General features: G+C 66.0%; 52 protein-coding genes and 1 pseudogene (2 of these 53 only partly in view). 27 read left to right on the top strand and 26 right to left on the bottom strand.

Going from position 1 to position 57,234, the window contains the following annotated elements:
• The 11 genes from LQG66_RS30675 to LQG66_RS30625 all read left to right on the top strand — a co-directional run.
• On the top strand, nt 1-5 hold the 3' end of the coding sequence (locus LQG66_RS30675; RefSeq protein WP_231319559.1) for a bifunctional riboflavin kinase/FAD synthetase. The gene continues 976 nt to the left of window position 1, outside the view; only the last 5 of its 981 coding nucleotides appear in the window; its start codon lies off the left edge, out of view; its stop codon occupies nt 3-5.
• Nucleotides 6-218: 213 nt separating this feature from the next.
• Nucleotides 219-3,218, top strand: a complete 3,000-nt coding sequence (gene ileS, locus LQG66_RS30670) for an isoleucine--tRNA ligase (protein ID WP_231319558.1) — start codon at nt 219-221, stop codon at nt 3,216-3,218.
• 176 nt (nt 3,219-3,394) lie between these two features.
• Entirely contained in the window at nt 3,395-3,892 is a 498-nt protein-coding gene (gene lspA, locus LQG66_RS30665; protein WP_231319557.1) for a signal peptidase II, read from the top strand.
• Between the two features lie 170 nt (nt 3,893-4,062).
• The gene (locus LQG66_RS30660) at nt 4,063-4,767 is read left to right on the top strand and encodes a hypothetical protein (RefSeq protein WP_231319556.1); all 705 of its coding nucleotides are present in this window, start codon (nt 4,063-4,065) and stop codon (nt 4,765-4,767) included.
• Between the two features lie 177 nt (nt 4,768-4,944).
• Nucleotides 4,945-6,330, top strand: coding sequence for a M16 family metallopeptidase (locus tag LQG66_RS30655; protein ID WP_231319555.1), 1,386 nt, complete (start codon nt 4,945-4,947; stop codon nt 6,328-6,330).
• Between the two features lie 8 nt (nt 6,331-6,338).
• Nucleotides 6,339-7,709 carry a M16 family metallopeptidase gene (locus LQG66_RS30650; protein WP_231328012.1) on the top strand — a complete coding sequence of 457 codons (1,371 nt, stop codon included), beginning with the start codon at nt 6,339-6,341 and terminating at the stop codon, nt 7,707-7,709.
• A 1,214-nt stretch (nt 7,710-8,923) separates the two neighbouring features.
• Nucleotides 8,924-9,343 (top strand): alternative ribosome rescue aminoacyl-tRNA hydrolase ArfB, encoded by a 420-nt coding sequence (gene arfB / locus LQG66_RS30645; RefSeq protein ID WP_231319554.1) that lies wholly within the window; start codon nt 8,924-8,926, stop codon nt 9,341-9,343.
• A 431-nt stretch (nt 9,344-9,774) separates the two neighbouring features.
• Nucleotides 9,775-10,092 (top strand): c-type cytochrome, encoded by a 318-nt coding sequence (locus LQG66_RS30640; RefSeq protein WP_345778968.1) that lies wholly within the window; start codon nt 9,775-9,777, stop codon nt 10,090-10,092.
• Nucleotide 10,093: 1 nt separating this feature from the next.
• Complete coding sequence (locus tag LQG66_RS30635; RefSeq protein WP_231319552.1) at nt 10,094-10,489, top strand: VOC family protein; 396 nt, start codon at nt 10,094-10,096, stop codon at nt 10,487-10,489.
• A 50-nt stretch (nt 10,490-10,539) separates the two neighbouring features.
• Nucleotides 10,540-11,088, top strand: coding sequence for a gluconate 2-dehydrogenase subunit 3 family protein (locus LQG66_RS30630; RefSeq protein WP_231319551.1), 549 nt, complete (start codon nt 10,540-10,542; stop codon nt 11,086-11,088).
• 36 nt (nt 11,089-11,124) lie between these two features.
• The gene (locus LQG66_RS30625; RefSeq protein ID WP_231319550.1) at nt 11,125-12,693 is read left to right on the top strand and encodes a GMC family oxidoreductase; all 1,569 of its coding nucleotides are present in this window, start codon (nt 11,125-11,127) and stop codon (nt 12,691-12,693) included.
• 217 nt (nt 12,694-12,910) lie between these two features.
• On the opposite strand, the gene LQG66_RS30620 is transcribed toward LQG66_RS30625, so the two are convergent.
• Nucleotides 12,911-13,222: a ribbon-helix-helix domain-containing protein gene (locus LQG66_RS30620; protein ID WP_231319549.1), complete on the bottom strand. Its 312-nt coding sequence runs from the start codon at nt 13,220-13,222 to the stop codon at nt 12,911-12,913.
• 207 nt (nt 13,223-13,429) lie between these two features.
• On the opposite strand from LQG66_RS30620, the gene mutL reads away from it, so the two are divergent.
• Entirely contained in the window at nt 13,430-15,289 is a 1,860-nt protein-coding gene (gene mutL / locus LQG66_RS30615) for a DNA mismatch repair endonuclease MutL (protein WP_231319548.1), read from the top strand.
• 156 nt (nt 15,290-15,445) lie between these two features.
• Here mutL and rsmD read toward each other — a convergent pair whose 3' ends face one another.
• Both rsmD and LQG66_RS30605 read right to left on the bottom strand, forming a co-directional pair.
• Entirely contained in the window at nt 15,446-16,000 is a 555-nt protein-coding gene (rsmD, locus tag LQG66_RS30610) for a 16S rRNA (guanine(966)-N(2))-methyltransferase RsmD (RefSeq protein WP_231319547.1), read from the bottom strand.
• A 9-nt stretch (nt 16,001-16,009) separates the two neighbouring features.
• Nucleotides 16,010-18,238, bottom strand: coding sequence for a pseudouridine synthase (locus LQG66_RS30605; RefSeq protein WP_231319546.1), 2,229 nt, complete (start codon nt 18,236-18,238; stop codon nt 16,010-16,012).
• A gap of 131 nt (nt 18,239-18,369) precedes the next feature.
• Here LQG66_RS30605 and LQG66_RS30600 point away from each other — a divergent pair, with 131 nt between their 5' ends.
• Nucleotides 18,370-18,816, top strand: coding sequence for a nucleoside deaminase (locus LQG66_RS30600; protein WP_231319545.1), 447 nt, complete (start codon nt 18,370-18,372; stop codon nt 18,814-18,816).
• 9 nt (nt 18,817-18,825) lie between these two features.
• On the opposite strand, the gene LQG66_RS30595 is transcribed toward LQG66_RS30600, so the two are convergent.
• The 8 genes from LQG66_RS30595 to LQG66_RS30560 all read right to left on the bottom strand — a co-directional run bounded on the left by LQG66_RS30595 (nt 18,826) and on the right by LQG66_RS30560 (nt 27,942).
• Nucleotides 18,826-20,139, bottom strand: coding sequence for a cytochrome P450 (locus LQG66_RS30595; protein WP_231319544.1), 1,314 nt, complete (start codon nt 20,137-20,139; stop codon nt 18,826-18,828).
• On the bottom strand, nt 20,139-20,852 hold the full coding sequence (locus LQG66_RS30590; RefSeq protein WP_231319543.1) for a class I SAM-dependent methyltransferase: 714 nt from the start codon (nt 20,850-20,852) through the stop codon (nt 20,139-20,141). The genes LQG66_RS30595 and LQG66_RS30590 overlap by 1 nt, the downstream gene beginning before the upstream one ends.
• Complete coding sequence (locus LQG66_RS30585; protein ID WP_231319542.1) at nt 20,849-21,343, bottom strand: hypothetical protein; 495 nt, start codon at nt 21,341-21,343, stop codon at nt 20,849-20,851. The genes LQG66_RS30590 and LQG66_RS30585 overlap by 4 nt, the downstream gene beginning before the upstream one ends.
• 51 nt (nt 21,344-21,394) lie before the next feature.
• Nucleotides 21,395-24,622 (bottom strand): adenylate/guanylate cyclase domain-containing protein, encoded by a 3,228-nt coding sequence (locus LQG66_RS30580; protein WP_231319541.1) that lies wholly within the window; start codon nt 24,620-24,622, stop codon nt 21,395-21,397.
• 161 nt (nt 24,623-24,783) lie between these two features.
• A complete protein-coding gene (gene purD / locus LQG66_RS30575; protein ID WP_231319540.1) occupies nt 24,784-26,067 on the bottom strand; it encodes a phosphoribosylamine--glycine ligase in 1,284 nt (427 codons plus the stop codon).
• Nucleotides 26,068-26,138: 71 nt separating this feature from the next.
• Complete coding sequence (locus LQG66_RS30570) at nt 26,139-26,453, bottom strand: winged helix-turn-helix domain-containing protein (protein WP_231319539.1); 315 nt, start codon at nt 26,451-26,453, stop codon at nt 26,139-26,141.
• Between the two features lie 4 nt (nt 26,454-26,457).
• The gene (locus LQG66_RS30565) at nt 26,458-27,006 is read right to left on the bottom strand and encodes a hypothetical protein (protein WP_231319538.1); all 549 of its coding nucleotides are present in this window, start codon (nt 27,004-27,006) and stop codon (nt 26,458-26,460) included.
• A 12-nt stretch (nt 27,007-27,018) separates the two neighbouring features.
• Nucleotides 27,019-27,942, bottom strand: a complete 924-nt coding sequence (locus LQG66_RS30560) for an alpha/beta hydrolase (RefSeq protein WP_231328011.1) — start codon at nt 27,940-27,942, stop codon at nt 27,019-27,021.
• Between the two features lie 197 nt (nt 27,943-28,139).
• Between LQG66_RS30560 and xseA the strand changes: the two are divergent.
• Nucleotides 28,140-29,727, top strand: a pseudogene (gene xseA / locus LQG66_RS30555) (exodeoxyribonuclease VII large subunit).
• Between the two features lie 7 nt (nt 29,728-29,734).
• Here the strand turns inward: xseA and LQG66_RS30550 are convergent.
• Nucleotides 29,735-30,556: a dienelactone hydrolase family protein gene (locus LQG66_RS30550; RefSeq protein WP_231319537.1), complete on the bottom strand. Its 822-nt coding sequence runs from the start codon at nt 30,554-30,556 to the stop codon at nt 29,735-29,737.
• A gap of 185 nt (nt 30,557-30,741) precedes the next feature.
• Between LQG66_RS30550 and LQG66_RS30545 the strand changes: the two genes are divergently transcribed.
• Nucleotides 30,742-30,969: a DUF2093 domain-containing protein gene (locus LQG66_RS30545; protein WP_035643273.1), complete on the top strand. Its 228-nt coding sequence runs from the start codon at nt 30,742-30,744 to the stop codon at nt 30,967-30,969.
• Nucleotides 30,970-30,975: 6 nt separating this feature from the next.
• On the opposite strand, the gene lpxK is transcribed toward LQG66_RS30545, so the two are convergent.
• The 6 genes from lpxK to LQG66_RS30515 are packed head-to-tail and all read right to left on the bottom strand — an operon-like array spanning nt 30,976 to nt 36,542.
• Nucleotides 30,976-31,986, bottom strand: a complete 1,011-nt coding sequence (gene lpxK, locus LQG66_RS30540; protein ID WP_231319536.1) for a tetraacyldisaccharide 4'-kinase — start codon at nt 31,984-31,986, stop codon at nt 30,976-30,978.
• Nucleotides 31,979-33,286 (bottom strand): 3-deoxy-D-manno-octulosonic acid transferase, encoded by a 1,308-nt coding sequence (locus LQG66_RS30535; RefSeq protein WP_231319535.1) that lies wholly within the window; start codon nt 33,284-33,286, stop codon nt 31,979-31,981. Before LQG66_RS30535 ends, lpxK begins: the two co-directional genes overlap by 8 nt.
• Nucleotides 33,279-34,028, bottom strand: a complete 750-nt coding sequence (locus LQG66_RS30530) for a lysophospholipid acyltransferase family protein (protein WP_231319534.1) — start codon at nt 34,026-34,028, stop codon at nt 33,279-33,281. Before LQG66_RS30530 ends, LQG66_RS30535 begins: the two co-directional genes overlap by 8 nt.
• 17 nt (nt 34,029-34,045) lie before the next feature.
• The gene (locus LQG66_RS30525) at nt 34,046-34,285 is read right to left on the bottom strand and encodes a DUF4170 domain-containing protein (RefSeq protein ID WP_231319533.1); all 240 of its coding nucleotides are present in this window, start codon (nt 34,283-34,285) and stop codon (nt 34,046-34,048) included.
• Nucleotides 34,286-34,342: 57 nt separating this feature from the next.
• Nucleotides 34,343-35,089, bottom strand: a complete 747-nt coding sequence (locus tag LQG66_RS30520) for a 3'(2'),5'-bisphosphate nucleotidase CysQ (protein WP_231328010.1) — start codon at nt 35,087-35,089, stop codon at nt 34,343-34,345.
• Nucleotides 35,090-35,147: 58 nt separating this feature from the next.
• The gene (locus LQG66_RS30515) at nt 35,148-36,542 is read right to left on the bottom strand and encodes a TldD/PmbA family protein (RefSeq protein WP_231319532.1); all 1,395 of its coding nucleotides are present in this window, start codon (nt 36,540-36,542) and stop codon (nt 35,148-35,150) included.
• Nucleotides 36,543-36,827: 285 nt separating this feature from the next.
• Between LQG66_RS30515 and LQG66_RS30510 the strand changes: the two genes are divergently transcribed.
• Nucleotides 36,828-37,352 (top strand): DUF6101 family protein, encoded by a 525-nt coding sequence (locus LQG66_RS30510; RefSeq protein ID WP_231319531.1) that lies wholly within the window; start codon nt 36,828-36,830, stop codon nt 37,350-37,352.
• Here the strand turns inward: LQG66_RS30510 and ubiA are convergent, their stop codons facing one another.
• The 3 genes from ubiA to LQG66_RS30495 all read right to left on the bottom strand — a co-directional run bounded on the left by ubiA (nt 37,353) and on the right by LQG66_RS30495 (nt 39,720).
• Complete coding sequence (gene ubiA / locus LQG66_RS30505; protein WP_231319530.1) at nt 37,353-38,285, bottom strand: 4-hydroxybenzoate octaprenyltransferase; 933 nt, start codon at nt 38,283-38,285, stop codon at nt 37,353-37,355.
• Nucleotides 38,282-38,944, bottom strand: coding sequence for a hypothetical protein (locus LQG66_RS30500; protein WP_231328009.1), 663 nt, complete (start codon nt 38,942-38,944; stop codon nt 38,282-38,284). The genes ubiA and LQG66_RS30500 overlap by 4 nt, the downstream gene beginning before the upstream one ends.
• Before the next feature lie 245 nt (nt 38,945-39,189).
• On the bottom strand, nt 39,190-39,720 hold the full coding sequence (locus LQG66_RS30495) for a hypothetical protein (RefSeq protein WP_231319529.1): 531 nt from the start codon (nt 39,718-39,720) through the stop codon (nt 39,190-39,192).
• Between the two features lie 246 nt (nt 39,721-39,966).
• Between LQG66_RS30495 and LQG66_RS30490 the strand changes: the two genes are divergently transcribed.
• From LQG66_RS30490 to LQG66_RS30465, 6 genes are all read left to right on the top strand, one after another.
• Nucleotides 39,967-40,722, top strand: coding sequence for a 16S rRNA (uracil(1498)-N(3))-methyltransferase (locus tag LQG66_RS30490; protein ID WP_231319528.1), 756 nt, complete (start codon nt 39,967-39,969; stop codon nt 40,720-40,722).
• Nucleotides 40,723-40,841: 119 nt separating this feature from the next.
• A complete protein-coding gene (locus LQG66_RS30485; protein WP_231319527.1) occupies nt 40,842-42,002 on the top strand; it encodes an ATP phosphoribosyltransferase regulatory subunit in 1,161 nt (386 codons plus the stop codon).
• Nucleotides 41,999-42,976 (top strand): ATP phosphoribosyltransferase, encoded by a 978-nt coding sequence (gene hisG, locus LQG66_RS30480; RefSeq protein WP_231319526.1) that lies wholly within the window; start codon nt 41,999-42,001, stop codon nt 42,974-42,976. The genes LQG66_RS30485 and hisG overlap by 4 nt, the downstream gene beginning before the upstream one ends.
• 70 nt (nt 42,977-43,046) lie before the next feature.
• Nucleotides 43,047-44,090 (top strand): glycosyltransferase family 2 protein, encoded by a 1,044-nt coding sequence (locus tag LQG66_RS30475; protein ID WP_231319525.1) that lies wholly within the window; start codon nt 43,047-43,049, stop codon nt 44,088-44,090.
• Entirely contained in the window at nt 44,087-44,929 is an 843-nt protein-coding gene (locus LQG66_RS30470) for a ChbG/HpnK family deacetylase (RefSeq protein WP_231319524.1), read from the top strand. Before LQG66_RS30475 ends, LQG66_RS30470 begins: the two co-directional genes overlap by 4 nt.
• Nucleotides 44,930-45,138: 209 nt before the next feature.
• Nucleotides 45,139-45,933, top strand: coding sequence for a DUF2076 domain-containing protein (locus LQG66_RS30465; protein WP_231319523.1), 795 nt, complete (start codon nt 45,139-45,141; stop codon nt 45,931-45,933).
• 90 nt (nt 45,934-46,023) lie between these two features.
• On the opposite strand, the gene LQG66_RS30460 is transcribed toward LQG66_RS30465, so the two are convergent.
• Nucleotides 46,024-46,812: a L,D-transpeptidase gene (locus LQG66_RS30460; protein WP_231319522.1), complete on the bottom strand. Its 789-nt coding sequence runs from the start codon at nt 46,810-46,812 to the stop codon at nt 46,024-46,026.
• Nucleotides 46,813-47,120: 308 nt separating this feature from the next.
• Here LQG66_RS30460 and LQG66_RS30455 point away from each other — a divergent pair, with 308 nt between their 5' ends.
• Nucleotides 47,121-47,900 (top strand): protein phosphatase CheZ, encoded by a 780-nt coding sequence (locus LQG66_RS30455; RefSeq protein WP_231319521.1) that lies wholly within the window; start codon nt 47,121-47,123, stop codon nt 47,898-47,900.
• A gap of 160 nt (nt 47,901-48,060) precedes the next feature.
• Here the strand turns inward: LQG66_RS30455 and LQG66_RS30450 are convergent, their stop codons facing one another.
• On the bottom strand, nt 48,061-48,567 hold the full coding sequence (locus tag LQG66_RS30450; RefSeq protein WP_231319520.1) for a hypothetical protein: 507 nt from the start codon (nt 48,565-48,567) through the stop codon (nt 48,061-48,063).
• A 328-nt stretch (nt 48,568-48,895) separates the two neighbouring features.
• On the opposite strand from LQG66_RS30450, the gene groES reads away from it, so the two are divergent.
• From groES to LQG66_RS30435, 3 genes are all read left to right on the top strand, one after another.
• Entirely contained in the window at nt 48,896-49,192 is a 297-nt protein-coding gene (groES, locus tag LQG66_RS30445; protein WP_231319519.1) for a co-chaperone GroES, read from the top strand.
• A gap of 120 nt (nt 49,193-49,312) precedes the next feature.
• Nucleotides 49,313-50,959: a chaperonin GroEL gene (groL, locus tag LQG66_RS30440; RefSeq protein ID WP_231319518.1), complete on the top strand. Its 1,647-nt coding sequence runs from the start codon at nt 49,313-49,315 to the stop codon at nt 50,957-50,959.
• A 141-nt stretch (nt 50,960-51,100) separates the two neighbouring features.
• Nucleotides 51,101-52,294 carry a hypothetical protein gene (locus LQG66_RS30435; protein ID WP_231319517.1) on the top strand — a complete coding sequence of 398 codons (1,194 nt, stop codon included), beginning with the start codon at nt 51,101-51,103 and terminating at the stop codon, nt 52,292-52,294.
• Nucleotides 52,295-52,339: 45 nt separating this feature from the next.
• On the opposite strand, the gene LQG66_RS30430 is transcribed toward LQG66_RS30435, so the two are convergent.
• On the bottom strand, nt 52,340-52,702 hold the full coding sequence (locus LQG66_RS30430) for an META domain-containing protein (RefSeq protein ID WP_231328008.1): 363 nt from the start codon (nt 52,700-52,702) through the stop codon (nt 52,340-52,342).
• A gap of 197 nt (nt 52,703-52,899) precedes the next feature.
• The gene (locus tag LQG66_RS30425) at nt 52,900-54,564 is read right to left on the bottom strand and encodes an L-lactate permease (RefSeq protein WP_231319516.1); all 1,665 of its coding nucleotides are present in this window, start codon (nt 54,562-54,564) and stop codon (nt 52,900-52,902) included.
• A 320-nt stretch (nt 54,565-54,884) separates the two neighbouring features.
• On the opposite strand from LQG66_RS30425, the gene LQG66_RS30420 reads away from it, so the two are divergent.
• On the top strand, nt 54,885-56,657 hold the full coding sequence (locus LQG66_RS30420; protein WP_231319515.1) for an ABC transporter ATP-binding protein/permease: 1,773 nt from the start codon (nt 54,885-54,887) through the stop codon (nt 56,655-56,657).
• A gap of 444 nt (nt 56,658-57,101) precedes the next feature.
• On the opposite strand, the gene LQG66_RS30415 is transcribed toward LQG66_RS30420, so the two are convergent.
• Nucleotides 57,102-57,234, bottom strand: partial view of a TorF family putative porin gene (locus tag LQG66_RS30415; RefSeq protein ID WP_231319514.1) — the 3' portion only. 863 nt of this gene lie beyond the right edge of the window; the window shows 133 of its 996 coding nt (coding positions 864-996); its start codon lies off the right edge, out of view — the gene reads right to left on this strand; its stop codon occupies nt 57,102-57,104.

Below are 57,234 nucleotides of genomic sequence, written 5' to 3'. Positions count from 1 at the left end.
GCTGACGGGTGCGCGAACTGGACTTTGCGATTTCGCCGCCCGGCTGCTATGAGGGAGCCCCATGTTGATACGGCGCATCATCGGCATTAGCGGCCCGGCTTCCGCCTGAGCTTTTCGAGCTCGGCGCAAGACCGGGATGTCTCTGCTCGTTCCGCCGCCCGCGATCCAGTCGCGTCTCAGCGCCCTCATAGCCATTCAGCTCACCAAGCCAGATCACGATGTCCGAGAAGCCGCAAAAGTCCGACGCATCAGACTATTCCAAGACCCTGTTCCTGCCGCAGACGGAATTCCCGATGCGCGCCGGCCTGCCGCAGCGCGAGCCGGAGCTCCTGAAGTACTGGAACGACATCGACCTCTACGGCAAGTTGCGGGCGACCGCCAAGGGGCGGCCGAAATTCGTCCTGCATGACGGCCCGCCCTACGCCAACGGCAACATCCATATCGGGCACGCGCTCAACAAGATCCTCAAGGACGTCGTGACCAAGAGCCAGCAGATGCTCGGCCACGACTCAAACTACGTTCCGGGCTGGGACTGCCACGGCCTGCCGATCGAGTGGAAGATCGAGGAGGAGAACTACCGCAAGAAGGGCAAGACCAAGCCCGACTTCCGCGACTCCGCCGCCATGGTCGCCTTCCGCCGGGAATGCCGCGCCTATGCCGACCACTGGCTCAACGTGCAGCGCGAGGAGTTCAAGCGGCTCGGCATCATCGGTGACTGGGACCATCCCTACGCCACGATGACCTATCCGGCGGAAGCCCAGATCGCGCGCGAACTGATGAAGTTCGCCGCCAACGGCACGCTCTACCGCGGCTCCAAGCCGGTGATGTGGAGCGTGGTCGAGAAGACCGCGCTCGCCGAGGCCGAGGTCGAGTACGAGGACTACACGTCGGATACGGTGTGGGTGAAGTTTCCGGTGACGTCGCCGGCGCATGGCGCGCTCGCCACTGCCTCGGTAGTGATCTGGACCACCACGCCCTGGACCCTGCCCGGCAACCGCGCCATCTCGTTCTCGCCGAAGATCGCCTACGGGCTCTACAAAGTCACCGACGCGCCCGCCGACAACTGGGCGAAGACCGGCGACATGCTGATCCTCGCCGATGCGCTCGCCGAGGGCGTGTTCAAGCAGGCGCGCGTCACGGCTTACGAGAAGGTCCGCGACATCCCCGGCGACACGCTGGACGCCGTCGAATGCGCGCATCCGCTCAAGGGATATGCCGGTGGCTACAACTTCGTTGTGCCGCTGCTCCCGGGCGACCACGTCACCGACGACACCGGCACCGGCTTCGTCCACACCGCGCCCGGCCATGGCCGCGAGGACTTCGACGTCTGGATGGCCAATGCCCGCGAACTCGAGGGCCGCGGCATCGCGACCACGATCCCCTACACCGTCGACGAGAACGGCGCGCTGACCGATCACGCCCCGGGCTTCACCGGCAAGCGCGTCATCAACGACAAGGGCGAGAAGGGCGACGCCAACGAGGCCGTCATCAAGGCGCTGACCGACGCCGGCATGCTGCTCGCGCGCGGCCGGCTCAAGCATCAATATCCGCATTCCTGGCGTTCCAAGAAGCCGGTGATCTTCCGCAACACGCCGCAATGGTTCATCGCGATGGACAAGGACATTGCGGACGACGGCAAAGCCAAATCCGGCGATACGCTACGCGCCCGTGCGCTGCATGCGATCTCGGTGACGCAATGGGTGCCGGCCGCCGGCCAGAACCGCATCAACGGCATGATCGCCAACCGCCCGGACTGGGTGATCTCGCGCCAGCGTGCCTGGGGCGTGCCGATCGCGGTGTTCGTGCGCGAGACCGGCGACGGCTCCGCCGAGATCCTGCAGGACGAGACTGTCAACACCCGCATCGCGGACGCGTTCGAGAAGGAAGGCGCGGACGCGTGGTACGCCGACGGCGCGCGCGAGCGCTTCCTCGGGTCTCGGGCGAACGAGGACTGGAAGAAGGTCGACGACATCTGCGACGTCTGGTTCGATTCCGGTTCGACCCACGCCTTCGTGCTCGAAGATCCCGTGCACTTCCCCGGCCTCGCCGGCATCAGGCGCAAGGTCGACGGCGGCCAGGACACCGTGATGTATCTGGAAGGGTCGGACCAGCATCGCGGCTGGTTCCACTCGTCGCTCTTGGAAAGCTGCGGCACCCGCGGCCGCGCGCCGTATGACGTGGTGCTGACGCACGGCTTCACGCTCGACGAGAACGGCCGCAAGATGTCGAAGTCGCTCGGCAACACGGTCGAGCCGCAGAAGGTGATCAAGGATTCCGGCGCCGACATCCTGCGCCTGTGGGTCTGCGCCACCGATTATGCCGACGATCAGCGTATCGGTGCCGAGATCCTGAAGAACACCATCGAGACCTATCGCAAGCTGCGCAACTCGATCCGCTGGATGCTCGGCACCCTGCATCACTACAAGCGCAGCGATGCGGTTGCATTTGCCGACATGCCGGAGCTGGAGCGGCTGATGCTGCATCAGCTCGGTCAGCACGCCGAGACCGTCAGCCGCGCCTATGCCGCGTTCGACTACAAGACCGTGATCGCCTCGCTCGCGGCCTTCATGAACACCGAGCTGTCGGCGTTCTACTTCGACATCCGCAAGGACACGCTGTATTGCGATCCGCCGTCCTCGGTGGCGCGCAAGGCGGCGCTGACCGCGATCGACCTGATCTGCGACGCGATCCTGAAATGGCTGGCGCCGGTGCTGTCCTTCACCTGCGACGAGGCCTGGCGGATGGTTCGCCCGGACGCCGAGCCGTCGGTGCACCTGACGCTGTTCCCGGAGGCGATGGATCAGTACCGCGACGACGTGCTGGCCGCGAAATGGGAGACGATCCGCAACATCCGACGCGTCGTCACCGGCGCGCTGGAGCTCGAACGCGCCGCCAAGACCATCGGCTCCTCGCTCGAGGCGTCGCCGATCATCTATGTCGCCGACCGCGCCCTGCTCGGCACCTTGTTCGATACGGATCTCGCCGAGGTCTGCATCACCTCGAACTACGAGGTTCGCGAGGACGAGGCGCCGGCCAATGCGTTCCGGCTGGACAGCGTGCCGGGTGTGGCCGTGGTGGTCGAGAAGGCCGTAGGCAAGAAGTGCGCCCGCTCCTGGAAGATCCTGGAGAGCGTCGGCGAGGACAAGGAGTATCCCGACGTCTCGCCGCGCGACGCGCAGGCGCTGCGAGAATGGAAGGCGCTCGGCGTCGGCGTGTGATCCACGATCGCGCGTCACCCACCACTGTCGTCCCCGCGAAAGCGGGGACCCATAACCACAGTCCTCGCTTGTCGGCAAAGAACGATGATCCAGAGTCTTTCAAACAAGATCGGCCGCGGCGTATGGGTCCCCGCGTTCGCGGGGACGACAGCCGTGCTGGTGGCGAGCGATCGGGCATGACCTCCCGCCTCCGCCTCGGCCTCCTCGCGGGCCTCGTCACGCTGGTCGTCGACCAGGCCTCCAAGCTGTGGCTGCTGTACGCGTTCGACCTGCCCAACCGCGGCACGGTGAAGGTCACCCCGTTCTTCGACCTCTATCTGGCCTGGAACATCGGCATCAGCTTCGGCTGGCTGCAGAACGACAGCCCGGCAGCCCAATTCGCGCTGATGGCAATCAAGGCGGTGGCCGTGGTGCTGCTGGCGATCTGGATGGCGCGCTCGGAGACCAAGCTGGCCACATCGGCGCTCGGCCTGATCATCGGCGGTGCGATCGGCAACGGCATCGACCGGCTCGCCTACGGCGCAGTGGTCGATTTCGCGCTGTTCCACGTCCAGATCGGCGGCACCGTTTACAACTGGTACATCTTCAATCTGGCCGACGTGGCCATCGTTGCCGGGGTGGCGGCGCTGCTGTATGACTCGTTCTTCGGGGGCCCCGCCGCAAAAGCGCCCTGATCCGGGTCAATACCGGCCGATGCCGATCCAGGGTCAAGAGCCTGAGGTTCTTCACGTTTTCGGGATCGCGGAATGACCGCACGATCGGCACGCGTCGAGGGTCCAGATCGATGGATTCGCGGCCGGTTCGTCGGAGCACGAGCACTGGACAAGCGAGGACAGGGAAAGCCATGCGCAAGACCGAAGTCAGCGGCCGGATCGTGACCGGCGCGTCCCACGCCGCCATTCGCGCCCTGCGGCTGTCCGCCGTCGCGCTCGGCATCGGCGTCATCATGGCAGCGGGCGTTGCCCGCGCCCAGGAAGGCGACGAGGACGACAAGACCTTCGAAGAGAAGATCATCGACAATCTGATGAAGGGCATGGGCGCCACCAACATGGAAACGCCCAACATCGACTACCGCGAGCGCTCGCCGCTGGTGGTGCCGCCGAAGCTCGACCTGCCGCCGCCGGCGCGGGGCGCCCAGGCCACCGCGCCAAACTGGCCGAAGGACCCCGACGAGCAGCAGCGCCGCGCCGCCGCCGCCGCGCGCAAGAAGGACAACAAGGACCCCGTCGCCTCCGCCCGTCCGCTGACCCCCGCGGAGATGAGGGTCGGACGGACAGCCTCGGCGAAGCAGACCGAGCCGATCCAGCCGGGCGTCAGCAACAATCCGATGATGAGCCCGTCGCAGCTCGGGTTCAAAGGCGGCCTGTTCGGCATGTTCAAGGGCAATGACAGCGAGAGCAAGCCGTTCACCACCGAGCCGGAGCGCGAGAGCCTGACCCAGCCGCCGCCCGGCTATCAGACCCCGTCGCCCGGCTATGCCTATGGCACCGGCCCGAAAGAGCCGCTGGGCGGCAAGCAGCTCGACATCATGACCGGCAAGGAGCGGTGACGGCGGCCGAACACCCCGGAGTGACCCGGGATTGTCGGCATCCCCTGCCGTTAACGAAACTTAATTGCGTCATGCGGCGAGATGTCATCGCCGCTTTGTGAGCCTGCGCCCGTCCCGGCGCAGTGTAGCATGCCGTGCTCAAACCCGATCGCTCGCCCGCGGGCCCTCAGAAGGATCATGATGTCCTCGCACAGGTTCATTTCCGTCGCCGCCGCGCTCGTCTCCCTCGTTGCGTTCTCGGCCGGCGCTTCGGCGCAAACGACGTTCGCCTCCGAGCCCCCTGCCAGCTTCACCCTCCCCAACGGCTTGCAGGTCGTCGTGATCCAGGATCACCGCACCCCCGTGGTGACGCAGATGATCTGGTACAAGGTCGGGTCCGCCGACGAGACGCCGGGCAAATCCGGCCTGGCGCATTTCCTCGAACACCTGATGTTCAAGGGCACCGAGAAGCATCCGGCCGGCGAGTTCTCCAAGACCGTGCTGAAGATCGGCGGCAACGAGAACGCCTTCACCTCGGTCGACTACACCGGCTACTTCCAGCGCGTCCCGCGCGACCAGTTGGCGAAGATGATGGAGTTCGAGGCCGACCGCATGACCGGCCTGGTGCTGAAGGACGAGAACGTGCTGCCCGAGCGCGACGTCGTGCTCGAAGAATACAACATGCGCGTCGCCAACTCTCCGGAAGCCCGCCTCAACGAGCAGGTCATGGCGGCGCTCTATCTCAACCATCCCTATGGCCGGCCGGTGATCGGCTGGAGGCCCGAGATCGAGAAGCTTGGCCGCGAGGATGCGCTCGCCTTCTATCGCCGCTTCTACGCTCCCAACAATGCGATCCTCGTCATCGCCGGCGACACCGACGCCAAGGAAGTGCGGCCGCTCGTCGAGCAGACCTTCGCCAAGGTCCCTGCGCAGGCCGATATCCCGGCGCGCCGGCTGCGGCCGCAGGAGCCCGAGCCGGTCGCACCGCGCACCGTGACGCTGTCGGATCCGCATGTCGAGCAGCCCTCGATGCGCCGCTTCTACCTGGTGCCGTCGGCGACGACCGCCGCGCCCGGCGAGTCCGCCGCGCTCGACGTGCTGGCGCAGCTGATGGGCAGCGGCAGCAACTCCTATCTTTATCGCGCGCTCGTCGTCGACAAGGCGCTCGCGATCAGTGCCAGCGCGTCCTATCAGGGCACCTCGCTGGATCCCAGCCAGTTCTCGATCGCAGCCGCGCCGAAGCCCGGCGTGGAGTTCGCGCAAGTCGAGGCCGCCGTCGATAGCGTGATCGCCGAGATCGCGCAAAATCCGGTTCCAGCCGCCGACCTCGAACGGGTCAAGACGCAGCTGATCGCGGAAGCGATCTACGCCCAGGACAACCAGGCGACGATGGCGCGCTGGTATGGCGGCGGGCTCACCACCGGGCTCAGCATCGAGGACATCCGGAGCTGGCCAGATCGCATTCGCGCCGTGACCGCCGAGCAGGTGCGCGCAGCGGCGCAGAAATGGCTCGACAAGAAGCGCTCCGTCACCGGCTATCTGATCAAGGACAATGCCGCCAAGCGCGAGGAGAAGCGGTCGTGAGCAGCACAATGACCTTCGCCCGCCGCATCGCCTGCGCGCTCACCGTCGCCGCAGCAGCGCTCGCAGTTTCCCCGTCTGCCCAGGCTGCCACCAAGATCCAGCGGCTGGTCTCGCCCGGCGGTATCGAAGCCTGGTTCGTGCAGGACGCCACCGTGCCGCTGATCGCCATGGAATACGCATTCCAGGGCGGCGCCTCGCAGGACCCGGCCGGAAAGCCCGGCGTCGGCAATCTCGTCGCCGACCTGCTCGACGAGGGCTCCGGCGATCTCGACTCCAAGACCTTCCACGAGCGGCTCGATCGCCGCGCCATCGAGCTCAGCTTCCAGGTGTCGCGCGACCAGTTCCGCGGCTCGCTGCGCATGCTGCGCGACAACAAGGACGAGGCGTTCGAGCTGTTGCGTACGGCGCTGACCTCGCCGCATTTCGACAGCACCGATGTCGAGCGCATCCGCTCGCAGGTGATCTCCGGCCTGCGCCGCGAGACCACCAATCCCAGCTCGCTGGCGGGCCGCAAATTCCTCGAGCTCGCCTACCCCAACCATCCCTACGGCCGGCCGGCCAACGGCACGCTCGACAGCGTGCCGGCGATCACCGTGGACGATCTCAAGGACTATACCGGTCGCGTGCTGGCCAAAGACACGCTGAAGGTCGCCGTCGTCGGCGACGTCGACCCGGCCACGCTCGGCAAGCTGCTGGACCAGACGTTTGGCAGCCTGCCGGCCAAGGCCACCTTGACGGCGGTGCCCGATGTGGTCGCCACCAAGCCGCCGCAGCGCGTGCAGGTCGCGCTCGACGTGCCGCAGACGGTGATCACCTTCGGCGGCCCCGGCATCCGCCGCCACGACCCCAACTTCATGGCGGCCTATGTCGTCAACCACATTCTCGGCGGCGGCGGCCTGTCGTCGCGGCTGTACAAGGAAGTACGCGAGAAGCGCGGCCTGGCCTATTCTGTCTATGACGCGCTGTTGTGGATGGATCATTCGGCGCTGTTCATCGGCAACACCGCCACCCGCTTCGACCGTGCCGGCGAGACCATCACCGCCGTCGAGGGTGAAATCCGCCGCATCGCCGAGGAAGGCCCGAGCCAGCAGGAGCTCGACGAGGCCAAGTCCTACATCAACGGCTCGCAGATGCTGGCGCTCGACACCTCCTCCAAGCTGGCGCAGGCGATGCTGCAATATCAGCTCGACAAGATGCCGATCGACTACATCGAGAAGCGCAGCGAGATCGTCAACGCCGTGACCCTGGACGACGCCAAGAAGGCCGCCAAGCAGCTCTGGAGCCAGGGCCTGCTCACGACCGTCGTCGGCCGCACCCCGCAGGCCGCCGCCGAACCGGCCCAGGCCCCGGCCACGGCGCCGGTGACGAAGACGAACTGAGGCGGGGAGAGGGTGCCGTCGCTTTCGGCAGCGGCGGCGCACATCCGTCTCGCATTGGCCTACCGCTACTCGCGTTCCCGGGAACGCAAATGGTTCCGCGAACCATAGTCCTTTGCTCCGAAGGTCCAGCTAGTTAGTTGGTCGTCATGCCCGGGCTTGTCCCGGGCATCCACGTCTTTCGAGACCGTCGATGGACGTGGATGGCCGGGACAAGCCCGGCCATGACGGCGTGGTGAGAGACGGGCACAAGGTCTGATCCTCGATGCCGTTGCCTGCGCTTGCGGGGTGAGCTGCTCGCCCCCACAGCCGCCGCGGCGTATGGATCCCGGGTCGGCGCCGCCGGACAACGCTTCGTGTTGCCGGTGGCTTGCCCGGAACGACATTGGATAACGCTGCGCGATTGGATGTCGCGGCGAGACTTCCGAAAAAGATAATCCTATTGCTATTTTTCAGAAATCATGATTATCTCTCCGCATCCCGCCTCACTGCGGAGGGGCGTTGCGCGCGATCGTCACGACACGCGAGGCGGGGATGCGATGGCCGCGAGAGATCGCAGCGTCTTCTTGACGAGGGCGCCGACGAACGATCGCTTGCGGACGTGAAGTCGCAGCGTCCTGATACCCCGATGCTGGTATCAAGTTCGTGTCGGCGCTGACGCGCCGCGCGGATGATGGTGGCCAACAAGCCCGGCGCACCAGGGAGACTGCGTATAAGCGTGAAGACCATCGCGCGGGGAATGCCGGGATGTCTCGGCTGAACCTGTGGTACCTGCCGCCTGCATTTTTTTTCGCAGGCGGGCCATGGGTGCGGCCAGCGCCCGGCATTCCCCGCGCCCTCTGCATTCTTATGAGGGACGAATTGATCATAAGCCTCGGGCGCGATGCGCCGCGAGAACCCAAAGCTATGTCAATCGCTGTTTGAGCCGTGAATCCGCCTCCCACACCGCTGTCGTCCCGGACAAGCCGCGACGCGCGCCAGCGCGGCGCGGCGCCGATCCGGGACCCATAGTCCGCGGCGGATATGATGCGGGAGGTGTCAACGACTAGCCTGCCTCAAACTTCTCCCTGGGAGTATGGATCCCGGCGTGCGCCGGGATGACAGCGGAGATTTTGGCATCGGTCCCGGGCCAGCCGCACGATCGAACGGGTGCAGACCGCGCACATCAGCCCTAAACCCGCTATGGTGCACGCCACAATCGATTCCTGTGGTGCCCCATGCTGCGGATATCCCGCGACCTCGTCATCGACGAAAACGACATCGAGATCTCGTTCGTCCGCGCTTCCGGCCCCGGCGGCCAGAACGTCAACAAGCTGTCGACGTCGGCGCAACTGCGCTTCGATACGACCCGGATCACGCTGCCCGAGGATGCGGCTGTCAGGCTCGCCCGGCTGGCCGGCCAGCGCATGACCAAGAACGGCGTCATCGTGATCCAGGCCGAACGCTTTCGCACCCAGGAGCGCAACAAGGCCGATGCGATCGACCGTCTCGTCACGCTGTTGAAGGAGGCGATGGTGCGGCCGAAGGTGCGCCGCCCGACCAAGCCGACCTTCGGCTCCAAGCAACGCCGGCTCGAGGGCAAGAAAATCCGCAGCGACGTCAAGGCCGGACGCGGCGGACGCCGCTTCGACGATTAGTCCTTCTGCATCGAAAAGAGCTGAACAGTTGGGTTGTCACCGTCATTCCGGGGCAATCGGCAATGCGAAGTCGCGAAGCGGCTGCGCGTTGACGATTGAACCCGGAATCTCGAAATCGTTAGGAATGGACGCCAGACAATATCGAGATTCCGGGTTCAAGGCCTGCGGCCTTGCCCCGGAATGACGGTGGTTGCGACGCAGCCGGAATAGTCCGCAACGCTGACATACCCTGGGGCCGGACGAGTCCTGCGCACGCTTTGTTCTGGCCGAAACAGCCCGCTACTACCACGGCGCTTTGGCTGCGACCTAGTCTCATCAAAAATGATGAGAGAGGATCGATGTCGGGACGGCGTGCGGCGCGAGAGTTGTTGTTTCTTTTCGGACTTGGATGGTGCGGCGCGATACTGAGCACCACGATCGCGGCGGCGCAGATGGCCTTGCCATCGCCCAAGCCGGTCGACGGGGCGACCTTGTTCAAGCAGCAATGCGGCGTCTGCCACACCCTCAGTACCGCCGAGCCGATGCGCCAGGGACCGCCGCTTGCGAAGGTCGTCGGCCGCCGTGCCGGCGCGGTCGAAGGCTTCCGCTATTCGGCCGGCTTTGCCAAGGCCGATTTCAGTTGGGACGAGGCCAGGCTCGACGCCTGGCTGACCAACCCGCAAGAGCTGATCCCCGGCGCCGTGATGGCCTACCGCCAGGCCAAGCCCGAATTGCGCGCTGCGATCATCACCTATCTGAAGGACAATTGAGATGGCCAAGCCCGTTCATTCGATGATCCGCGTCTTCGACGAGGCCAAGGCGCTCGACTTCTACAAGCGCGCCTTCGGGCTCGAGATCGCCGATCACCTGAAGTTCGACGGCTTCGCGCTGATCTATCTGCGCCATCCATCATCGCCGTTCGAGGTCGAGCTGACCGTCAACTACGACCGCAAGGAGCCCTACACGCTCGGCGACGGCTACGGCCATCTCGCCGTCGTGGTCGACGATCTCGACGCCGAGCATGCCCGTTTCGAGCGCGAGAAGCTGGCGCCCGGCCCCTTGCGCGACTTCAAGCACAACGGCGCGACGCTGGCGCGCTTCTTCTTCGTCACCGATCCCGACGGCTACAAGATCGAGGTGATCCAGCGCGGCGGCCGCTTCGGCTGAGCCACGCACGACGCGACGTCATAAGTAAAAAACAAACGGAGGAAAGTCCCATGAGAGAAGTCGATCGCCGCAACAAATACGACCGCCGCGTCTTTCTCAAGGGCGCGGCCTCGACCGTGCCTGCTGCCGCCGTGGCCTCCGCGACCGGCCTCGGTATCACCGATGCCTGGGCCGAGGATGCCAAGGCGCTGACGCCGGCAACCCTGAAGACGCTGGTCAAGGTCGCACGCGACATCTACCCGCACGACTTCCTCGCCGACCGCTACTACATCACTGCGGTCAAGCCGTGGGACGACAAGGCGGCCGAGGACGCCGCCGTCAAGGCGATGATCAACGATGGCGTCGCCCGGCTCGACCAGGATGCGCGCGACCGCCACAAGGTGCCGTATGCGCAGGTGCCGTGGGAGGCCGACCGCGTTACGCTGCTTCAGGGCATCGAGCAGACGACCTTCTTCAAGACCATCCGCGGCGACCTCGTGGTGTCGCTCTACAATCAGAAGGAGCTCTGGCCGAAATTCGGCTACGAGGGCTCTTCCGCCGAGCATGGCGGCTACATCAACCGTGGCTTCTCCGACATCGACTGGCTGCCGAAAGCCTGACGCCGTCGAACAACAGACAACACGGAGGAAACCACCATGGCAAAATTCGATCAGAACGATTCGAGCGTCGTCGTCATCATCGGCTCAGGGGCCGGCGGCGGCACGCTCGGCAACGAGCTCGCGCAGAAGGGCATCAAGGTCGTCATTCTCGAAGCCGGCAATCGCTACGAGATTCCCGATTTCATCAACGACGAATGGGAGAGCTTCACCCAGCTCGCCTGGACCGACATGCGCACCACGTCCGGCACCTGGCGGGTGGCGAAAGATTTTGCCAACCTGCCGGCCTGGATCGTCAAGGCGGTCGGCGGCTCGACCGTGCACTGGGCCGGCGCCTCGCTGCGCTTCGACGAGCACGAGTTCAAGGCCCGCACCACCTATGGCGGCGTGCCCGGCACGAGCCTGTTGGATTGGCCGGTGACCTTGGCCGAGATGGAGCCGTGGTACGCCAAGGCCGAGTTCAAGATGGGCGTGACCCGCACCAACGACATTCCCGGCCTGCCCGGCAACAACAATTTCAAGGTGCTCGAGGCCGGTGCCCGGAAGCTCGGCTACAAGACTGTGCACACCGGCAACATGGCGATCAACTCGCAGCCGCGTGACGGCCGCGGCGCCTGTCAGCAGATCGGCTTCTGCTTCCAGGGCTGCAAGTCCGGTGCGAAATGGTCGACCTTGTACACCGAGATCCCGAAGGGCGAGGCCACCGGCAATCTCGAGGTGCGGTCCGGCAGCATGGCGATCAAGATCGAGCATGACACCTCGGGCAAGGTCACCGGCGTGGTCTATGCCGACGGCCAGGGCAAGATGCAGCTGCAGAAGGCCCGCATCGTCGCGGTCGCCGGCAACTCGATCGAGAGCCCGCGGCTCTTGCTCAACAGCGCCTCCAACCTGTTCCCGGATGGCCTCGCCAACTCCTCCGGCCAGGTCGGCCGCAACTACATGCGGCACATGACCGGCAGCGTCTACGCGACCTTCGAGCAGCCGGTGCACATGTATCGCGGCACCACGATGGCCGGCATCGTCCGCGACGAGGCGGCGTTCAATCCGAAGCGCGGCTTCGTCGGCGGCTATGAGATGGAGACCTTGTCGCTCGGCCTGCCGTTCATGGCGGCGTTCCTCAATCCCGGCGCCTGGGGCCGCAGCTTCACCGCGGCGATGGAGACCTATCCGCGCATGGCCGGCATGTGGCTGGTCGGCGAGGACATGCCGCAGGAGACCAACCGCATCACGCTCGATCCGGCCGCCAAGGACAAGTTCGGCATGCCGGTGGCCTCAGTGCATTTCGACGACCATCCCAACGACGTCGCGATGCGCGCCCACGCCTACAAGCAGGGAAGCGCGATCTACGAGGCGGTCGGCGCCACCGTGACCTATCCGACCACGCCCTATCCCTCGACGCACAATCTCGGCACCAACCGGATGAGCGAGAAGGCCAAGGACGGCGTCGTCAACAAGTTCGGCCAGACCCACGACGTCAAGAACCTGTTCGTGTCAGACGGCAGCCAGTTCACCACGGGCGCTGCGTGCAACCCGACCTTGACAATCGTGGCGCTGGCGATCCGCCAGGCCGACTACATCGCAGGCGCGATGCAGAAGAAGGAGATTTGATCAGCAACGCTTCATGGGTGCACACCTCACCCACCGCGAACGCTGTCAGCGCCTCCCCCGCTTGCGGGGCGAGACGGGCGAAGCTCGCTCTGAGAGCTCGCATCGCATCGCAGATGCGATGCGGGTGGGGGAACGCTAAGGAAAGACTATCTTTGTGGCGCCCCCACCCCGCCCTCCCCCGCACGCGGGGGAGGGAGACGAGACAGCAGGCGTGTTGCTATTCCGCGGCGTCGAGGATCGCGCTGTCGGGGAATGGTGGCATCGCGGCGGTCGCCTTCGCCCGGTAGATCAAACAGGAGCAGCGCAGCAGCGACGCAAAATTCTTCACCTCGCCGTGATGATCGAGCACCTCGGCGTAGAGCGTGGTCACGAACTTGGCGAGGCTCATGCCCTCCTTGGCGGCGATCTCCTCGAGCGTGTCCCAGAACGCCATTTCGAGCCGGATCGAGGTGCTATGGCCGCCGATCCGCAGAGAGCGGGTCTGCGATGCATAATCGCGCTGAGGCTGGTGTGCGAACAGATGGCACATGGGTTTCCTCCGGCTGATCGTTATTTTTGCGAAACGATATACTGGCCCCGCCCGCCTCACAATCCCGTTGGAGAACGTGGCTTTCGCCTGCCGCACTGCATAAAAAACGCTATTCTCCCGGCCGCAATTGTGGCGCCGCGTCGACATCGCTCCGGGCCGCCGCCGCGGTTACAACAGCGCATCCGAATCTCACGGCAGTCCCGCCTCATGCCCGTCCGCCAGCTTCCCGAACAGGTCATCAACCGCATCGCCGCCGGCGAGGTGGTCGAGCGGCCCGCGAGCGTGGTCAAGGAGCTGGTCGAGAACGCGATCGATGCCGGCGCCAGCCGGATCGACATCTTCACCGACGGCGGCGGGCGGCGGAAGATCGCGATCACCGACGATGGTGGCGGCATGACCGCGGCGGATCTGGCGCTCGCGGTGGAGCGCCACGCCACCTCCAAGCTCGACGACGAAGACCTGCTGCAGATCCGCACGCTCGGGTTCCGCGGCGAGGCGCTGCCCTCGATCGGCTCGGTGGCGCGGCTGTCGATCACGACGCGGCACAAAAGCGAGCCGCATGCCTGGGCGCTCGCGGTGGATTGCGGCGCGAAATCGCCGATCGTTCCGGCAGCCCTCAACCAGGGCACCCGCGTCGAGGTCGCCGACCTCTTTCACGCCACGCCGGCGCGGCTGAAGTTCCTCAAGACCGACCGCACCGAGGCCGAGGCGATCCGCGAAGTCGTGCGTCGCCTGGCGATGGCGCGGCCCGATATCGCCTTCACGCTTGCCGGCGAAGAGCGCGCTCCGGTCACCTGGACCGCCGCATTGCCTGGCGCACCGGGCCAGCTCACGCGGCTCGGCGACATCCTGGGCGCCGACTTCCGCAGCCATGCGATCGCGGTGCGCAGCGAGCGTGACAGCGTCGCGGTCGAAGGCTTTGCCGCCGCGCCTGCGCTCACGCGCGCCAACGCGCTCGGGCAGTATCTGTTCGTCAACGGCCGTCCGGTGCGCGACAAGCTGATCCTCGGCGCCGTGCGCGCGGCCTATGCCGACTACCTGCCGCGCGACCGCCATCCGGTCGTGGCGCTGTTCGTGACGCTCGATCCGCGCGAGGTCGATGCCAACGTGCATCCGGCCAAGACCGAGGTGCGCTTCCGCAATGCCGGCCTGGTTCGCGCGCTGATCGTGCACGCGCTGAAGGAAGGTCTCGCGCGTGAGGGGCGGCGCACGGCGGCCAATGACGGCGGCGCGACCATCGCCGCCTTCCGTCCGGCCTTCGGGCCGTCGCGCCCCAACCTTGGTGCGGTCAACTGGGATTGGCAGCGCTCGCCGTCGATGCCGGTCGCGCCGATGCCGCACTTCGGCGGCTCGTTCCCGTCGGCCGCACCCTCGGCGTCTCCCACCCCATTTGGTCTCGCCGAATCCTCGCAGGCCGCGTTCGACGTCGGTACGCCCAGCGCCGATCTGCGCCTGCACGAGCAGCCGGCCGCGCCCGATTTGCTCGACCGTCCGCTCGGCGCCGCGCGCACGCAGATCCACGACACCTACATCGTGGCACAGACGCGCGACGGCCTCGTCATCGTCGACCAGCACGCAGCCCATGAGCGCATCGTCTATGAGCGGCTGAAGGCCTCGCTCGCCGCCCACGGCGTACAGCGCCAGATCCTGCTGATCCCCGACATCGTCGAGCTCGACGAGGCGACCGTCGAGGCGCTGCTTTCGCGCACCGACGAGCTGTCCTCGTTCGGGCTTGTGATCGAGTCGTTCGGACCCGGCGCGGTCGCGGTGCGCGAGACGCCGTCGCTGCTCGGCAAGATCAATGCGGCGGGGCTGCTGCGCGATCTCGCCGAGCACATGGAGGAATGGGGCGAGGCGCTGCCGCTGGAGCGCCGCCTGATGCACGTCGCCGCCACCATGGCCTGCCACGGCTCGGTGCGCGCCGGCCGCCGCCTCAAGCCGGAGGAGATGAACGCGCTACTCCGCGAGATGGAGGACACGCCGAACTCCGGCCAGTGCAATCACGGCCGCCCGACCTATGTCGAGCTCAAGCTCGCCGATGTCGAGAAGCTGTTCGGGCGGAGATAGCGAAGCTGCAACGACTCATTCAGTCGTCATGCCCCGCGCAGGCGGGGCATCCAGTATTCCAGAGACGTCAGTCGTTCTCACCAACGGCGCGGCGTACTGGATCGTCAGCCTGCGCGGACGATGACAGCGAAGGGCGATGAGAGATTGCGGCGCGCCTCAGGCAAAACGCAAGAACACGAACTCGGTGTCGTCATAGGCGCGGCGCTCCAGCTCCGCGAAGCCCTCGGGCGCCTTGAACGCGGCGGCCTTGGACTCTTCGACGACGAGAAGCGCCGACGGCACGAGCCAGCCGCCGTCCCGCAACGACACCAGCGCCTTCTCGGCCAGGCCCTTGCCATAGGGCGGGTCGAGGAACACGAGGGAGAACGGTTCGACCGGATGCGCTGGACCGAGATCGGCCGCATCGCGGCGATAGACCTTGGTGACGCCGCCGAGACCGAGCGCTTCGACATTGTTGCGCAGCAGCGCCCGCGCCTCGGCGCCATTGTCGACGAACAGCGTGAACGCCGCGCCGCGCGACACCGCCTCGATGCCGAGCGCGCCGGTGCCGGCGAACAGGTCGAGCACGCGCGCGCCGTCGATCGGGTCGTCGTAGGCGTGCGCGAGGATATTGAAGAGCGACTCGCGCAGGCGATCCTGCGTCGGCCTGATCTCGCCCGACGCAGGCGACGCGATGTTGCGGCCTCTCAGCCGTCCACCGACGACACGCATCGAGAAGCCCTACTCGTCCTGCGGCTTGATATCGCGCTTGCCGTGATAGCCGCGCTTCGGCCGGCGCGGCGGACCATAGCCGGCCGACTCGGCCTCATTGCGCGCGCGCGCCTCGTCGCTGCCGGTGCGCTGAACCAGGACGCGGCGGCCCTTGCGATCGGCGACCACCTCGCGCTTCGGCTTGGGCTTCGGATCCGGCAGTGGCTCGCGATCGGCCTTGCTCCCGCCCGGCCCGAGATCGGCGCCCGACTGCGCGATCACCTTCTCGCCGAGCTGCTCGCGCAGCACCCGCGTCTTGACCTCCTGCACCTCGCCCTCGGCGAGCTCCAGCAGCTGGAACGGACCATAGGACACGCGGATCAGCCGGTTCACCTCGAGGCCGAGATGGGCGAGCACGTTGCGCACCTCGCGGTTCTTGCCCTCGCGGATCGCAACGACCAGCCAGACATTGGCGCCCTGGTCGCGTTCCAGCGTCGCCTCGATCGGTCCGTATTTGACGCCGTCGACCTCGACGCCTGCGGCGAGCTGATCGAGCTGCGCCTGCGTGATCTCGCCATGGGCGCGCACGCGATAGCGCCGCGTCCAGCCAGTGTCCGGCAGCTCGAGCACACGCGCCAGCCCACCGTCATTGGTGAGCAGCAGCAGCCCCTCGGTGTTGAAGTCGAGCCGTCCGATCGAGATCAGGCGCGGCAGCGCTTCGGGCAGATTGTCGAACACCGTCGGCCGCCCCTCGGGGTCGCTGTGGGTCGTCATCAGGCCGCGCGGCTTGTGATAGAGGAACAGCCGCGTGCGTTCGCGCTCCGGCAACGGCGCGCCGTCGACCTGGATGACGTCGTTCTCGGTGACGTCGAGCGCCGGCGAATTGATGATGCGGCCGTTCACGGTGACGCGGCCCTGCGTGATCATCTCCTCGGCGTCGCGGCGCGAGGCGAGCCCTGCCCGCGCCAGAACCTTGGCGATGCGATCGCCGGGCTTCTTCGGCTGGGCAGGCTCGGCCACAGGGCGTGGGGTGCGCTTGTCGGTGTCCGGCTTGCGCTCGCGATAGGCGCCACGGCCGCCGAACGCCGGACGCTTGGCGAAGACCCGGCTCTCGTCCTCATTGTCGCGGCGCGGCCGGTCGGCGAAATCACCGCCGCGGCGCTCGCCGCGCGGATGCTCCTGCCAGTCGCTGCGGCCCTCGGGGCGCTGACGCGGACGATCGAACTTGCGGTCGTCGCCGCGATCGCGTGGCCGGTCGAATTTCGGACGGTCGGACGCGGGGCGGTCGGATCTCGGACGGTCGAATTTGGGACGATCGGAGCCAGAACGATCGGAGCTGGGGCGATCGAACTTCGGACGATCGAACTTGGGACGATCGAATTTAGGGCGGTCCTCGCGTGGCCGATCGGAGCGCGGCCGGTCGAAGCTGCGGGCGCCATCGCGGGGCGGGCGGGCGCTGCGCTCCGGACGATCGCCCCCCTCGGCCCGCTTCTGCCAGGGCTTGGACTCGCCGCGGTCGGGACGATCGCCGAATTCCTTGCGTGGGCCGCGCGGACCGGCACCGAACTTGCGCTCACCACGTTCGCCATCGGCACCGCGGGAGAACGTCTTCTCGCCGCCGAACTTGCGCTCCGGCCGATCGCCGCTGCGCTGAGGACGGTCGCCGAAGCTCTTCGCCGGACGCGAACGGTCGCGCGCACCCTCGCCGCGCGGCGTGTACGGGCGCTTGTCGCCGTCGCGCTCCCGCGCCGCATAGGGCTTGCGCTCACCAAACTTCCGCTCGGACGAGCGCGCCGCAGGACGGGCGTCGTCGCGATCGGCGCGCGGCGTAAAGGGACGCTTGCTGCCCCCGCCAGCGTCGCGGTCGAATTTCGGCCGGTCACCGCGCGGCTTGAAGGCGCGCTTCTCACCGTCCTCGCCCCGCGGCGGACGCGCAGCAAACGGCCGATCGCCGCGCGGGCGCTCGTCGCGATTGAATTTCGGTTTGTCGCCAAAGGATTTGCCGCCAAAGGATTTGCGCGGCGCAGCGCCGTCCTCGCGACGGCGTGGCGCGCGGCCCTCGTCGAACGACCGCTTGTCGCCGTCGCGCTTTACGAAGCTCTTGCCGCCCGCGCCTGCAGCCCCTGCACCACGCTTGGCAAATTTCTTCTCGGGCCCACGCGCGGCGCCCGATCGTCCCTTGTCGCCGCCAGACCGCGCCCGCGGGGGCCGGTCGGGACGGCCACGGGAATCGTTGTCTTTGTCGGAGTCGCGGGGCATGAAGGTCTCACTTTGAGGTGCAGGACGTGGCGTGATACGCGCGCTCTGAGCAGCGCATGTCACGCGGGAAATCGAGGTCCGGTTTTGCTGAAGGGCGATGCAGTAGCAGACTTGTCCGGGTATTACGAGCCATGAAAGCTCCCTCTTTCATGGATTTGGCGCTGAAAGCGGCCGAATCGGCCGCAATTTCCGGCGAGGTCCCGATCGGCTGCGTCGTCGTGCGCGACCACCAGGTCATCGCCACCGCCGCCAACCGGACCCTGACCGACCGCGATCCGACCGCCCATGCCGAGATCCTGGCGCTGCGGCAGGCCGCGCACGCGATCGGGAGCGAGCGGCTGATCGACTGCGATCTCTACGTCACGCTGGAGCCGTGCACGATGTGCGCGGGCGCGATCTCGTTTGCCCGCATCCGCAGGCTTTATTACGGCGCGGCCGACCCGAAGGGTGGCGCGGTGGAATCCGGCGTGCGCTTCTTCGCACAGCCGACGTGCCATCACGCGCCGGAGGTCTATTCGGCGGTCGGCGAGCAGCAGGCGGCGCAGATGCTGAAGGAGTTCTTCAAGGCACGGCGGTGACCGCGGATTCTATTCCGCCGCCTCGCTACGCAGCGCTCGGAAGTTCAGACGTACGGGAAGTCTGCTGACGCCACTCATGAACGGCGACTGCACGCGGCGCACCCGCCCGGTCAGTTCGATGCGATCGGTCCGTTGCAGCAGCGCCGCGAACAAGGCGCGCATCTGCATCCGCGCCAGCTGCAGCCCCATGCAGATATGCGGTCCGCGGCCGAAGGCGATATGCGGGTTCGGGCTGCGATCGATCCGGAATGCATTCGCCTCGGCGAACACCGCCTCGTCGCGATTGGCGGAATGGAAGAACAACGCCAGCGCCTCGCCTTCGCGAATGGGCTGGCCCGCAACCTCGGTGTCGCAGACCGCCGTCCGCATGAAATGCCGCACCGGCGTGGTCCAGCGCAGCATCTCCTCGATGGCGCTGTCGAGCAGCTCCGGCTCGGCGCGCAGCCTGGCCATCTGGTCGGGCGCCGCCAGCAGCGCCTCGAGGCCGCCGGCCAAGGCGAGCGCGGTCGTATCGTGGCCAGCCGTCACCAGCAGGATGAAGTAGGAGATCAGCTCGTAGTGCGGCATGGCCGCGCCATGCGGCTCGGCATGCGCAATCAGGCTGGCGAGATCGTCGCGCGGCTTGGCGCGGCGATCGGCGACGACCGCTTCGAAATAGTCGCGCAGCGCCAGCATCGCCATGCGCATCGTGTCGCCGGGCGACTCCGCGAGGCGCCGCTGCGGATCCTCGGCGCCCACGAAGGCCTGGGCGAGCCGTGCAAGCCGCGCATCGTCGGCCTCAGGCGTGCCCAGCATGCGGCCAATCACCCGGAAGGTGAAAGGCAGCGCAACGTCGACAGCGAAATCGAAGCTGCGCACGCGCGAGGCAACGCGGTCGATCATTTCGGCCGCCCAGTGCGCCAGCCACAGCTCCGTCTCGCGCAAGGCCGGCGGCGCAAAGGCGCCCTGGATGAGGGCACGATAGGCGCCGTGATCCGGCGGATCCATCTCGGTCAGGCTGCGCACGAGTTGTGGCTTGCCGGTGACACGCTGCAGCACGGCCTCCGAGGTCTCGCTGGCGAGATAGGTCCGGGGCCCCGCCGCAAACTCCCCGCCGCGCGTCTCGATCGACAAGATGTCGGCGTAGCGCGTGACGGCCCGGAACGGGCGCACGCCCGGACGTTCCACCCAATGCAGCGGCGCTTGCTGGCGCAGAAGCGCGCAGGCACTTTCCAGCCGCGTGGGGCTGGCGTGACCTCGCGAGGAGATCACGACGTCCACGGCGCGGTCGATCGCGACGCTGCGGCGATCGGTCTGCGAAGATGACGACGGAGCAACCGACATCAGTGCGACGGACTCGCCATCGGCTGTGCAGCTTCGGGCCTGCGCCGCACCAAGAGCGTGAACTCCTTCATGCCATAGTTGCTGACGACCTCGACCTGCGCTGCAAGTTCATTTTCACAATAGGCCGTCCAGGCGTCCGGCGTGCTCCGATAGAGGCGCGACGCCGTCGGATCGCCATCCATGTCGCCGTCACCTGCCTGCATGAAGTTGACACTGAAGCCGCACCCGCTGGTCGCGAACATGCGCTGCAACATCGCCTTGACGTAATCTTCCCAGGCCGGGCGCGAATAGCCGACATTGACGTTCATGATGCCCGAAGCGACCGAGTAGTCGGCGATGCGCGGGCTGTCAGACGCAACGACGAAACGTCGTTGCGGTCCGGAAAAGCGTCGACGTGCGCGACCGATCATGGCCCGGGACAGGTCGATGCCGAGATAGTCGATCTCGCACGAAGGAAAGCGCGCGGCAAGAAACGGCACCAGCGCGCCATAGCCGCAGCCGATGTCATTGAGGCTGAAGGGTGCGGACGCATCGCACAGCTTCATCAGCTGCACGAAGCGCAGGCCCTGTGTCGCCTCGCACGACCAGTCGACACCGCGTGGCGTCGCGCCATGACGCGCGACGCACGCAGTGTAGTAGGCATCGACACCGGAGCAGATGGCATCGAGCGAGGATTGACCAGGCTCGATGACGCTGTCCGCGGTCCCCCTCATTTCTTGCCGCGCTTCTGGACGCGCCTTGCCCGGGCAGTCTCGGCCGCCTGCTTGCGTGCTTCACGACCGGGAGTCGTCGGGATCGAGACGATGACGTGTGTGTCGAGAGAAAAAATGATCGGGCGCCCTTCCGAAACGGTCACACGAGGATCTTCAGCCGCAGAGTGACAGATGATCGAGACAGGAATCGCCTTTTCAGACTCGAGATCATCCTTGAACGCCTGGATCACTCGATCATGACCGTTCACATTGGCTATGTCCGACGGATACGTCTTGAGAAAATCGAGAAATTTGTACCAGCGCCGCCGCTCGGACCAATCAGCGGGCACGATTCCAAGCAGAGCAAACGACTGTTGCAGACTATGACTCAGCGAGAACACCCCGAATTCCCTTTGCAACTCAACCATTTCAGCCAAAGCCTCAGCGTCGAACCGCTTGTTGAGCTGCACGACGATATCAAGCGTCGTACTGTCCTTAATCATCGCGCCCATTTGTCATCCCCTAATTAAATGATCACGTTAAACAACGGTACTTTGCGCGAATCACCCGGCACGTTCAAGGGTGGATCGCAGCTCCATCAACAGCGGTCGATAAAGCCCGGCAGCCGAAACATCCAACAAGCGCTCCGACCGTTCTAACAAGTCGCGCGCCTCTTTGTCGTTGCGAAGCGCAGAGCTCGACGCGCGAACGAGGCCGCGCAGCAGCGATCCCTGCAACTCGGCGATACGATCCGTCCGGCGCCGACCGAGATCGATCGCTTGCTGAGAGACATCGAGCGCCTCGTCGAGGCGGCCGGCGCGGAAGAGCAGATCAGCGTAACCAGCAAGCATGCGCGCCTCGAAATCCAGGGCCGCTTTGACCCGACGCGCGAAGGCAATCGTGTCATGCAGCCTGTCGATGGCAGCGGCCAGATCGTCAGCAACCGCGTCCGAAAGGCTGAGGCAAAACAGGGACAGAACGCGAATATAGGGCATACCTGATTGTTCGGCGATGTCGGCCACGCAGGCGGCGTGCCGGCGCAGCAGATCGTCATCACCGCGCGCCCAGGCCAGCTCGACCGACGCGAAATGCGGGATGAAGCGCACCACGGGCGCCATCTCTGCGTCGGCTCGCAAAAGCTCGTCCACGAGCGGATCAGCCTCGGCAAAACGCCCGAATTGAGCCAGGATGCGCGCCTTCAGACATTTGATCCAGTACTCGATGTCGAAACCGAGAAGCTGATTGGGATTCAAGCCCAACGTGACATTGCTGTCGAAACCTCCATATTCCGCGATCGCGGCGTACGCAGTCTCGACGGCACTCAATGCCTCGCTAAGGCGCCCCGACATGAAGAACGCCTGCGCGAGCATCGCATTGACCGTCGCATAAAGGCCGACGTCACCTTCCTCGAAGGTCAGCTTGACCGCGTTCTGCGCCAGATTGACGTAGTCGTCGACTGCACCGGTCGAGGCGAGGACCCGCCCGTAAGCGCCGATCACGAGCGGCTCATGCATCTTGTCCGAGGAACGGGCATAGCGCAGCGCCTCTTCGGCAAAAGGCCTGACCTCATCGGCGGAGATGCCCTCGCGCCATCCGCAGTTGAGAATCTGGGCGCTGGCCAGCGCACGCAGGCGGTCGACGTGCTCCGATTGCGGCAGCGCCTGCAGCATGGCGCGAACCTTCTTCCACAGCCGCAGTGCTTCCGTCGTATTAGTGCGGCCGATCCACCGCGCCGCGCGCTGCAGATGCTCGACGGCCTGCATTGTCTGGCCGGCGAACTCGTAGTGCGAGGCGATCAGGGCTGCGAACTCGTCCTGGCTGCCCCAATCGAGCGCCTCGATGGCCTTCGCGACGGCCGCGTGCACCGTGCTCAGGCGCGAGCGCAGCTGCATCGCATACGCCACTTCCTGAATCAGCGGATGGCGGAAGGCGAGCACGCCCATGTCGAACGGCGGCAAGTCGTAGAGAAGATCGGCCTGTCTCAGCTGAGCCAGCGCATCGAACAGCTCGGCATCGGCGAGCCCCGTCACCGGCCTGAGCACGGCGAGCGCCACCGAGCGGCCGATCACGGCCGCCGTCTCCAGCACGTTCTTGGCGGGCTCGCTCAGCCGATCGATGCGCGCAGCCACGACCGCATGCACGGTCGGCGGCAGCGGAATGGCCCCCACGCCGCCCCTAAGCCGGTAGGCGCCGCGCTCACCCTCGAAGCCGCCACTCTCCGAGACCGCGCTGGCCAACTCCTCGAGGAAGAACGGATTGCCCTGCGCCCGTTCGACGACGTCGCCGGCAAGCGCTTCCAGCGACGGGTCGTCGCCGAAGACGCTACGCAGCAGCTCGCGCGCCTCGGCGGAGGCTAGCGGGACGATGTGCAGTTCGTGGAATGCGGCCCGCTGCATGAAGGACGCGGCGAAGCCGGGCCTGTAGTTCACGACCAGGAGCGTCTTGGTGCCGATGGTGGCCTCCGCCAGCGCCTCGACGAACTCCTCGCTCGCCTCGTCGATCCAATGCAGGTCCTCGATCATGATCACCGTGGCGCCGTCGGCCGGCGCCGAGCGGAACAACGTCTTGAATACATTCAGAAGGCGAGTCTTGAACACGCCGGGATCGAGCCGGAGCGCCGGACGGGTCGGATCGGCCAGACCCATGAAATCCAGCAGCAGGACCAGCGCGGTATCGGGCGCGCCGATGGCTTCCAGCTTCTCGACCACGCGCTGACGCGAGATCTCGACCGGGTCCTTTGTCTTGATGCCGAAGAAGTCGCGCAACAATTCGAGCACCGGCTGGAACGGCGTGGCGCGGCCGTGCGCCAGCACGCGCGCCTCGTGGACGCGGATGCCCTGGCGGCGACAACTCTCGGCAAACTCGAAGCAGAGACGGCTCTTGCCGATGCCGGCTTCACCGACGATTCCGACCACCGCGCCCCTCGCCGCCAGCACGTCTTCGAGCTCTCGTTCGAGAACCCGGAGCTGAGCATCGCGCCCGATGAGCGGCAACAGGCGCTGGCCGCTGCGGAAGACATCGCTCGCCGGCGCATTGAGGCGACCGATCAGCTTGTAGATCGCAACCGGCGTGGATATGCCGCGGACGGTGTGGATACCGAGCGGCTCGGCTTCGACGAATTGCCGCGCGCCGGTGTACGTCTCCTTGGTGATCAGGATCGCCCCCGGCTCGGCCATGTGCTCCAGACGGTTAGCCAGATGAACGTTGGCGCCGGCCGCGTCATAGGTCTGGTACATGCTGTTTTCGACGACCTGGACGATCACCTCGCCGGTGTGCAGCCCGACGCGGACCTGCAGATGCGGATCAGCCAGGCGGGCGATCGAGTCCTGCATCGCCAGCGCACCGAGACAGCCGCGGACCGCATGATCCTCATGCGGCACCGGTGCGCCGAACAGCGCCATGACTCCGTCGCCCTGCGTCTTGTTGACGACGCCATCGTAGCGGTGAACGGCCTCCTTCATGAGGTTGAGCACCGGATCGAGCCGCTGCATCGCAAGCTCGGGATCGCCGAGACTGTCGATCAGCTCGGTCGAATCACGAATGTCAGCAAACAGGATGGTGAGGCGCTTGCGCTCTCCGCCCTTGCTGCTCAGGTTCCGCAGCACGCGCTGGGCGGTCTGATCGGGCGGAGCGAGCCGCCCCGGCAGCGGCGAGCCACATTGGCCGCAGAAGCGATTCGACAGGCCGTTCGTATGATTGCACGCCTCGCATCTGAGGCCGAGCGGCTCTCCGCAGACCTCGCACGAGGCGCGCCCCGGCAGATTCTGCTTTCCGCACCGCGCGCATTCCATGGCCCCTCCGTTCCACGGCGGAACTGATTCATCCCATAAGGCATGACCCTAGGGAACTGCCACAATTTTCGCGCGAAAAATAGCCTGGAGTGCTCAGATCAGCATCCGACTGGCGTTGGAATCGACCCGGCCATCGCCGGCCAGGGCGGAGACATCTCGCCTCAGCTGTTGCCGCGCTCCTGCGCCAGCGCCTGCCAGGCGATGTCGCGGCGACAAAAACCATCCGGCCACCTGATGAAGTCCACCGCCTGATAGGCCCGGGCCTGCGCCTCGGTGACGGTCTTCCCGGAGGCGCAGACGTTGAGGACGCGTCCGCCATTGGCCAGGATCGCGCCATCCTTGGCCACGGTGCCGGCATGGAAGATCTCCACGCCGTCGACCTTCGCCGCCTCGTCCAGTCCCGCGATGACGCTGCCCTTGCTATAGTCGCCGGGATAGCCGTTCGCCGCCATCACGACGGTCACTGCGGCGTCCGGAAACCAGCGCAGATCGAAATTCTTCAACTGCCCGTCGCACGCCGCCAGAAGCGCCGGCACCAGATCCGACATCATGCGCAACATCAGCACCTGGCATTCCGGATCGCCGAAGCGCACGTTGTATTCGAACAGCTTCGGCCCCTCCGCGGTCAGCATCAGGCCGGCATAGAGCACGCCCTTGAAGGGCGTGCCGCGCGCATTCATGCCGGCGATGGTCGGCAGAATGACCCGATCCATGATCTGGTCATGGATGGCCTGAGTGACGAACGGCGTCGGCGAATACGCGCCCATGCCGCCGGTGTTGGGTCCCTGGTCGTGATCGAACACCCGCTTGTGGTCCTGCGCCGAGGCCAGCGGAATTGCGGTCTCGCCATCGCACAGCGCGAAGAACGAGACCTCGCGGCCTTCGAGATATTCCTCGATGACGACCTCCGCGCCGGCCACGCCAAAGCCGCCATCGAACATCATCCTGACGGCGTCCTCCGCCTCCGCCAGCGTCCTGGCCACCACGACGCCCTTGCCCGCGGCCAGTCCGTCCGCCTTGACGACGATCGGCGCCCCCTGGTCGCGCACATAGGCCAGCGCCTCCGGAGCATTGTCGAACCGCCCATAGGCGCCGGTCGGAATGCCGTATTCGCTGCAAAGATCCTTGGTGAAGCCCTTGGAGCCTTCGAGCTGAGCCGCGAGCTTGCTCGGTCCGAACGCCTTGATGCCGGCCGTCTCGAGATCGTCGACGATGCCGGCAGCGAGCGGCGTCTCGGGGCCGACCACCACCAGATCGACCTTGTTCGCCCTGCAGAAATCGATCACCGCCGCATGATCGGCGACGTCGAGCGCGACACATTCGGCTTCCCGGGCGATCCCCGCATTGCCGGGTGCACACCAGAGCTTGGTCAGCAGCGGAGAGCCGGCAATCTTCCAGGCGAGAGCGTGTTCGCGGCCGCCGGAGCCAATGAGGAGAATGTGCATATCTAACGCCGTCGCAGGGGATGAGAGTCGATTGGAGGCCCCAATTGCCCGGCCCTCGCAACGGAGTCAAATCATGGGTCGGGCGGCCTTGCGGCGGCCCCGGCGATGATTTCCTGCAGGCTCGCGACATGGCGGGCAAAGGCGGCGCGACCTGGCATGGTGGCCGTCACCGTGGTCTGCGGCTTCTTGCCGACGAAGGCCTTGTCGACCGCGACATAGCCGGCGCGCGCCAGCGTGTCGATATGGGCGCCGAGGTTGCCATCAGTGGCCGCCGTCAGCTTCTTCAGCCGGACGAATTCCAGCCCGGTGCCTGCCGGCAGGGCATTCAGGGCCGCCATGATCTTCAGCCGCAGCGGCTGGTGGATGATCTCGTCGAGCTCCGCCAATGCGTCAGCTCCGCCGCATCCACAGGCCGCCAACGATCAGGCCGCCGCCATTGACGAAGGCCATCCACAGCGGAAACGCCGCGCCGATGTAGACGTAGCCGATCAGGGTCAAGATGGTGACGCAGAGGCCGAACATCGTGAACGCGATGCCGAACCACAGGCCGGCGAGGCCGTAGAACAGCATGAAATAGATCGGCCAGAACGCGCCCATCTCACGCGGCCCGAAATGGCCGATCGTTTCGACGAAGAAACCGAAAGCAAAGAACATCACGAAGGCGAGCAGCGCCCTCAGATCGAAGCTGCGCATCCCCGAACGCGCCTTCTCCGCCGCCCCCAACAGGACCGACCCGGCCAGACCGAGGACATAGACCGACAGCCATGCCTTGTCCGCGTAGACGGGCGTCAGGTAGGTCACGAGATTGCCGGCAAACACCAGCGCGCCCCAGAGGATCATCAGCAGGCTGGACAGCCGGTAGATCTGCGACTGGCGCACGCGCTTCATCACATCCTCGATGTCATCAAGCGCACGTGCGGCTTCCAGGCTGTCGATCATGCGGCTTGAACCTCAACGCGTGGCCACGTCCTCGGCAATGGCGGCGACCGCCTGCGCTGCCGAGACGATCTCCATGTGATTGACGCCCGCGATCAGCTTCACGTCAACACCGGGCGCGACGGCATACACCGCGTCGGCATATCTGTCGGCGAGCATCAGCTCGTCGTCGGCGCCGGCGATCAAGCTGAGCGGGTGCTTGGCCGCGGCCAGATCGGCCTTGTAGCCGCGCGTCGCAAAATTCCGCAGCAGCCGGTAGCTGTAGGTCGGGGCCAGGAACTTTTCCGAATTCGGCCGGACGGCAAAGGCCAGCGCCGGCAGCGCCTCGCAGCACGGCAGGCCGAGGCGATCGAGCACGCCGAGCGCCAGGATTCGCGGAATGTCGGGACCGGCCCAGCCGCCGGAATTCTCCCGGTTGGTCGGTGCATCGTAGCCGAGATAGGGCGAAAGCAGCACGGTGCGCGCGAACAGGTCCTGGATCGGCGCGCCAGCCGCACGCAGCGCGAAACCGCCGCCGGCCGAATGCCCGAGCAGCGTGATCGGCTGGGCCGGAACCGATTTCCTGACCTCGGCGACGAGATCGGCGAGATCGTCCTCGAGCTGACCGAGATAGCCGATGTCGCCGCGGCTGCCGGAGCCGCCATGACCGCGGATGTCAGGCGCGAACGTGTCAATGCCGCGGGCGGCGAGCCCGTCCGCCAGCGCATGCACGGCCACGCTGGAGCCGGAGGAACCGTGAACCAGGATGGCGACCTTGCCGACCGGCGTCGCCCGCGCCGGGTAGTGGCGATAGGCCAGCTCGGTACCGTCCCGGGCGCCGAAGCGCTGCAACGCGGGCATGGTGCTGCGGTCGACGCGGCCGACGGTCTCCGAGATCGATTTCAATTCGGGCGGACGCACCAGGGGCGTCGCGATCATCAGGGCCAGAACCAGCGCCAGAGCACCGGCGAGGCCGAGTCCCCAGCCGATCAGCCGGCGCATGATCTTGATGCTCCTCCACATGGTATCCATCTCCGCTTTTGCTCTATATAGAGTACTCTGTAATATAGAGTTATCGAAAAGACAACGGCTTGATTGGCGGTTTGGGCGGAAAGCCCCTACCTTGACGGCTGCTCCCAAACCCGAATCAGCCAGCGATGCCGCCCGCGGAAGCCCTTCCCAACGCGCCCGAATTCACCGTCTCGGAACTGTCCTCCGCGCTGAAGCGCACGGTCGAGGACCAGTTCGGCCATGTCCGGGTGCGCGGCGAGATCACCGGCTTCCGTGGCCCGCATTCCTAGGAACGCCAAGATCGAGGCGGTGATCTGGAAGGGCGTGCACGGCCGCATGCGCTTCAAGCCCCAGGAAGGGCTCGAGGTCATTGCGACCGGCAAGCTCACGACCTATCCGAACTCCTCGAAATACCAGATCGTCATCGAGGCGCTGGAGCCGGCCGGCATCGGCGCGCTGATGGCGCTGATGGAGGAACGGAAGAAGAAGCTCGGGGCCGAAGGCCTGTTCGATCCCGCGCGCAAGCAATTGCTGCCGTGGCTGCCGGAGGTGATCGGCGTCGTCACCTCGCCGACCGGCGCCGTCATCCGCGACATCCTGCACCGGCTGGAGGATCGCTTCCCTCGCCACGTGCTGGTCTGGCCGGTCAAGGTGCAGGGCGAAGGCTCGGCCGAGCAGGTCGCGGCGGCGATCCGCGGCTTCAATGATTTGCCGGAGGACGGCCCAATCCCGCGGCCCGACGTGCTGATCGTCGCCCGCGGCGGCGGCTCGCTGGAGGATCTCTGGTCGTTCAACGAGGAGATCGTGGTCCGCGCTGCAGCGGACAGCCTGATCCCGCTGATCTCGGCGGTCGGCCATGAGACCGACGTGACCTTGATTGATTTCGCCGCCGACAAGCGCGCGCCGACGCCCACGGCTGCGGCAGAAATGGCGGTGCCGGTACGCAGCGAGCTGATGCAGGAGGTCGCGAGCCTCGCGCGCCGCGTCAGCGTCTGCTGGCAGCGCGGCCAGGAGAGCCGCCGTAACGAGCTGCGCGCCGCCGCGCGGGCGCTGCCGGGGGCCACCGAGCTGCTCGCGATTCCCAGGCAGCGGCTGGATTCGGCGGCAGCGACGCTTCCGCGCGCGCTCAAGACCAATACGCACGTGCATTTTCGCCGCTTCGCCGCCGCCAGCGCCAAGCTCACTCTGCGCGTGCTTCATGGGCAGATCGCGCAAGCCGATCATCGCCTCGTCGTCTCGTCCGAGCGGTTGTCGCTGTCGTCGCGAGCCCTGTTGCATCGGCGGCGCGAGCGCTTCGAAGCCCTCGACGCGCGCTTCAAGGCGTCACGGTTCGCCTATGCGCAGGCCAAGCGCCAGGCCATCAGCCGCGAGCGCGAGCGCGCGGAGCGTCTCGCAGAACGCGCCCGGCGTGCACTGATGACGTCGATCTCGCGTCTGTCGGCCCGCGCTGACCATGCCGGCCAGCTGCTGGCGGCGCTATCCTATCGCAGCGTGCTGGCGCGTGGTTTCGCGCTGGTGCGCGACGAGACCGGCCACCCGCTGCATCATGCAGCGAGCATCGGTCCGGGCGCCGCGCTCTCGATCGAATTTGCCGACGGCAAGGTCGCGGCAACGGCCGGCGCGGGATGCCCTGTCCCGGCGGCAGCACCGGCGGCGCCGAAAGCCGCGCGCGAGGGGAAGCCGACGGCTCCGAAGCGCACGCCCGATCCCGCCGACCAGGGCAGCCTGTTCTAGGCTCCGTTCAACGTGCCAGCCAATCGGCCACCAGCTTCTGGGCATCGGCCCGCGCCTCGGGATCCGAGCCGACATGGCCGCGTTCGGGCGCAGCCGCGTCGGCGCCGGCCACCTGGTGCAGTGGAAGGTTGACCCGATCGAAATCGTGATAGGCGCCGGGATAGACCACGATGCGCGTGAGCGCGCTGCGGCCGCGCGCGCCATCGATCATCTGCCGGCAGGCCGGCGGCGAATAGACGTCGTCCAGGCTGCCGATCAGGATCAATGTGGGGACGCGCGTGCTCCACCCCAGGCCTGATGAAGCGCGACAATCCGGATAGAACGCGACGGCAGAACGAAAGTCGGGCGAGACGTGGTCGGGGAGCTGCGGACGCACCGCCCACAGCAACGCACTCGCGCCGCTGGCCCAGCCCACGAGGCTAACACGGTCGGGCATGGCCCAGGATTGCTGGGTCAGCCATTTCTGCGCCGCCACGATATCGGCGACGCGATCACGCCGGCCGCTGATGCGACGCTCCTTGACGCGACATTGCGGGCCGAGCCCGCGCGAGCTGTAGCTGTCCGGCAACAGCACCGCCTTGCCGTCCTTGACGAGCTCCTCGGCCCAATCGCGGTAGCGGGGCAGCACGGCTTCGGAACGGCCAGCAAGCCCGCCGCAGCCATGCAGCGCGATCACCGTCGGAAATGGGCCGTCCCCGCTCGGCCTGTAGAGCTGCGCGTGCAGAACGTAGCCACTGGAGGGGATCTCGATTGCGACGGGCGCCGCCAACGGCTCCGCAGAGGCCGTGGCGCAAAGCAGAGAGACGACGACGGCGACGAGGGAGCGCATCAAACCAGCCGGGCAAGACAAGCGGCGGACATCCTGAATTTTAGCTAGCTAGCACGGACGTTCAGGCCGCCGCATCACAAATCAGTGGGTTTGCGGAAGGGACAGGGCCCCCTATTTATGCTAGCAAACCGTCGATAATGGCGTGTCGTGCGCTCGATGGCGTACAGGGATTGGAGGTCGCGAACGTGCTCAACAAGTTTGGTCCCTCGGGCCAGGGCGAAGCACAGGTGCAGTATCTGGATGGCGACTTCCGCGTGATTTCGCCGGGAAGCTACGTGCGCTGCGCCGTCACCGATGCGCGGATACCGTTGGACGAGCTCAAATATTGGAGCGTCGACCTCCAGGAGGCCTATGCCGTGCCGAGCGCGGTGCTGCAGCGGCACTATCCGGGCGCGCTGAAGGCGAACGGCTGAGCTCCGCTATTGGCGCTGCCGCGTCGCGGACAGCCGTTGCGCGACGAACGCGCGCAACGCAGAAAAATCGCTGAACTGCAGCGTCACCGGAAATGCGGTGATATCGAGGTCCGGCCGGCCAGACTTGCTGCCGCCGAGCCGTGCGAGATCCTTCTCGGTCGTGACCATGGTCAAGCCTTGGCGCCTCGCCTGCTCCGTCAGGGAGGCGATCTCGTCCGCCGTAAACGGATGATGATCGGGAAACGCCCGCTCGCCTTTGACCTCGAGGCCGCTGGAGCGAAGCGTCCTGAAGAAGCGTGCGGGATCGCCGATCCCGGCAAAGGCGAGGAGCGGCCGTCCGGCGAGCGCGGCGATCACCGCCGCGTCCGGCTGCAGCTCGGCCGACAACACCGGCTTTCCGCTGGCCCTCATGCGTGACGCCACCGCGTCGCTGGCGTGGCCGCGGCCGATCACCACGAGCGCGTCTGCCCGCGCCAGCTGCGGCGGCAGCGGCGCGCGTAAGGGGCCCGCAGGAAAAACCTCGGAATTGCCGAGCCCGCGCGCGCTGTCGATCACGATCAGCGCGAGGTCCTTGGTGATCGACGGGTTCTGAAAGCCGTCATCCATCACGATGACACTGGCGCCGCGCGCCTTGGCAAGGCCGATGCCTTCGACCCGGTTGCGCGCCACGACGACGGGCACGCGGGACGCCATCATCAGAGGCTCGTCACCGACATCGGCGGCCTCATGAGCAGCCGGATCGACCTGCACCGGCCCGCGCAGCCGGCCGCCATAGCCGCGACTGAGCACGACCGGCTGCTCCCCGAGCTCGCGCAGCAGACCGGTCAACGCCAGGACAGTCGGCGTCTTGCCGGCCCCGCCGACATGGAAATTGCCGACGCAGATCACGGGCACGCCGGCCTTGATCCCAGGCCTCGCCATGCGGCGTGCGGCGACAGCGCCATAGAGCATCGACAACGGAGACAGCAGACGCGATTGCCAGGAGCGTGGCCGATGCCAGAAGGCCGGCTCACGCATCACCGGCAGCTCCCATCTCGAGCGTGATTTGCAGGAGATATGGCTCGAGCGCCGACAGCGTCCGTTCGAGCGCGCCACCGAGCTGCTCGACGACGCGAGAACCTGCGGCAACCAGACTGTTGCCGGCCTGGGGATCGGAGAGCAATTGCCTGAGCTGCCGGACCAGCGCCTCCGGATCATGGGCGAGCCGGGCACCTGCCGCCTTGTCCAGCGCCTCGTAAACGTCGGCGAAGTTGAAGACATGCGGACCGTGCACGATGGCGGCCCCGAGCTTCACGGCCTCGATCGGGTTCTGGCCGCCATGCTCGACCAGCGAGCCGCCCATGAACACGATTGAGGCCAGCCGATAGAACAGGCCGAGCTCGCCCATCGTGTCCGCGACGTAGACCGCGGTCCCGGCGAGCGGCTGGTCCTCGCGCGAGCGCAAGGCGCCCTGCAACCCCGCGCCCGCGACGAGCTCGGCGACGGCGGGACCGCGATGGGGATGGCGGGGCACGATCACGGTCAGCAGCGACGGGAGGGAGGCAGACAGGGCTTTGTGGACGGCGATCAGGATCTCTTCCTCGCCGGGATGGGTGGAGGCGGCGACAATCACCGGCCGGCCGCGCGTCATCGCCGTGAGCCGGTCCAACTTGGCTGGATCGGCGGGCGGCGCCGGCACGTCGAGCTTGAGATTTCCCGTGGTGATGACGTTGCGGGCGCCGAGCACTGAAAACCGGTCTGCATCCGCCTGCGATTGGGCGAGGCAGATGTCGAAACGCCCCAGCAGTGCCGAGATCGTCCCGGACATCCGGCGCCAGCGCGGGAACGAGCGCGGCGACATGCGGCCGTTGATCACCACCATCGGGAGCCGCCGCGAGGCTCCGGCCAGAATCAGATTGGGCCACAGGTCGGATTCGATGAAGAGCCCGAGCGAAGGACGCCAGTGATCGAGAAACCGCTCCACGAAGCGCGGCGTGTCATACGGCACGTATTGGTGGATCACGTCGGGCGGGAAACGCTTGGCTACGATCGCCGCCGACGTCACCGTGCCCGAGGTAATGAGGACGCGGATGTTCAGCGCGCGCAGCCGTTCGATCAGAGCCGCCGCGGCCAGCACCTCGCCGACGCTCGCCCCGTGGATCCAGACCAGTGGTCCCAGCGGGCGCGTGTCATGACTCAGGCCACGCCGCTCGTCGGTCCGCTCCGGGTCTTCCTTGCCATGCTTGAGCCGCTGCCTGATCAAGGCTGGTGCAAGCGGCACTGCTGCCGAGGACAACCCGCGATAGACGCGCAGTGCCATCGGCAGCGTGCTAGCCACTGGACGCCCCCGACGCAGGAGCTCGAGCAGGACCTGGACACGCCTCCGGCCGGCCGACGATTTCATAGGCGCGGTGCATGCATTCGTTCAGCGTGGCCTCGAGATCGAGGCGCGCCTGCTCCATCATCGCGGCGTCGGCATCACGCGGCACGTTGATTTCCTTGATTCCCACCAATGCGCCGCGACCGAACGGCAAATTGATGGTGGTGCTATCCCAGTTCTTGAGGCGGATGAAGCGGCTCGTGACCATCGCGAAGGGCATGATCGGACGTCCTGATTCACGCGCGAGCATGATGATGCCGAGACCCGCAATCCGCGCGCGCTTCGGCACATCGGCGGTCGATGCCACATTATAGTTGTCATCGAGGGCGCGCACCATCTCCTTGAATGCCCCCACCCCACCTTTGCGGTGGAAGGAGGATCCATGATCCCCCGAGCCGCGGATGGTTCCGATGCCGAGCCGCTCGGCTGCGATCGCGTTGAACTCGCCGTCGCGGTGGCGCGAGATCAGGACCTTGGCGCGATAGCTCGGCTTATTCTTGATGAAGGGGGTCAAGAAATGCTGGCCATGCCAGAACGCGAAGATTGCGGGCATCTGCGGCTCGACGATGTCGTAGACCTCCGGCGGCTCATAGGTGAAGCGATTGGTCAGCCACACCAGCCGGAGGTACTCGGCCGCAAGAAATCCGATGGCGCGCTGGAACCAGCCGCTGCGGAGCGTATTGCGAAGCAGATGTTTCAAGTCGTGGACTTTGCGTCTTACTTGGGGTCCTGGCCGGGATCGAGCAGCCGGTGCAGGTGCACGATGAAATAGCGCATATGGGCATTGTCCACCGTCATCTGCGCCTTGGCTCTCCAGGCCGCGTGGGCCGCCGCATAATTGGGATAGACGCCGACGATATCGACCTTGTCGAGATCCTTGAATTCGTTCTTGTGGAGGTCGATGAGCTCGCCGCCGATCACGAGGTGAAGGAGCTGCTGCGAGGCGCTATCTGTCATCGGTATCGTTCCTAATCAACGCCTTGCAGGCGACTGGGACGGCGCAAGACGAGGGCGTCAGGTCGGCGGAAGTCGACGATAATGCGCGACGATATCAGCATGTCGATCGCGTCCCGCAGCCACCAGCACCCCGTGCACCACATCCGGACGATTATAGAGGATCGCGTCGCCGGACAATGCCGTCATTTTACCACCCGCTTCCTGCACGATCAAATGAGCCGCCGCAAGATCCCAATCGCGGCTTTGCCCGCCTGCAAAAGCGGCATCGAGGGCACCATGGGCGACACGGCACAGGCGTAGCGCCAATGATCCGATTCGGGGATGAAGTTCAATCCGCGTCGAGTCCGGAGCGAGCCGCTCAACCAGGGGTTTGGGGCCGGCGACCCGCGAGAAGTCGAGCTCCTTTCCGGTCGCGGCGTGAACCCGCTCGTCGTTCAGCGTGGTGCCCCTTCCCTGCGCAGCGAAGAAGAACTCCTCGCTGACCGGGACATGGACCGCGGCGAGAACCGGGACACCATGCTCGACCAGCGCGACGCTCACGCACCAGTCGTCGCGACCGCCGAGATACGAGCGGGTGCCGTCGATCGGATCGACGATCCAGACCCGACTCCGGCCGAGCCTTACCGGATCATCGGCGCTCTCTTCGGATAGCCAGCCATAATCGGGCGTCGCCGATCTCAGTCTGCGTTCGAGCAGCTCATTGACGGCCATGTCGGCTTCGGACACGGGGGAGGAGGCTCCCTTGGTCCATTTGCGCAACTCGGTGCCGAACATCGCGTGCGCCAGCTCGCCAGCCTCGCGCACCGCCTCCTTCAGAAGCCTGGCGTCCGATGTCAGACTGGTCTCGCCGGGCTTCTCGATGTCACCGTCCGCCAAGTGTCAACCCTTCGATGCGCACGGTCGGCGCATTGACCCCATAGCGGAATTCCAGATCGCTGGCCGGGGTCATCGACTTGAAGATCTCGAACAGGTGTCCGGCGATCGTCACCTCGCTCACGGCGTAGGTCGCCTCGCCATTCTCGATCCAGAAGCCTGATGCGCCTCTGCTGTAGTCGCCGGTCACACCGTTCACGCCGGACCCGATCAGGTCGGTGACGTAGAAGCCCTGCTTGATGTCGGAGATCAGCTCGGCGGGCGTGACCACGCCGGCTTCGAGATGCAGATTGTACGGACCCGGCGACGGCGAGGACGACACGCCGCGATGCGCGTGACCGGTCGTCGTCAGGCCCAATTCGCGGGCGGTCGCCGAATCCAGCAGCCACGTCGTCAGGACGCCGTCATCGACAAGCGCCGTCTTCTTGACCTTCACACCCTCGGCGTCGAACGGCTGCGAACGCAGGCCGCGCAAGCGGAGCGGATCGTCGATGATGCGGATGCCCTTGGAAAACAGCTGCGCGCCGAGCTTGTCCTTGAGGAAGCTGGTCTTGCGGGCAATGGAAGCACCGTTGATGGCCCCGACCAGATGGCCGACGAGCGAGCCCGACACGCGGGGATCGAACACTACCGGCACCTGGCACGTGGCGACCTTGCGGGGGTTGGCACGGGCCACCGCACGTTCGCCTGCGCTGCGTCCCACCGCGGCCGGCGCCAGCAGATCGGCGCCATGCGGCGCAGTCGTGTAGTCGTAATCGCGCTCCATGCCGGTGCCCTCACCGGAGATCGCGGTGGTCGAGATGCCCTGGCTCGAACGCAGATAGGCGCCGTGAAAGCCGCTGCTCGTGACCAGCACCATCCCGCCGATGCCGGCCGAAGCCGACGCCCCGCCGGACTTGGTGACACCCTTGACGCTAAGCGCAGCAGCCTCCGCCTCCTGCGCGCGTCGCTCCAGTTCCGCCGTCGAGGGGATTTTCGGATCGAGCAGGTCGAGGTCGGGAATGTCGCGCGCCATCAGCGCAGGATCGGCCAGGCCGACATAGTCATCGTCGGGCGCCACACGCGCCATCGCCACCGCCCGCTCGGCCAGCCGCGCCACGCCATCCCCGCTGATGTCATTGGTCGACACCACCGCCTGGCGCTTGCCGACCAGCACCCGCAGGCCGACATCGTCGCCTTCGGAGCGTTCGGATTCCTCGACGCGCCCGTCACGGACCTCGACGCCCTGCGAGATGCCGCGCACCGCGATCGCGTCGGCGGCATCGGCGCCGGCCTTACGCGCCGCCTCGACCAGCCGCTCGGCGAGCGTTCTCAGAGCTGACTGATCGAGCAGATCGGAATGGGTGGATTTCGACGATGCAGCGGCTGTAGGGGAAGAGGTCACGAACACAATCCGATCGATGTCAGGTGGGCGGCTAAGACGGGCTCAATCCAAACGAAATGTGGCCTGTTCACGCCGACTTCAAGCAGGAAGGCAGACACCACGTCGGATTGTCGGCAATCCGGCAAGGTCTCGTCAATCATGCGGGGCAAGCGCTTGTCAATCATGACGGTAAGAGGGTCATCTGTGACGGCTGATTAACCAGGCTTCTTAAGCTGATACGGGCGACCCGCGTGGCAAGGTCTCACGCATCGACCGGGAACATAATCCTGGCGGGGAGACCAAGCCGTGAGGCGTCAAACAGCAACAGGCGGAAGCAATTCCGCTGGGTCGGGCCGCGTTCTGCGGCTCGACCCTCTTTCCCTGCCCGTCTCGTACAACGCGCACGACACCCGTGCCGATGGCGGAATCCGGCAGATCGAATTGCACCGGGAGCGCGTGGTCCTGCGCCGTGCCGTCAGCGGCATGCGGATGGCCGTCAATGTGCGCGTCAGCGACTTTCTCGGCATCGCACTGCGCGAATTCGAGGACGCGCAGATGATGCTGGTGCTCGTGCACCGCGACCCTTCCCTGACCATTCCGCTCTGCGTCAGCGACGATCAGGACGAGATCGCGGCCGCATGGGCGATGTGGAGCGAGACCTTCGCACTGCCGCAGCTTCAGGATGCGAGCCGCGAGGCGACGCCGCGTCGCCGCCGCCGCAACGCAATCCGCTCGCGCCGTCCGCGCTTCCTGATGCGCCGCCGTGTCGGACACCTGCTCAATCCGGCCTCGGTCTATCATGGCGAGCGCGAGATCATCGCGCGCAACTGATCAGCTCGCGCGCAGCGCTGCGTCCACCAGCAGGCCGGCAAACAGCAGCAGGCCTGCATCCCTGTTCGATTTGAACACATGCAGGCACAGCGCCGGATCGGCGACGTCGAGACGTCGGATCTGCCAGCCGAGATGCACGGCGAAGCAAGCGAGCCCGAGCCAGGCCGCGACATGCACATGGGCGGTGATGAACGCGCCTGCAATCAAGGCAACAGCGAGCGCGTAGAACACGACGAGCGCCAGACGAGTGCGCACACCGAACAGGCGCGCAGTCGACTTGATCCCGATCAGCGCGTCGTCCTCGGCATCCTGGTGCGCATAGATCGTGTCGTAACCGATCACCCAGGCGATCGAGCCGGCATAGAGCAGAAGCGCCGTGGCATCGATGCGGCCGAACGCAACCGCAAATCCCATCAGCGCGCCCCAGGAGAACGCGAGCCCGAGCACGACCTGCGGCCACCAGGTGATGCGCTTCATGAACGGATAGATCGCGACGATGAGCAGTGACGCGATCCCGGTCAGGATCGCGAAACGGTTGAATTGCAGCAGCACGACGAGCCCGATCAAGGCTTGCGCCACCAGGAAGGCGAGCGCCTGCTTGACGCCGATCTGACCGGCTGGAATCGGACGCGAGCGTGTGCGCTCCACCTTGGCATCGAGATCGCGGTCGGTGATGTCGTTCCAGGTGCAGCCCGCACCGCGCATGACGAAGGCGCCGACGAAATAGAGCCCGATCCACGCCGGCAGCATCGCGAGATTGCCGGACATGCCCGCCGCCAAAGCGGCGGACCACCAGCACGGCATCAGCAGCAGCCACGATCCGATCGGGCGATCGAAGCGGGCCAGTCGCAGATAGGGCCGGGACCACACCGGCGCCCGCGTGTCGACCCAGTTGCCGGTCGCGTCGGCAACGCGGACGGCCGTGTCGCTCATCGCGTCAGAACGTTGCCGTTCAGCGTGTCGAAGGTCGAGCCGCCCTTCTTCGTCGCGTTCGCTTCAGGCAAGGCTGCCGAGGACCCAAGGACGTCACTCAGGCTCGGACCGGCCTGGCCACGGACCTGCACCTGCGCCGCCACGGCGCAGACCTTCTTCTCGAGCGCGTCGGTGTTCTTGTGGCCGGCCTTGAGCTGGTCGGCAATCTGCTGCGGGATGCCGCAGGACGCAGCATGCGCCTCGACATATTTGATCATCTTGACTTCGGCCTTGCCGAAATTACCGATCAGCTTGCAGGCCTCGTCCGGCGACGCGTGCCGGTCGCTCGCCGCCTTGATCAGCTTGCCGCGCTTTTCGGCTTCCTCGCGCAGCGGGATGAACTCCTTCATGCAGCCGTCCGGCCCGCCGCCCTGCGGCGCGCCCATCGGACGCGGCTGGAAGCCGCCGCCGCCTCCGAACGAGGGCGCGCCACCGCTGGGGAACGGAGCTGAGGGCGCAGCGACTGCTGTGGTCGGCGCGCCGCCGATGGGCGGAAAAGGCGAGCTGCTGGTCTGGGCCTGGCCGGGAAGCGGCGCAGGAAACGAGCTTTGAGCCGATGCCTGCCCTGCTGAGAGCACAACGGCGGCGACGACGAGCGGCGCGAAAGAATGGCGGATGATCAAGGCTGGTTCTCCGGCAAGACCAAGAATCCTCAACACTTCCGGACGAAAGCACGATCCGATCCGGGGCTTTTACGATTCCCGCCCGCCCGGCACAACCGCGGAGTTTGGCACATCCGCGGCGGAGAGACGCAGTCCGAGCCCCAAAACGGTCCGTATCGGTCACAAATTCGTGCCGACCCGAATGTCAGGCCGGGATAAGGTTCATTCGACGCCCCGGACGCGCCCGTCGCCGCAACCAGCGCTCAAAGCCGGGCCATGCCTGACGCCGCAATTCGATTCGCGGCCCCCTGAACCATGCGCGGCGCCGGCTGTCCCGCATCCCGGCTCGGCTCGAAGTTCCAAGTGACCGTACAGACCTTCCGCATCAAGGCCAGTGTATTTTCGTGATTCGCCCTGAGCTGGTCCGTGATCTTGACCGGGATGCCGCACGCCGAAGCATGCGCGACCGCGTAGTCGATCATTTTCGTCTGGGCGAGCTCGTAATCGTGCACCAGCCGGCAGGCCTCCCCAGGCGCAAAGCGATGCTCGGTCGCCACCTTGATCAGCTTGGCGCGGCGGGCGGTCTCGTCGCGCAGCGGCGTGAACTCCTTCAGACAGCTTTCGGGCGGGCGAAAGCCGCCCATGGCGGCCATTCCGGCTCCGCCGGGAGCCGCGGAATCCATCATCCTGGGCGCGCCGGCGCCCTTGTCGTCGGCCCGGCAAGGGCCGGCAACCATCACCGTGAGGACGGTGGCGAGAGCCCAAAGAGTCCGGGTCGTAGGTCTGCAGATCACGGCTATTCTCCTCGCCGAAGCTCGTCGCCAAGAGCTTGCGCTTGTTGCCACGGCGTCCGGCGTCGCCCGGAATCGCGCCCGAGGGGACGGTCGCCATAACGCCTTCCACCCAAGCGGAAAAATCTGTCGACAGCGCGACCAAAAGGCGCCATCGCCGATGCAGCCGGTTCTGGCGCGCGTCCGTCTGCTTTCCAGCCAGCCCAGATCCATCAAGGAACCCTGGTTCCCTTCAGTGTCCGGTTGTGCATGCCCGAATACGACTTCATCGCCCCGCGCCTGTTCGTCGACGCGCCCCTGCAGGAAGGAGGCGCGGTCGGGCTGGACCGCGACCAGAGCAATTACCTCGGCAACGTGCTGCGCCTTGGCGCAGGCGACCATGTGCTGGTCTTCAACGGGCGTGACGGCGAGTGGCAGGCGGCCATCCAAGGCCGCAAGCGGCCGGACAGCCTCACGGTCCGGCACCGGACCCGGCTTCAGAACCACCTCCCCGACGTCGCCTATGTGTTTGCGCCGCTCAAGCACGCCCGTCTCGACTACATGGTGCAGAAGGCCGTCGAGATGGGCGCCTCGCGCCTGGAGCCGGTCATCACGCGCCACACCCAGGTGTCGCGGGTGAACGGCGAGCGGATGCGCGCCAATGTGATCGAGGCGGCCGAGCAATGCGGCATCCTCAGCCTGGCCGAAGTCAGGGATCCGGTGCCGCTGGCACACTTCCTCGACCAGCGGCCACCGTCGCGGCTGCTGGTGTTCTGCGACGAGGCGGCCGATGTGGCCGACCCGGTACGGGCCCTGCACGACGCCAAGGACCCGCACGCGGGCATCGACGTCCTGATCGGCCCCGAGGGCGGCTTTGCCGCCGACGAGCGGGAGCTGTTGCTGCGGCAGCCTTGCGTGACCCGACTGGCGCTGGGGCCGCGTATCCTGCGTGCCGATACGGCCGGCGTTGCGGCTCTCGCTTTGGTCCAGGCGACCTTGGGCGATTGGGGAAAACAAACCGGTTAAGCGGTCGCGCCGATTGTGGCCTGCCGTGGCCATTCATGGTCGAATCCACGGGATGACCATGCTAAGGGGCAGCCGCCGCCCCCTCAGGGGGCTCGATCCATTTTGGAATTTGGACCGTCATGACCGGACCCGCTCCGACCGGACCCGCCGCGTGGGCGGACACGCTGCTGCAGGCATTCGCCCAGGCCGGATATCAACGCGCCGAGCCGGCCATCCTGCAGCCGGCTGAGCCTTTCCTGGACCTCTCCGGGGAAGACATGCGCAAGAGCCTGTACCTCACCACCGATGCCAACGGCGAAGAGCTGTGTCTGCGGCCTGATCTGACCATCCCCGTCGCCTGTGATTACCTGGCCTCGGCCCGCGCCGGTCAGGCGGCCGGGTTCAGTTATCTTGGTCCGGTGTTTAGATACCGAGGAAGCCGTCCGAGTGAGTTCCTGCAGGCCGGAATCGAATCGTTCGGCCGCAAGGATCGACCGGCGGCCGATGCCGAGATGCTGGCGCTGGCGATCGAAGCCACGGCGACGGCCGGCCTGGACGAGATCGATATCCGCACCGGGGATGTCGCACTGTTCACCGCCCTGGTCGATGCGCTCGACCTCTATCCGGTGTGGCGGCGCCGGCTGATCAAGGATTTCAACCGCAAGGTCACCCTGGAGCAGGACCTGGAACGGCTGGCGGTCGCTTCGGCGGCAACCCGCAACGAATATGAAGGCGTGCTCGCCGCGCTGGCCGGATCGGATCGCAAGGCGGCGCTCGCCCTCGTCACCGACCTGATGTCGATCGCGGGCGCCGCGGTTGTCGGTGGCCGCACAGTGGCTGAGATCGCCGATCGCTTCCTGGAGCAATCCACCTTGAAGGGCGGCGCGCTGCCGCGCGACGCGCTCAACCTGATCAAGCGTTTCCTCGCGATCGGCGGCAGCCCGACGGAATCAGTCGAACAGCTCCGCGCCCTCGCCGCCGACGCCCAGCTCGACCTCGCCGCTGCCATCGACGCGCTCGACGCCCGCACCGGCTTCATGGCGGCGCGCGGCATCGACCTCGGGCGGGTGCGCTTCGCCACCGGCTTCGGCCGCGGCCTCGACTACTACACCGGCTTCGAGTTCGAGCTGCATCGCAAAGGCAATGGCGACGAGCCGCTGGTCGCAGGCGGCCGTTACGACGGCCTGCTGAGCCAGCTCGGCGCTCCCGAGCCTATTCCCGCGGTGGGCTTCTCGATCTGGATCGAGGGCCTCGCCCGGAGCGGCGGCGCCAGCAAGACCTCGCGCGGGAGAGCATCATGAGCGGCCCCCTCGTTCTCGCCGTTCCATCCAAGGGACGTCTGCAGGAGAATGCGGAGGCATTCTTCGGCCGCGCCGGACTGACCTTGTCCAAGCCGGGCGGTGCGCGCGACTATCGCGGCACGATCGCAGGCCTCGACAATGTCGAGATCGCCTATCTTTCTGCGAGTGAAATCGCCTCGCAACTGGCGCGCGGCACCGTGCATCTCGGCGTCACCGGCGAGGACCTGGTGCGCGAGAGCATCACCGACGCCGACAAGCGCGTGCTCCTGATCGACACGCTCGGCTTCGGCGGCGCCAACGTCGTGGTCGCGGTGCCGCAGTCCTGGATCGACGTGCGCACCATGGCCGATCTCGACGACGTGACGACCGGCTTCCGTGCCCAGCACAACAGGCGCATGCGCGTCGCGACCAAGTACATCAACCTGACGCGCAGCTTCTTCGCTGCCCACGGCATCGTCGATTACCGCATCGTCGAAAGCGCCGGAGCGACCGAAGGCGCCCCCGCCGTCGGCACGGCCGAACTGATCGTCGACATCACCAGCACGGGCTCGACCCTGGCCGCCAACGGCCTCAAGGTGCTGGATGACGGCGTGATCCTGCGCAGCCAGGCCAATCTGGTCGCCTCGCGCGAGGCCGACTGGTCGGACGGTCCGCGCGAGAGCGCCCGGATCATTCTCGATCACATCCATGCCCGCGCCCGTGCGAGCAAATACCGCGAGGTCCGCACGAGATTCAAAGGGTGCGACGCAGCAATGCTGACCGAAGCGCACAATCGGTTCGGCGTCGTGGCGCCGTTCGGCGGCCCGACCTCATCCGGCATGCTGACCCTGCACTGCCCGCCGGCGCAGATCTATGCGCTCGGCAGCTTCCTGCGCGCGCACGGCGCCGAGACCGTCTCGGTCGCCTCGCTCGACTACGTGCTCGACCGCGAGAATCCGCTGTTTGCCCGTCTCGAGGCCTTCCTGCGATCATAAATCGCCGTTCATCGTAGCGACAGGTGAATGAGACTACCATATGTTGGTAGGAGAACGAGGACGCTGAGCAATGCTGGGTACTGACGTGTCGGATCTGACCACGACTGCGGCCGACGCCGCGTCGCAGGGACTGTCGATCGTTATCCCCGTCTACAACGAGGGCGCGGGACTGACGGCGCTGCACGAGCGGCTGAACGGCCTGGCGCGCAGCTTGCGGCAACGCTTCGGCCTCGCCTGCGAGCTCGTCTATGTCGACGACGGCAGCCGCGACAACACGCTCGCGATCGCGCGCACCCTGCAGGCCGATGCGCTCGACGTGCAGGTGGTGTCGCTGTCGCGCAATTTCGGCAAGGAGGCGGCGCTGATCGCGGGCCTCGATCATGCCCGTCGCGGCGCCGTGCTGTTCATGGACGGCGACGGCCAGCATCCACCGGCCCTGGTCGAGCAGCTCGTCACGCACTGGATCAAGGACGGCTACGACGTCGTCTATACCGCGAAGGCGCATCGCGACAACGAGCCGTTCCTGCGCCGCGTGGCGGTTCACGGCTTCTATGCCCTGATCAACTGGGGCGCGCGCCAGAAGATCCCCGAGGATGCCGGCGACTTCCGTCTACTGTCGCCGCGCGCGGTAGCCGCGCTACGGCAACTGCCCGAGCGCAACCGCTTCTTCAAGGGACTGGCGAGCTGGATCGGCTTTCGCCAGATCCGCGTCGACTATGAGCCCGCACAGCGCGCCCATGGCGTCACGACCTTCAACCTGACGAGCCTGCTCGGGCTGTCGATCGAGGGCCTGACCTCGTTCTCGGTCGCGCCGCTGCGCTTCGCCAGCCTGCTCGGCATCCTGCTGGCGTCGGGGGCGTTCCTGTTCGGCCTCTCGATCCTGTGGGAGACCTTCACCACCGGCAAGTCGGTGCCCGGCTATCCCTCGCTGATGGTCGGCCTGATGACGATCGGCGGTGTGCAGCTGATCATGATCGGCATCATGGGCGAATATATCGGCAAGATCCTGTCCGAGCTGAAGGCGCGTCCGATCTACTTCGTTGCCGAGCACAGCGAGAAGCGCGCCACCGTCGAGGCCCGCAACGATGGCGTCGAGAGGACTGCCGCCGAATGAGCGAAACGGCGCACCGGCGCATCTGGCTGTGCGCCGATGACTACGGCATCAGTCCGGGGGTCAATCGCGCCATTCGCGACCTGATCGCGCGCGGTCGTTTGAATGCGACCTCGGTGATGACCGTGGGCACGGCGATCGGGCGCGACGAGGTCGCGGAGCTGACCAAGGTCGCCGCCGATAGTCCGCGTTGCGCGATCGGCCTGCATGTGACGCTGACCGCGCCGTTCCGGCCGCTGACAATGCATTTCCGTCCCTCGGAGGGTGGCATGTTTCCGCCCTTTCCCAAACTGCTCCGGGCCGGACTGACCCGCCGGCTTGATCCCGACATGATCCGCGCCGAGGTCATGGTTCAGCTGGCGGTGTTCAGCGAGCTGTTCGGCCGCGCGCCTGATTTCGTCGACGGCCATCAGCATGCGCAGCTCTATCCGCAGGTGCGCGATGGCTTTCTCGCCGCCGTGAAGGAAGCCGCGCCTTCGGCCTGGGTCCGCCAGGGCGGCCGGAACCTGCCGCTGCTGCAACGGCTGACGGCGCCGAAGGCGCTGCTGCTCGATGTGCTCAGCGCGCAGTTTCGTCGTTACGCCACGCGCGCCGAGATTGCCTTCAATCCCGGCTTCGCCGGCGCCTACGACTTCACCAAGGCGTCGGACTTTGGAAGCCTGATGGACGGCTTTCTGGACGAGCTTCCCGAGCACGGCCTCGTGATGTGCCATCCCGGCTTCGTCGATGATGTCCTCATCGAGCTCGATCCTTTGACCGTGCAACGCGAGCATGAGCATGCCTATCTCGCCGGCGAGCACTTTCCCGCTCTGCTGGACCGCCGCCGGATGACGCTCGCCTGAACCGATCTTTCGCGCCAACGACGAACAAAACGCCATTTGACGGCGTTTCATCTTGAATGGAGGTAGCGTGCAGTCGAAAGCGCTTCGCAAGTCCATAGACGCTTTGTCGCATACGGAAATTTAATCCGCGGCCCGACTGGCCGGACCACAAAGTCCCCCTAAATCTTGGCCGCGCTTCGCCGGAACAAGGCAAGCGGCAGGAGAACCACATGACACCGCAAGAACGCCAACTCATCGACGATCTGTTCGACCGGCTTGCCACGTTGGAGAGTGCGCCGCGTGATCCGGAGGCCGCTGCCGCGATCGCCCAGGCGCTGCAGCGCGCCCCGAATGCCGTCTACGCGCTGGTGCAGACGGTGCTGGTGCAGGACGAGGCCCTGAAGCGCGCCAATGCCCGCATCGAGGAGCTGCAGCACGCGCAAGGCGCGCAACAGGCTCAGTCCGGCGGTTTCCTCGATTCGATGCGTGACAGCATCTTCGGCTCGAGCAGCAGCCGCGGCTCGGTTCCCAACGTCCCTCCGCCTTCGTCGAGCCGGCCGGTCTGGAACAGCGGCCAAGCCATGCCCCCGGCCTATCAGGGCCAGCCCGGCTATCCCAGCCAGCCCGGCCCCTATGATCAGGGCGGCTTTGGCCAGCCGCGCGGCGGCATGTTCGGCGGCGGAGGTGGCTCGTTCCTGGGAACGGCGGCAGCCGCCGCGGCCGGCATGGTCGGCGGCTCGCTGCTGCTCGGCGGCATCCGCTCGATGATGGGCGGCGGCCAGCATCAGGCGTTCGGTGACACGACGATCGTTGAGGAGCGCGGCGGCGGCAGTCCGTGGAGCGACCAGTCCAGCGGCTCGCTTGCGCGCGATGCCGGGCTCGACGACATCGGCCGCTCCGGCGACGGCGGCGGTCGCACCGGCCTGTTCGACCAGGCCTCCTCCGATGATGGCGGCAATGACAGTGACGAGACGGATTTCGATGCCGATGACGGCAATGACGATGGCGGCAGCGACTACGCGTGACGCAGCGTCGTCGTAACGACGATCGGAACTACGAAGGCCGCCCGATGGGGCGGCCTTGTTGCATGATGATTGCCATCAGAACGTTGGTCGTCAGAGCACGATCACCCTGGCACCGACGTTCACGCGCCCATAGAGGTCGATGACGTCCTCGTTGCGCATCCTGATGCAGCCCGACGAGACGTTCGTTCCGATCGTCCATGGCTCGTTCGAGCCGTGGATCCGGTAGAGCGACGAGCCCAGATACATTGCGCGCGCGCCGAGCGGATTTTCCGGCCCCCCCTCCATGTGCCGCGGCAGATCGGGGCGGCGCGCGAGCATCTCTGCGGGCGGCGTCCAGTCGGGCCATTCGCGCTTGGCCGAGATCGTCTTCACGCCCGCCCAGGTGAAGCCGGGGCGACCGACCCCGATACCATAGCGCAGCGCCCTGCCCTCGCCCTGCACCAGATAGAGGAACTTGTTCGGTGTATCGATGACGATCGTGCCGGGCCTTTCCCTGCCATCATAGTCAACGATCTGTTTCTCGTATTTCGGATCGAGCGGATGTTGCGTCTGCTCATAGGCCTCCTCGTCCGGCGCCTGCTGTGGCGCCATACCGGGCATTCCCGGACGTTGCGGCTCATAGGAGGACGGCTGCTGCTGATACATCGGCTGGCCCGGCGGAAGAGCGCCTCGGCCGCCCTGCCGATCACCGAACAGGAATTCGATGAAGCCGCCGCCCATGCGCGAACGTTCGACATAGGCCGCGCGCACCGGCGCGCTCTGCTGCGGCGGACCGCTATAGATCACGGTCGGCTGCTGAAATCCCTGGGCCGCCGCGCGATCCAGACCTGCATAGACGCATGCGCTGGCCAGCAGCGCCGTGGAGAATGATTTGAACATCGACGTACTCTGTACTGTTTCGTCTGGTGACTGCTCATCGCACGAGGCATCCGAAGCCGCCGCGTATCGTCAATAGAGAGCAAAACCCGATCGCTTTGGTAAACAGAGCGCCTGCCCGGATTCACCATCGCTGCAGATCACGGCCGATTTGATCGCTAGCGTTTATTTTGCGTGAAGGGCGCAGGCCCATGGTTAATCGGTGGTGCACGTCACACGCTGGCGTTGCGCAAGTCCGGTTCCTGGCGTGAACGTGATGTTAAATAGCCTCCGCGTAGAACTGACCTCAGTAAAAGGTCAGGGATACTCTCATGTCGGTCCGCAAGCGTTTCCGTATCGAAGAAGCTATCGTCGGCCATATGCCGGAGCCCGAAATGATGGGCGGCGAAATCGGCCCTCATCACAAGGAAATCATGGACGAGCTCCGCGCAATCCGCTCCCAGATGGGCAACGCCATCCGCAACGGTGGTAACGGTTCCGCCAACGTCGCCATCGAAGAGTCCGCCGCACGGGAGGTCGCCGAAGCGCGCGCGCTGCTCGAGACCTATCGCGCCCAGATCGAGCAGTGTGAAAAGCTCAAGGTCGAGCTCGACCTGATCCACGACGCGATCAACCGCACCAAGGGCGAGATCGCGACGCTCCACGCCAAGAGCTTCAACGGCGAGGAGATGGCCAAGGTCAACGGCGAGCTCGGCGCGGTCGTCGGCGGCACCGAGCAGGCGACCCAGCAGATCCTGGAGGCCGCCGAAGCGATCGACAATGCCGCGAGTGCACTCGGCAAGGTCGACTCGGCGGAGCAGCAGAAGATCCTGAGCGAAGAGATCCAGGAGCGTGTGGTCTCGATCTTCGAGGCCTGCAACTTCCAGGACCTGACCGGCCAGCGCATCAACAAGGTCATGACCACCATGAAGTTCATCGAGCACCACATCGTGGTGATGATGGACATCTGGGGCGGCGTCGACGCCATCAAGGCGCATGTGCCGCCGATCGTCGACCATCGCGAGGGCGATGCCAAGCTGCTGAACGGCCCGAAGGCCGACGGCGAAGTCGGCCACGCCTCGCAGGACGACATCGACGCGATGTTCAACTGAGAATTTCTCGACCGGAATCGCATGACCCCGCTAGGCAGAAAGCTTGGCCGGACCACGTCCCAACGAAGACACTCCCAACAAAAACGCCGGCGGACCGCCGGCGTTTTTCATTTCAGGCATATTGGTTTGGTCGGCCTGGTTCGGCCGACGCGGATCGTCCTCAGGCCCGGGGGCCGCAGCGGACGTAGACCATGTTGCCGTAGCGGGTGCCGGCGTCCTTGTCGATGAAGCGGGTGATCAGGACCCGGCCATCGAAGGAGACGACCTCGCGATCCTGTTCGCCGCCGGCCGGGCCTTCGGGACCGATATAGTTCTTGCCGCTGGCCGAGCCCTTCAGCCGCAATTCCTGAGGCGTCGCCTGGTCGGCCAGATGCATCACCACGCCGCCCGCCGTGCCGGCTCCGATGGTGTAGGGCTGTTTGCACTGCGCCAAAGCCATCTTCTCTGTGCGCGTGCGGTCGTTCGGATTCTGGTAGGAGGCGAGCCCCCACTTGCCGACCAGCTCATCGGAGCGAATCGTCGCCGGCCGCTCGGGCTCGACGGCCATCTCGGGCTGCGAAGGGGCCGACGGCGACAGGCTGAAACCCGTGCACGCTCCCAGAAACATCGTGAGCGCCGACGCGATACCGAGATTGGTAACGGGCCGCGCGCACCGTGAACTCGTCATGGCATCCCCTTAGGAACAAGATCATGGCTGCCCCGTCCGGCAACCAAGCGCAAAACGCGCGTCAGAGCAACGACGTCGGATGACGACGCCGCTCCACTAACATGTCTGGCCCGGTACAACATCCCCTAACAGCCTCAAGAAGGGCTTAACCGCCGGCCTTTGCTTGACAGGATCGGCGGCAAGCCATATTTCCGGCAGCGGTCTTTAGCACTCGGAGGGCATGATTGCTAAGGCCGCGAGTCAGTTGGCGCCACGTGGGCGCCAAATGTGGCCGGATTCAGATTTCCTCCGACAGCAACCTATCGAAGCACCCCCAAAGGGATCCGTCATGGCTAAATCGAAGTTTCGTCCCCTGCACGATCGCGTCGTGGTTAAGCGCATCGACGCCGAAGAGAAGACCAAGGGCGGCATCATCATTCCCGACTCCGCCAAGGAAAAGCCCTCGCAGGGCGAAGTCGTCGCCGTGGGCCCGGGCGGCCGCGACGAGAGCGGCAAGCTGATCCCGATCGACGTCAAGGTCGGCGACCGCGTGCTGTTCGGCAAGTGGTCCGGAACCGAGGTCAAGCTCGACGGCGATGAGCTCCTGATCATGAAGGAGTCCGACATCATGGGCGTGGTCGCCTGATCCGAACCGCCCAGGGCGGCACGAGCCGCCCCGGGCGACTAGCACTTTGCAACCTCGTTCAGGCGACAGGCAGGCGATCACGCCCCTGGCCGTCGAGGTCCACTCCAGGAGAGTTTTGAAATGGCAGCCAAGGACGTCAAATTCGCCGGCGACGCGCGCGACCGCATGTTGCGCGGCGTCGACATTCTCGCCAACGCCGTCAAGGTGACGCTCGGTCCGAAGGGCCGTCACGTCGTCATCGAGAAGAGCTTCGGCGCTCCGCGCATCACCAAGGACGGCGTCACCGTCGCCAAGGAGATCGAGCTGGAGGACAAGTTCGAGAACATGGGCGCGCAGATGCTGCGCGAGGTCGCCTCCAAGACCAACGACACCGCGGGCGACGGCACCACCACCGCGACCGTGCTGGCCCAGGCCATCGTGCGCGAGGGCGCCAAGGCCGTTGCCGCCGGCATGAACCCGATGGACCTCAAGCGCGGCATCGACATCGCGGTCGCCGCCGTGATCAAGGACATCGAGAAGCGCGCCAAGCCGGTGGCCTCGTCCTCCGAAGTGGCCCAGGTCGGCACCATCTCCGCCAATGGCGACGCCGCGATCGGCAAGATGATCGCCCAGGCGATGCAGAAGGTCGGCAACGAGGGCGTGATCACGGTCGAGGAGAACAAGTCGCTCGAGACCGAGGTCGACATCGTCGAAGGCATGAAGTTCGACCGCGGCTATCTCTCGCCCTACTTCATCACCAACGCCGAGAAGATGACCGCCGAGCTCGACGACGTCTACGTGCTGCTGCACGAGAAGAAGCTGTCCGGCCTGCAGGCCATGCTGCCGGTGCTCGAAGCCGTGGTGCAGTCGGGCCGTCCGCTGCTGATCATCGCCGAGGACGTCGAGGGCGAGGCGCTCGCCACGCTGGTCGTCAACCGCCTGCGCGGCGGCCTCAAGGTCGCCGCCGTCAAGGCGCCGGGCTTCGGTGATCGCCGCAAGGCCATGCTCGAGGACATCGCGATCCTGACCGGCGGTCAGCTGATCTCGGAAGATCTCGGCATGAAGCTCGAGAACGTCACGGTGAAGATGCTCGGCCGCGCCAAGAAGGTCGTCATCGACAAGGAGAACACCACGATCGTCAACGGCGCCGGCAAGAAGGCCGACATCGAGGCGCGCGTCGGCCAGATCAAGGCGCAGATCGAGGAGACCTCCTCGGACTACGACCGTGAGAAGCTGCAGGAGCGTCTGGCCAAGCTCGCCGGCGGCGTCGCGGTGATCCGCGTCGGCGGCGCGACCGAGATCGAGGTCAAGGAGAAGAAGGACCGCGTCGAGGACGCCCTCAACGCGACCCGCGCCGCGGTGCAGGAAGGCATCGTCCCCGGCGGCGGCGTCGCCCTGCTGCGCGCCAAGAAGGCGGTCGGCCGCATCACCAACGCCAACTCGGACGTCCAGGCCGGCATCAACATCGTGCTTAAGGCGCTCGAGGCTCCGGTTCGCCAGATCTCCGAGAACGCCGGCGTCGAGGGCTCGATCGTGGTCGGCAAGATCCTCGACGAGAAGTCCGAGACCTTCGGCTTCGACGCCCAGACCGAGGACTATGTCGACATGGTCGCCAAGGGCATCATCGACCCCGCCAAGGTCGTCCGCACCGCGCTGCAGGACGCCTCGTCGGTGGCCGGCCTGCTGGTGACGACCGAGGCGATGGTCGCCGAGCTGCCGAAGGACGCTGCTCCGGCGATGCCGGGTGGTGGCGGCGGCATGGGGGGCATGGGCGGCATGGGCTTCTGAGCCCGTCGCGCCCGACCTCAAGCATTCAGGAAGGCCGCCTCCGGGCGGCCTTCTTTTTGGCCGACCTTCCCGACAGGGGTGCAGCGATCGCAAATCGGCGGTAGAGGTAAGGCCGATTCCGCCTCCTACAAGGATTTTCAGATGCGTTCGATTTTGGTTGCCCTGGCCGTGATTGCAGCGGCCTCGCCGGAACTCGGTTGGGCCCAGGCCAAGAGCGGGAGCAAGGCCGCTCCAGCCAACGAGACGCGATATTTCACCGCGATCGATGGACTGATGGACGGCAACGCCGACGTGATCCTGAAGGAGACACGCCAAGGCAAGACCGTCACCGCGGCGACCCTCGACGTCTGCTACCCCGTCACCAAGAATTCGGACCGCAAGGACCGCTTCGTCGTCCCCCTCGCTGTCAACGGGCAGACGCTGACCGGAACCAGCCAGAGCAATGGCGCCAAGGAGCCGGTCTCGGTGAAGCTGAACCGCAAGCCGACCGGCGACACGTTCGAGTTCCGCGGCCAGATCACCATCGGCAAGAGCGTCACCGAGGTGGCGTCGACGGACAATTCCGACGTCAGCGAGAAGGAGTTCCTGGAGAGCCAGTCGACCGACGACGGCATCAGCGCGCAGCCCAAGGATTTCACCGACGTCTCCCCCGAAGCCGTCTCGGTGCGCCTTAAGCTCGACGCGGTGCTCGACTTCCTCAAGAGCCTGAAGGGCCAGGACGTCGAAGTGTCGCTCGCGAGCCTGATCGTGACCTGCGACGCCCTGCGCGCGGGCGAACAGACCATCAGCATGACGGTCGACCCCGAGCGTGCCGGCGCATTGATCGCGAAGGCGCGGACCATGAACGGCGTCGTGACGGCCGGCTGGACCGCGGGCACGGTCGAGATGGACCGCACCATCCGCCTTTCGGCCGCCGACTGGCGGGATGGCGACAAGCTCAACAGGGACAAGCTCACGGGCGCGATCTCGGACGTGCTGGCACGGACCTACGGCGCCAAGGCAACTGGTGCTGTCTGGAACCCGGTGACGGGCAAGCTCAAGCTGACCTTGAAGCGGCCGAGCCAGCTGATGCCCGGCCTCGACCTCACCGACGTCATCGAGGTCAGCGGGCTCGTCTCGGCGGACAAGCCGGGCGGAGCCGACGCGCTGATGCTGTGGATCAGCAGCCCGACGACGACCACCATCGACGAATCGTCCGGTGCCAAGCTGATGCTGTCGGAAGAATCCGCAAGCGACGAGGAAAGCGATACGCGCGACGATGGCGGCGCCATCGACGAACTGGCGAAGGCCTTGAAGGCCAAGCGCTGGGATGCGGACAATTCGGTCTGGAAGTAGGTCGACGGTATCGGGCGCACGCCGCCGCGGCGTGCGCCGTCTTGCTTAATTGGTGTTGAGCCGGAAGCGCAGCGTCTTCGGTCCGATGAAGATGATCAGGTCCCCCTGGCGCTTCCAGTTCGTGACCGCGCTCAGTGCCGCGATCAATTCATCATCGGCCTGGGCCCGCGCGGCCGGACAATTGCGGTCCTCGATCTGGCCGGCGATGAAGACGATGCTATTGCCGGCCACCGAGAACTGGCCCTTCCCGCCCTTGCACCACAGCTCGAGCACGGTCTCGCCGTGGTCGCCGATGTCCAGATCCGGGACCCGCTTCGAGCCCGGCTGCGGCAGCGCATCGAGCGTCATCTCCATCCCGAACGGAAAGCCATCATCCGCAAGGGCCATGCCGGGCTGAGCGCCGGACATCAACAAGGCCGCCGCCAGACCGGCGAAGGCACGCTTCACTACTCGCATCATTCCTCTCGACATATCACCGCGCGCGGGGCTCGCCTTCCAGGCGATCCGCTGGTTGAACGCAAGCACGGCTCCCGCACAAATGTGACCCAAACATAGCAATCCCCGCATCGCGACTGCGACGCGGGGATTTTGGCGCAGCAGTGTCTCTACTTCAGCACCATCGCCGTGAACGGATAGACATAGGCCTGCAGGGTCACGAACAGGCCGACCAGACAGGCGAGCACGATCGAGTGCAGGAAGACGTAGCGCAGAATCGAGCTCTCATGGCCGTACCAGTTGGTGGCGGTCGAGGCGACCACGATCGATTGCGCATCGATCATCTTGCCCATGACGCCGCCGGAGGAATTGGCCGCCGCCATCAAGACCGGCGACAGGCCGAGCTGCTCGGATGTGATCTTCTGCAGGTTGCCGAACAGCACGTTGGAGGCCGTGTCCGATCCCGTCAGCGCGACACCCAGCCAACCGAGCAAGGTGCCGAAGAAGGGATAGAGCACACCGGTGGCGGCGAAGGCGAGACCGAGCGTGGCGTCGACACCGGACAACCGGGTCAGCGTGCCGATCGCCAGCATCGCCGAGATCGTGATCAGCGAGACCGCGCACAGGCGGATGGTGCGGCCATATTCGGCGATCAGTTTGCCCGGACCCACCCCCATCAGGAAGCCGGAGATGATCGCCGCGATCAGCATGCCGGTGCCGGTGAAGGTCAGATAGGTGAACGAGAACACCGCGCCCTCCGGCGTCGCCTTCGCGGCCACCGGCGGCACCTTGTTGATCATCTTGTCGAGCTCAGGCACCGGATAGCTCCAGGTGAAGATCGCGTTCGCCCAGCTCTTGAAAGCGCCGCTGCCCCAGATCAGCATGATGATGCAGACGATGATCCACGGCAGCAGCGCGCCCCACAGCTCGCCCTGCGTCAGCGGCGTCCGGTCCATCGGCTTCTGCACCGCCATGGTGGCCGCCGAATCGTCCCGGCTCCGCAACGCCGGCGACAGCCATAGCTGCCTTGGCTGCCAGACCCGCAGGAACAGGATCAGCGCGCCCATCGAGATCAGCGAGGCGCCGATGTCGACGATCCAGGGATTGATGTAGTTCGAGATCAGGAATTGCGGGACCGCGAACGAGATCCCCGTGACCAGGACCGCCGGCCAGACGTCCTTCATGCCCTTCCAGCCCGCGAACGCCCACACCACCCAGAACGGCACGATCAGCGAGAACACCGGCAGCTGGCGACCGACCATCGCACCGAGGATATAGGGATCGATGCCGGTCACCGAGGCAAGGCCCTGGATCGGCGTGCCGAGCGCGCCATAGGCGACCGGCGCGGTGTTGGCGATCAGCGACAGGCCTGACGCCGCGAGCGGCGAGAAGCCGAGGCCGATCAGCACGGCGCCGGTGATCGCCACCGGCGTGCCGAAGCCGGACGCGCCTTCGAAGAAGGCGCCGAAGGAGAACGCGACCAGCAGGAGCTGCAGGCGGCGGTCTTCGGTGACGCCACCGATGGCGCGCTTCAGCAGCTCGAACCGTCCGGTCGAGACCGTGACCTGATACAGGAAGATCACGTTCAGCACGATCCAGCCGATCGGGAAGAAGCCGGTCACGACGCCGAGCAGTGTCGCGCGCAACGACATGTTGGCCGGCATCGTGAAGATGAAGATCGTGATCAGGTTGGTCAGGATGACCGCGACGATTGCCGCGATATGCGCCTTCACCTTGCCGCTGGCGATCAGGACCAGCAGCGTCACCACGGGGACGGCGGCGGCAAGCGTCGACAGCGCCGGGTTCCCCAACGGGTCGTAGATTTGATTCCACATTGTGACTTCTCCCCCCACGTTCTTGTTGTTGGACCCGGTCCGGCGGGTCGGATCAGGCCTGTTTGCCGCGATCGGACCGGACAAAACGGTCGGAAAACGAGATCACAAAACCGGCAATGCCAAACTCTGCTCAAATTCTCGCGAAATCTGGCAGCGGCCGCGGTCCCTCTCCCCGGCCGCATGCTACGGTTTGCCACAGGCGACCGACAAGCCGGTGGTCGCCGGGCAGGTTACGACTTTAGTCTAGGCAGACGATCGAGACTGAGAAAATCTCGTTTCAGTTCAGCCTGTTAAGCCCTTTGCTCAGGAGCAGCCTTTCTGTGAACAATCTGCGCTCGACCGTCGCCATCGTCTGGCGGATCGCCATTCCCTACTTCCGCTCCGAGGACAAGGTCGCCGGTCGCACACTGCTCGCCGCTGTGATCGCGATCCAGCTCGCCCTCGTCGCGATCGATGTCCTCGTCAACAAATGGCAGAATCGATTCTTCAACGCGCTGCAGGAATACAGCTGGGACGTTTTTGTCTGGGAAATCGGCGTGTTCGTCGTTCTGGCGACGGCCGCCGTCTTGCTGGCGGTCTATCAGCTCTACCTCAATCAGTGGCTGCAGATCCGCTGGCGCAACTGGATGACGCAGCACTATCTCGAAACGTGGCTCGACCAAGCCAACCACTACCGGATGCAGCTCACGGGCGACGCGGCCGACAACCCGGACCAGCGCATCGCCGAAGATATTCAGATGTTCGTCCAAAATACACTGAGCCTCACGATCGGTCTGCTGGGCCAGATCGTGACCTTGGCCTCCTTTGTCGTGATCCTCTGGGGGCTCTCTGAGTCCGCGCCCTTGATCATCTTGGGCAAGGAACTGCCGATCCCGGGCTATCTGGTCTGGGGCGCCCTGATCTACGCGATCTTCGGCACCGCGCTGACCCATTGGATCGGATCACCGCTGGTCGATCTGTCGTTCCAGCAACAGCGCTTCGAGGCCGATTTCCGCTTCAACCTGGTTCGCACGCGCGAAAACTCCGAGCAGATCGCTCTGCTCCGCGGCGAAGGCGCCGAGCGTGGGCGGCTGCTCGACCGCTTCGGCAGCGTCATCGGAAACTGGTACCAGATCATGAGCCGCACCAAGCGGCTCACGGCATTCACGCAAAGCTATTCGCAGGCTGCGGTGATCTTTCCGTACATCCTGGTCGCTCCAGCCTATTTCGCCAAGATGATTCCCATGGGCGGCATGATGCAGACCGCCTCGGCATTTTCGAGCGTGCAGGGGGCCTTGTCATTCTTCGTGACGGCCTATCGCACGCTCGCCGACTGGCGCGCCGTCGTCGCCCGTCTCGATGGTTTCGAGAGATCGATCGAGAGTGCCGCTACGCTGGCCAGCCAGCCGCATACGGTCGATGTCGTCCACGTCGCCGACAAGGACAGCATCGACCTGGCCCAGCTGCTCCTGAAGCTGCCCAACGGCCTGCCGCTGATCGCGGCAGACGGCTTCAGCATCAGCGGCAATGAAAGCACCCTGGTGACCGGTCCATCCGGTGCGGGCAAGTCGACCCTGTTCCGCGCGATCGCCGGCGTGTGGCCGTTCGGCAGCGGCTCGATCAGCGTGCCAGCGCACACCAAGCTGATGATGCTGCCGCAACGGCCCTATTTCCCGATCGGCACGCTGAAGGCTGCGATCGGCTATCCCGCCGAACCCGACACGTTCACATCCGACAAGGTCAAGGACGCGCTCACAGCCGTGGGTCTGCCGCAATTGGCGGACCGGCTCGGCGAGGAGGCGCACTGGAACCGGATGCTGTCGCTCGGCGAGCAGCAGCGGCTTGGCATCGCCCGCGCGCTGCTGCATCGGCCGCAATATCTCTTTCTCGATGAGGCCACGGCATCGCTGGACGAGCCGAGCGAGGCAAGACTCTACCGGGTCATCGCGGAGCAGCTGCCCGAGACCACCATCGTCTCGATCGGCCACCGGTCGACCTTGCACGCATTTCACGATCGCAGGGTGGAGCTGATCCGGGACGGCGACCGGTTCTCGTTGCGGCCAACGGACCAGGCCGCCGCCGCGGACGCCGCCGCGGGCAGCGGTGGCAGCTGAGCGGAGCGCAGCCGCCTCCCCGGGAGAGACGGATACGCTTTGCGCGCCTCTGTCTCCGGAGCGCCCGGGCAAGAGCCTTATTCAGCCCTTGCCGACGCGTGGCCCGCGCCGCGCTGGCTGATGGGGGAATGACCACCAGCGCGCATCTGCACCAGCCGCTGGGCCGGCAACGGTCAGCAAAATCCGTCTGGCCAATCGGGCCTCGGATCGCGGCCGCCAGATGATCCGGAAACCCCGAGCTTCGACCTTGCCGCCGAAGGCCGCTCAGCGGTCGGGCCGTACAACGTAAAAGGAAACGACGACCGGACCACGCCCGGTCCAGCGGACGCCTGGCCCGCGACTGATTCGGCCAAGGGCGAAGGAGCCCGCCAGCACCCGACAAGCAGAAGGGCGGCAGATTGCTCTGCCGCCCTTCTTTGAAATTTCGATCCGCCTTGGCGAGGATTACTTCAGGTTGGTCATCGCCGTCAGGTCGACCGAGAGCTTGGCGATGCCGGTCGCGCCGCACCAGTTCGAGCCGGTCCCGAAAGGATTGTTCGGGGTGACGGTCGTCGTTCCGAGACCCGCGTTGAAGGCA

Origin of the sequence: Bradyrhizobium ontarionense, assembly GCF_021088345.1 — a bacterium.
GTDB classification, from domain to species: domain Bacteria; phylum Pseudomonadota; class Alphaproteobacteria; order Rhizobiales; family Xanthobacteraceae; genus Bradyrhizobium; species Bradyrhizobium ontarionense.
The sequence above is the reverse complement of the archived record's forward strand: the minus strand, read 5'-3'. Positions and strand labels throughout refer to the sequence as shown.

Excerpts from the sequence above, each read along its gene's own strand:
- ileS (WP_231319558.1), top strand. The coding sequence starts at position 219 with ATGTCCGAGAAGCCGCAAAAGTCCGACGCATCAGACTATTCCAAGACC.
- lspA (WP_231319557.1), top strand. The coding sequence starts at position 3,395 with ATGACCTCCCGCCTCCGCCTCGGCCTCCTCGCGGGCCTCGTCACGCTG.
- LQG66_RS30660 (WP_231319556.1), top strand. The coding sequence starts at position 4,063 with ATGCGCAAGACCGAAGTCAGCGGCCGGATCGTGACCGGCGCGTCCCAC.
- LQG66_RS30655 (WP_231319555.1), top strand. The coding sequence starts at position 4,945 with ATGATGTCCTCGCACAGGTTCATTTCCGTCGCCGCCGCGCTCGTCTCC.
- LQG66_RS30650 (WP_231328012.1), top strand. The coding sequence starts at position 6,339 with ATGACCTTCGCCCGCCGCATCGCCTGCGCGCTCACCGTCGCCGCAGCA.
- arfB (WP_231319554.1), top strand. The coding sequence starts at position 8,924 with ATGCTGCGGATATCCCGCGACCTCGTCATCGACGAAAACGACATCGAG.
- LQG66_RS30640 (WP_345778968.1), top strand. The coding sequence starts at position 9,775 with ATGGCCTTGCCATCGCCCAAGCCGGTCGACGGGGCGACCTTGTTCAAG.
- LQG66_RS30635 (WP_231319552.1), top strand. The coding sequence starts at position 10,094 with ATGGCCAAGCCCGTTCATTCGATGATCCGCGTCTTCGACGAGGCCAAG.
- LQG66_RS30630 (WP_231319551.1), top strand. The coding sequence starts at position 10,540 with ATGAGAGAAGTCGATCGCCGCAACAAATACGACCGCCGCGTCTTTCTC.
- LQG66_RS30625 (WP_231319550.1), top strand. The coding sequence starts at position 11,125 with ATGGCAAAATTCGATCAGAACGATTCGAGCGTCGTCGTCATCATCGGC.
- LQG66_RS30620 (WP_231319549.1), bottom strand. The coding sequence starts at position 13,222 with ATGTGCCATCTGTTCGCACACCAGCCTCAGCGCGATTATGCATCGCAG.
- mutL (WP_231319548.1), top strand. The coding sequence starts at position 13,430 with ATGCCCGTCCGCCAGCTTCCCGAACAGGTCATCAACCGCATCGCCGCC.
- rsmD (WP_231319547.1), bottom strand. The coding sequence starts at position 16,000 with ATGCGTGTCGTCGGTGGACGGCTGAGAGGCCGCAACATCGCGTCGCCT.
- LQG66_RS30605 (WP_231319546.1), bottom strand. The coding sequence starts at position 18,238 with ATGCCCCGCGACTCCGACAAAGACAACGATTCCCGTGGCCGTCCCGAC.
- LQG66_RS30600 (WP_231319545.1), top strand. The coding sequence starts at position 18,370 with ATGAAAGCTCCCTCTTTCATGGATTTGGCGCTGAAAGCGGCCGAATCG.
- LQG66_RS30595 (WP_231319544.1), bottom strand. The coding sequence starts at position 20,139 with ATGTCGGTTGCTCCGTCGTCATCTTCGCAGACCGATCGCCGCAGCGTC.
- LQG66_RS30590 (WP_231319543.1), bottom strand. The coding sequence starts at position 20,852 with ATGAGGGGGACCGCGGACAGCGTCATCGAGCCTGGTCAATCCTCGCTC.
- LQG66_RS30585 (WP_231319542.1), bottom strand. The coding sequence starts at position 21,343 with ATGGGCGCGATGATTAAGGACAGTACGACGCTTGATATCGTCGTGCAG.
- LQG66_RS30580 (WP_231319541.1), bottom strand. The coding sequence starts at position 24,622 with ATGGAATGCGCGCGGTGCGGAAAGCAGAATCTGCCGGGGCGCGCCTCG.
- purD (WP_231319540.1), bottom strand. The coding sequence starts at position 26,067 with ATGCACATTCTCCTCATTGGCTCCGGCGGCCGCGAACACGCTCTCGCC.
- LQG66_RS30565 (WP_231319538.1), bottom strand. The coding sequence starts at position 27,006 with ATGATCGACAGCCTGGAAGCCGCACGTGCGCTTGATGACATCGAGGAT.
- LQG66_RS30550 (WP_231319537.1), bottom strand. The coding sequence starts at position 30,556 with ATGCGCTCCCTCGTCGCCGTCGTCGTCTCTCTGCTTTGCGCCACGGCC.
- lpxK (WP_231319536.1), bottom strand. The coding sequence starts at position 31,986 with ATGCGTGAGCCGGCCTTCTGGCATCGGCCACGCTCCTGGCAATCGCGT.
- LQG66_RS30525 (WP_231319533.1), bottom strand. The coding sequence starts at position 34,285 with ATGACAGATAGCGCCTCGCAGCAGCTCCTTCACCTCGTGATCGGCGGC.
- ubiA (WP_231319530.1), bottom strand. The coding sequence starts at position 38,285 with ATGAGCGACACGGCCGTCCGCGTTGCCGACGCGACCGGCAACTGGGTC.
- LQG66_RS30490 (WP_231319528.1), top strand. The coding sequence starts at position 39,967 with ATGCCCGAATACGACTTCATCGCCCCGCGCCTGTTCGTCGACGCGCCC.
- LQG66_RS30485 (WP_231319527.1), top strand. The coding sequence starts at position 40,842 with ATGACCGGACCCGCTCCGACCGGACCCGCCGCGTGGGCGGACACGCTG.
- hisG (WP_231319526.1), top strand. The coding sequence starts at position 41,999 with ATGAGCGGCCCCCTCGTTCTCGCCGTTCCATCCAAGGGACGTCTGCAG.
- LQG66_RS30475 (WP_231319525.1), top strand. The coding sequence starts at position 43,047 with ATGCTGGGTACTGACGTGTCGGATCTGACCACGACTGCGGCCGACGCC.
- LQG66_RS30470 (WP_231319524.1), top strand. The coding sequence starts at position 44,087 with ATGAGCGAAACGGCGCACCGGCGCATCTGGCTGTGCGCCGATGACTAC.
- LQG66_RS30465 (WP_231319523.1), top strand. The coding sequence starts at position 45,139 with ATGACACCGCAAGAACGCCAACTCATCGACGATCTGTTCGACCGGCTT.
- LQG66_RS30460 (WP_231319522.1), bottom strand. The coding sequence starts at position 46,812 with ATGTTCAAATCATTCTCCACGGCGCTGCTGGCCAGCGCATGCGTCTAT.
- LQG66_RS30455 (WP_231319521.1), top strand. The coding sequence starts at position 47,121 with ATGTCGGTCCGCAAGCGTTTCCGTATCGAAGAAGCTATCGTCGGCCAT.
- LQG66_RS30450 (WP_231319520.1), bottom strand. The coding sequence starts at position 48,567 with ATGACGAGTTCACGGTGCGCGCGGCCCGTTACCAATCTCGGTATCGCG.
- groES (WP_231319519.1), top strand. The coding sequence starts at position 48,896 with ATGGCTAAATCGAAGTTTCGTCCCCTGCACGATCGCGTCGTGGTTAAG.
- groL (WP_231319518.1), top strand. The coding sequence starts at position 49,313 with ATGGCAGCCAAGGACGTCAAATTCGCCGGCGACGCGCGCGACCGCATG.
- LQG66_RS30435 (WP_231319517.1), top strand. The coding sequence starts at position 51,101 with ATGCGTTCGATTTTGGTTGCCCTGGCCGTGATTGCAGCGGCCTCGCCG.
- LQG66_RS30430 (WP_231328008.1), bottom strand. The coding sequence starts at position 52,702 with ATGTCCGGCGCTCAGCCCGGCATGGCCCTTGCGGATGATGGCTTTCCG.
- LQG66_RS30425 (WP_231319516.1), bottom strand. The coding sequence starts at position 54,564 with ATGTGGAATCAAATCTACGACCCGTTGGGGAACCCGGCGCTGTCGACG.